The organism is Pantoea sp. sgz302252 (assembly GCF_042610525.1).
In the GTDB taxonomy this organism is placed as follows: Bacteria; Pseudomonadota; Gammaproteobacteria; order Enterobacterales; family Enterobacteriaceae; genus Erwinia.
The window spans coordinates 57414-113402 of the sequence record NZ_JBHDVM010000015.1 but is presented as its reverse complement, the minus strand read 5'-3'; the positions used below and the strand labels follow the sequence as shown (position 1 = coordinate 113402).

General features: G+C 55.5%; 55 protein-coding genes and 1 pseudogene (1 of these 56 cut by a window edge). 16 read left to right on the top strand and 40 right to left on the bottom strand.

Annotated features, from left to right (window positions below):
• Positions 1-10 precede the first annotated feature (10 nt).
• The gene (locus tag ACETPC_RS21215; protein WP_380184452.1) at positions 11-6811 is read left to right on the top strand and encodes an Ig-like domain-containing protein; all 6801 of its coding nucleotides are present in this window, start codon (positions 11-13) and stop codon (positions 6809-6811) included.
• A 57-nt stretch (positions 6812-6868) separates the two neighbouring features.
• On the opposite strand, the gene ACETPC_RS21210 is transcribed toward ACETPC_RS21215, so the two are convergent.
• The 14 genes from ACETPC_RS21210 to ACETPC_RS21145 all read right to left on the bottom strand — a co-directional run bounded on the left by ACETPC_RS21210 (position 6869) and on the right by ACETPC_RS21145 (position 16048).
• The gene (locus tag ACETPC_RS21210; RefSeq protein ID WP_380184451.1) at positions 6869-7303 is read right to left on the bottom strand and encodes a type II toxin-antitoxin system VapC family toxin; all 435 of its coding nucleotides are present in this window, start codon (positions 7301-7303) and stop codon (positions 6869-6871) included.
• A 2-nt stretch (positions 7304-7305) separates the two neighbouring features.
• Positions 7306-7545 (bottom strand): type II toxin-antitoxin system Phd/YefM family antitoxin, encoded by a 240-nt coding sequence (locus ACETPC_RS21205; protein WP_380184450.1) that lies wholly within the window; start codon positions 7543-7545, stop codon positions 7306-7308.
• Between the two features lie 135 nt (positions 7546-7680).
• The gene (locus tag ACETPC_RS21200; RefSeq protein ID WP_380184449.1) at positions 7681-7998 is read right to left on the bottom strand and encodes a hypothetical protein; all 318 of its coding nucleotides are present in this window, start codon (positions 7996-7998) and stop codon (positions 7681-7683) included.
• 34 nt (positions 7999-8032) lie between these two features.
• Positions 8033-9205 carry a pentapeptide repeat-containing protein gene (locus ACETPC_RS21195; protein ID WP_380184448.1) on the bottom strand — a complete coding sequence of 391 codons (1173 nt, stop codon included), beginning with the start codon at positions 9203-9205 and terminating at the stop codon, positions 8033-8035.
• A 177-nt stretch (positions 9206-9382) separates the two neighbouring features.
• Positions 9383-9568: an HrpT family type III secretion system protein gene (gene hrpT, locus ACETPC_RS21190; protein ID WP_380184447.1), complete on the bottom strand. Its 186-nt coding sequence runs from the start codon at positions 9566-9568 to the stop codon at positions 9383-9385.
• Positions 9569-9578: 10 nt separating this feature from the next.
• Positions 9579-11672, bottom strand: coding sequence for a type III secretion system outer membrane ring subunit SctC (sctC, locus tag ACETPC_RS21185; protein WP_380184446.1), 2094 nt, complete (start codon positions 11670-11672; stop codon positions 9579-9581).
• A gap of 13 nt (positions 11673-11685) precedes the next feature.
• A complete protein-coding gene (locus ACETPC_RS21180) occupies positions 11686-12069 on the bottom strand; it encodes a type III secretion system chaperone (protein WP_380184445.1) in 384 nt (127 codons plus the stop codon).
• Positions 12056-12283, bottom strand: a complete 228-nt coding sequence (locus ACETPC_RS21175) for an HrpF protein (RefSeq protein WP_380184444.1) — start codon at positions 12281-12283, stop codon at positions 12056-12058. Before ACETPC_RS21175 ends, ACETPC_RS21180 begins: the two co-directional genes overlap by 14 nt.
• Positions 12284-12367: 84 nt before the next feature.
• The gene (gene sctL / locus ACETPC_RS21170; RefSeq protein WP_380184443.1) at positions 12368-12958 is read right to left on the bottom strand and encodes a type III secretion system stator protein SctL; all 591 of its coding nucleotides are present in this window, start codon (positions 12956-12958) and stop codon (positions 12368-12370) included.
• Positions 12945-13529, bottom strand: coding sequence for a type III secretion protein HrpD (locus tag ACETPC_RS21165; protein ID WP_380184442.1), 585 nt, complete (start codon positions 13527-13529; stop codon positions 12945-12947). The genes sctL and ACETPC_RS21165 overlap by 14 nt, the downstream gene beginning before the upstream one ends.
• A gap of 3 nt (positions 13530-13532) precedes the next feature.
• A complete protein-coding gene (sctJ, locus tag ACETPC_RS21160) occupies positions 13533-14306 on the bottom strand; it encodes a type III secretion system inner membrane ring lipoprotein SctJ (RefSeq protein ID WP_380184441.1) in 774 nt (257 codons plus the stop codon).
• A gap of 6 nt (positions 14307-14312) precedes the next feature.
• Positions 14313-14675 (bottom strand): EscI/YscI/HrpB family type III secretion system inner rod protein, encoded by a 363-nt coding sequence (locus ACETPC_RS21155; protein WP_380184440.1) that lies wholly within the window; start codon positions 14673-14675, stop codon positions 14313-14315.
• A gap of 61 nt (positions 14676-14736) precedes the next feature.
• Entirely contained in the window at positions 14737-14967 is a 231-nt protein-coding gene (locus tag ACETPC_RS21150; protein WP_336143850.1) for a hypothetical protein, read from the bottom strand.
• 109 nt (positions 14968-15076) lie between these two features.
• Positions 15077-16048, bottom strand: coding sequence for a sigma 54-interacting transcriptional regulator (locus ACETPC_RS21145; RefSeq protein WP_380184439.1), 972 nt, complete (start codon positions 16046-16048; stop codon positions 15077-15079).
• A gap of 401 nt (positions 16049-16449) precedes the next feature.
• On the opposite strand from ACETPC_RS21145, the gene ACETPC_RS21140 reads away from it, so the two are divergent.
• A complete protein-coding gene (locus ACETPC_RS21140; protein ID WP_380184438.1) occupies positions 16450-17088 on the top strand; it encodes a hypothetical protein in 639 nt (212 codons plus the stop codon).
• A 35-nt stretch (positions 17089-17123) separates the two neighbouring features.
• Here ACETPC_RS21140 and ACETPC_RS21135 read toward each other — a convergent pair whose 3' ends face one another.
• Positions 17124-18059: a lytic transglycosylase domain-containing protein gene (locus ACETPC_RS21135; RefSeq protein ID WP_380184437.1), complete on the bottom strand. Its 936-nt coding sequence runs from the start codon at positions 18057-18059 to the stop codon at positions 17124-17126.
• A gap of 130 nt (positions 18060-18189) precedes the next feature.
• Between ACETPC_RS21135 and ACETPC_RS21130 the strand changes: the two genes are divergently transcribed.
• Both ACETPC_RS21130 and ACETPC_RS21125 read left to right on the top strand, forming a co-directional pair.
• Positions 18190-19101, top strand: coding sequence for a hypothetical protein (locus ACETPC_RS21130; protein ID WP_380184436.1), 912 nt, complete (start codon positions 18190-18192; stop codon positions 19099-19101).
• 21 nt (positions 19102-19122) lie between these two features.
• On the top strand, positions 19123-19539 hold the full coding sequence (locus ACETPC_RS21125; protein WP_380184435.1) for a CesT family type III secretion system chaperone: 417 nt from the start codon (positions 19123-19125) through the stop codon (positions 19537-19539).
• Positions 19540-19588: 49 nt separating this feature from the next.
• Here the strand turns inward: ACETPC_RS21125 and ACETPC_RS21120 are convergent, their stop codons facing one another.
• Positions 19589-19834 (bottom strand): hypothetical protein, encoded by a 246-nt coding sequence (locus ACETPC_RS21120; RefSeq protein ID WP_380184434.1) that lies wholly within the window; start codon positions 19832-19834, stop codon positions 19589-19591.
• A 573-nt stretch (positions 19835-20407) separates the two neighbouring features.
• Between ACETPC_RS21120 and ACETPC_RS21115 the strand changes: the two genes are divergently transcribed.
• The 4 genes from ACETPC_RS21115 (at position 20408) to ACETPC_RS21100 (ending at position 22810) form a co-directional block, all read left to right on the top strand.
• Positions 20408-20695: a hypothetical protein gene (locus tag ACETPC_RS21115; RefSeq protein ID WP_380184433.1), complete on the top strand. Its 288-nt coding sequence runs from the start codon at positions 20408-20410 to the stop codon at positions 20693-20695.
• Positions 20696-21112: 417 nt separating this feature from the next.
• Positions 21113-21688 (top strand): lipid IV(A) palmitoyltransferase PagP, encoded by a 576-nt coding sequence (gene pagP, locus ACETPC_RS21110; protein ID WP_380184432.1) that lies wholly within the window; start codon positions 21113-21115, stop codon positions 21686-21688.
• A gap of 150 nt (positions 21689-21838) precedes the next feature.
• Positions 21839-22048, top strand: coding sequence for a transcription antiterminator/RNA stability regulator CspE (gene cspE / locus ACETPC_RS21105; RefSeq protein ID WP_004156612.1), 210 nt, complete (start codon positions 21839-21841; stop codon positions 22046-22048).
• A 330-nt stretch (positions 22049-22378) separates the two neighbouring features.
• Positions 22379-22810: a GNAT family N-acetyltransferase gene (locus ACETPC_RS21100; protein ID WP_380184431.1), complete on the top strand. Its 432-nt coding sequence runs from the start codon at positions 22379-22381 to the stop codon at positions 22808-22810.
• Here ACETPC_RS21100 and ACETPC_RS21095 read toward each other — a convergent pair.
• Positions 22805-24127 carry a PLP-dependent aminotransferase family protein gene (locus ACETPC_RS21095; RefSeq protein ID WP_380184430.1) on the bottom strand — a complete coding sequence of 441 codons (1323 nt, stop codon included), beginning with the start codon at positions 24125-24127 and terminating at the stop codon, positions 22805-22807. The two genes, ACETPC_RS21100 and ACETPC_RS21095, sit on opposite strands and share 6 nt — an antisense overlap.
• A 124-nt stretch (positions 24128-24251) precedes the next feature.
• Between ACETPC_RS21095 and ACETPC_RS21090 the strand changes: the two genes are divergently transcribed.
• From ACETPC_RS21090 to tatE, 6 genes are all read left to right on the top strand, one after another.
• Positions 24252-25214: a nitrate ABC transporter substrate-binding protein gene (locus tag ACETPC_RS21090; protein WP_380184429.1), complete on the top strand. Its 963-nt coding sequence runs from the start codon at positions 24252-24254 to the stop codon at positions 25212-25214.
• Positions 25214-26002, top strand: coding sequence for a deaminated glutathione amidase (locus ACETPC_RS21085; protein WP_380184455.1), 789 nt, complete (start codon positions 25214-25216; stop codon positions 26000-26002). The genes ACETPC_RS21090 and ACETPC_RS21085 overlap by 1 nt, the downstream gene beginning before the upstream one ends.
• An 11-nt stretch (positions 26003-26013) precedes the next feature.
• The gene (locus ACETPC_RS21080; RefSeq protein WP_380184428.1) at positions 26014-26898 is read left to right on the top strand and encodes an ABC transporter substrate-binding protein; all 885 of its coding nucleotides are present in this window, start codon (positions 26014-26016) and stop codon (positions 26896-26898) included.
• Entirely contained in the window at positions 26895-27833 is a 939-nt protein-coding gene (locus ACETPC_RS21075) for an amino acid ABC transporter permease (protein WP_380184427.1), read from the top strand. Before ACETPC_RS21080 ends, ACETPC_RS21075 begins: the two co-directional genes overlap by 4 nt.
• On the top strand, positions 27830-28594 hold the full coding sequence (locus ACETPC_RS21070) for an amino acid ABC transporter ATP-binding protein (protein ID WP_380184426.1): 765 nt from the start codon (positions 27830-27832) through the stop codon (positions 28592-28594). Before ACETPC_RS21075 ends, ACETPC_RS21070 begins: the two co-directional genes overlap by 4 nt.
• Positions 28595-28724: 130 nt before the next feature.
• Positions 28725-28931 (top strand): twin-arginine translocase subunit TatE, encoded by a 207-nt coding sequence (gene tatE, locus ACETPC_RS21065; RefSeq protein WP_125288552.1) that lies wholly within the window; start codon positions 28725-28727, stop codon positions 28929-28931.
• A gap of 74 nt (positions 28932-29005) precedes the next feature.
• Here tatE and lipA read toward each other — a convergent pair whose 3' ends face one another.
• The 14 genes and pseudogenes from lipA to leuS all read right to left on the bottom strand — a co-directional run bounded on the left by lipA (position 29006) and on the right by leuS (position 44491).
• A complete protein-coding gene (lipA, locus tag ACETPC_RS21060) occupies positions 29006-29971 on the bottom strand; it encodes a lipoyl synthase (protein ID WP_380184425.1) in 966 nt (321 codons plus the stop codon).
• Between the two features lie 139 nt (positions 29972-30110).
• On the bottom strand, positions 30111-30764 hold the full coding sequence (lipB, locus tag ACETPC_RS21055; protein ID WP_380184424.1) for a lipoyl(octanoyl) transferase LipB: 654 nt from the start codon (positions 30762-30764) through the stop codon (positions 30111-30113).
• A gap of 75 nt (positions 30765-30839) precedes the next feature.
• On the bottom strand, positions 30840-31103 hold the full coding sequence (ybeD, locus tag ACETPC_RS21050) for a DUF493 family protein YbeD (protein WP_158783723.1): 264 nt from the start codon (positions 31101-31103) through the stop codon (positions 30840-30842).
• A 108-nt stretch (positions 31104-31211) separates the two neighbouring features.
• Complete coding sequence (gene dacA, locus ACETPC_RS21045; RefSeq protein WP_380184454.1) at positions 31212-32423, bottom strand: D-alanyl-D-alanine carboxypeptidase DacA; 1212 nt, start codon at positions 32421-32423, stop codon at positions 31212-31214.
• Between the two features lie 113 nt (positions 32424-32536).
• The gene (rlpA, locus tag ACETPC_RS21040; protein ID WP_380184423.1) at positions 32537-33658 is read right to left on the bottom strand and encodes an endolytic peptidoglycan transglycosylase RlpA; all 1122 of its coding nucleotides are present in this window, start codon (positions 33656-33658) and stop codon (positions 32537-32539) included.
• A gap of 9 nt (positions 33659-33667) precedes the next feature.
• Positions 33668-34780, bottom strand: coding sequence for a peptidoglycan glycosyltransferase MrdB (mrdB, locus tag ACETPC_RS21035; RefSeq protein ID WP_380184422.1), 1113 nt, complete (start codon positions 34778-34780; stop codon positions 33668-33670).
• A gap of 2 nt (positions 34781-34782) precedes the next feature.
• The gene (gene mrdA, locus ACETPC_RS21030; protein WP_380184421.1) at positions 34783-36687 is read right to left on the bottom strand and encodes a peptidoglycan DD-transpeptidase MrdA; all 1905 of its coding nucleotides are present in this window, start codon (positions 36685-36687) and stop codon (positions 34783-34785) included.
• Between the two features lie 23 nt (positions 36688-36710).
• Entirely contained in the window at positions 36711-37181 is a 471-nt protein-coding gene (rlmH, locus tag ACETPC_RS21025; RefSeq protein ID WP_380184420.1) for a 23S rRNA (pseudouridine(1915)-N(3))-methyltransferase RlmH, read from the bottom strand.
• A 3-nt stretch (positions 37182-37184) separates the two neighbouring features.
• A complete protein-coding gene (rsfS, locus tag ACETPC_RS21020) occupies positions 37185-37502 on the bottom strand; it encodes a ribosome silencing factor (protein ID WP_336143814.1) in 318 nt (105 codons plus the stop codon).
• A gap of 268 nt (positions 37503-37770) precedes the next feature.
• Positions 37771-38946: pseudogene (locus tag ACETPC_RS21015) on the bottom strand (chitinase); the annotation flags it as partial.
• A 668-nt stretch (positions 38947-39614) separates the two neighbouring features.
• Entirely contained in the window at positions 39615-40280 is a 666-nt protein-coding gene (gene nadD / locus ACETPC_RS21010; protein ID WP_380184419.1) for a nicotinate-nucleotide adenylyltransferase, read from the bottom strand.
• Positions 40273-41304 (bottom strand): DNA polymerase III subunit delta, encoded by a 1032-nt coding sequence (holA, locus tag ACETPC_RS21005; protein WP_380184418.1) that lies wholly within the window; start codon positions 41302-41304, stop codon positions 40273-40275. Before holA ends, nadD begins: the two co-directional genes overlap by 8 nt.
• Positions 41301-41894 (bottom strand): LPS assembly lipoprotein LptE, encoded by a 594-nt coding sequence (gene lptE, locus ACETPC_RS21000; protein ID WP_380184417.1) that lies wholly within the window; start codon positions 41892-41894, stop codon positions 41301-41303. Before lptE ends, holA begins: the two co-directional genes overlap by 4 nt.
• A 14-nt stretch (positions 41895-41908) precedes the next feature.
• On the bottom strand, positions 41909-44491 hold the full coding sequence (gene leuS / locus ACETPC_RS20995; RefSeq protein ID WP_380184416.1) for a leucine--tRNA ligase: 2583 nt from the start codon (positions 44489-44491) through the stop codon (positions 41909-41911).
• A 227-nt stretch (positions 44492-44718) separates the two neighbouring features.
• Here leuS and ACETPC_RS20990 point away from each other — a divergent pair, with 227 nt between their 5' ends.
• Positions 44719-45201 (top strand): zinc ribbon-containing protein, encoded by a 483-nt coding sequence (locus ACETPC_RS20990; protein ID WP_380184415.1) that lies wholly within the window; start codon positions 44719-44721, stop codon positions 45199-45201.
• 38 nt (positions 45202-45239) lie between these two features.
• Here ACETPC_RS20990 and ACETPC_RS20985 read toward each other — a convergent pair whose 3' ends face one another.
• The 9 genes from ACETPC_RS20985 to miaB all read right to left on the bottom strand — a co-directional run bounded on the left by ACETPC_RS20985 (position 45240) and on the right by miaB (position 54732).
• The gene (locus ACETPC_RS20985) at positions 45240-45965 is read right to left on the bottom strand and encodes an amino acid ABC transporter ATP-binding protein (RefSeq protein WP_380184414.1); all 726 of its coding nucleotides are present in this window, start codon (positions 45963-45965) and stop codon (positions 45240-45242) included.
• A complete protein-coding gene (gltK, locus tag ACETPC_RS20980; protein WP_380184413.1) occupies positions 45966-46643 on the bottom strand; it encodes a glutamate/aspartate ABC transporter permease GltK in 678 nt (225 codons plus the stop codon).
• Entirely contained in the window at positions 46643-47383 is a 741-nt protein-coding gene (locus tag ACETPC_RS20975; protein WP_380184412.1) for an amino acid ABC transporter permease, read from the bottom strand. Before ACETPC_RS20975 ends, gltK begins: the two co-directional genes overlap by 1 nt.
• Before the next feature lie 188 nt (positions 47384-47571).
• Complete coding sequence (locus ACETPC_RS20970; protein ID WP_380184411.1) at positions 47572-48474, bottom strand: glutamate/aspartate ABC transporter substrate-binding protein; 903 nt, start codon at positions 48472-48474, stop codon at positions 47572-47574.
• A gap of 607 nt (positions 48475-49081) precedes the next feature.
• Complete coding sequence (lnt, locus tag ACETPC_RS20965) at positions 49082-50614, bottom strand: apolipoprotein N-acyltransferase (RefSeq protein WP_380184410.1); 1533 nt, start codon at positions 50612-50614, stop codon at positions 49082-49084.
• 7 nt (positions 50615-50621) lie between these two features.
• Positions 50622-51500, bottom strand: coding sequence for a CNNM family magnesium/cobalt transport protein CorC (corC, locus tag ACETPC_RS20960; protein WP_380184409.1), 879 nt, complete (start codon positions 51498-51500; stop codon positions 50622-50624).
• A gap of 67 nt (positions 51501-51567) precedes the next feature.
• A complete protein-coding gene (gene ybeY, locus ACETPC_RS20955; protein WP_380184408.1) occupies positions 51568-52038 on the bottom strand; it encodes an rRNA maturation RNase YbeY in 471 nt (156 codons plus the stop codon).
• On the bottom strand, positions 52035-53096 hold the full coding sequence (locus ACETPC_RS20950) for a PhoH family protein (protein WP_380184407.1): 1062 nt from the start codon (positions 53094-53096) through the stop codon (positions 52035-52037). Before ACETPC_RS20950 ends, ybeY begins: the two co-directional genes overlap by 4 nt.
• A 211-nt stretch (positions 53097-53307) precedes the next feature.
• Positions 53308-54732 (bottom strand): tRNA (N6-isopentenyl adenosine(37)-C2)-methylthiotransferase MiaB, encoded by a 1425-nt coding sequence (gene miaB, locus ACETPC_RS20945; protein ID WP_380184406.1) that lies wholly within the window; start codon positions 54730-54732, stop codon positions 53308-53310.
• A gap of 176 nt (positions 54733-54908) precedes the next feature.
• Here miaB and ubiF point away from each other — a divergent pair, with 176 nt between their 5' ends.
• Positions 54909-55989, top strand: the 5' portion of a protein-coding gene (ubiF, locus tag ACETPC_RS20940) for a 3-demethoxyubiquinol 3-hydroxylase (protein WP_380184405.1). Its footprint extends 98 nt past the window's final position; only the first 1081 of its 1179 coding nucleotides appear in the window; its start codon is at positions 54909-54911; its stop codon lies beyond the right edge, outside the window.

The following is a 55989-nucleotide window of genomic DNA, read 5'->3' as shown; positions in this document are numbered from 1 at the left end:
GACGCGCTACGTGGCGGGCGACGACATCACGGTGAGCGTGGTGCTGAAGGACGCGGAAAACAACGCGGTGACGGGCAGGAGCCACACGCTGAACGGCAGCGCGGTGACGGTGCCGAACGCGGTGGTGAAAGCGGGCAGCGGCTGGGAGGAAAGCGCGCCGGGCACCTACGTGCGCGCCTGGACGGCGACAACGGTGGGCGAGGATCTCACGGCCACGCTGAATCTGAGCGGCTGGAATAAAGCGTCAGAGAACACCTACAGCATTAGCGCTAATCAGATCAACGCTGTGGTAACCAGTCTGGTTATCGTTAAAGACAACGCGACAGCCGATGGCATAGAAGAAAACAGCGTCAGGCTTGGAGTAAAAGATCTTTATGATAATCCGGTCAGCGGCGCCAGCGTCGCGCTGACGGCCAGTAACGGCGCCCGTATTGCGGATAGCGTGCTGACGCTTAGCGATGGTACGGCTGAGATCGCCCTGACCAGTATCAAAGCCGGTCTTTCCAAAATAACGGCTTCGCTTAACGACAGCAGCCAGTCGGTGGAGGTGACTTTCGTCTCAGGCAAACCGGCAAGTGGCACCTCTACTGTCAGTCTGGATAAAACCAACTACATCGCAGGCACCGAAATAGAGGTCACGGTGACGCTGAAGGACGCACAGGGCAATATGGCGGGCGGCCAGGCGGCAGCGCTGGCGAATGCGGTCACTGTGCCGAACGCGGAAGCGAAGGCGGGCAGCGGCTGGACGGAAACCGGCAGCACTGGCGTCTATGTGCGCACTTACGTGGCAAAAATCTCGGGCGAGAACCTGACGGCAACGCTGAACTTACCCGACGGAACTCAGCATTCCGGCGCTTACAGCATTACCGCAGGCGCGGCGATCCAGGCAAACTCCGGTATTACGCTGGATAAAACCAGCTACACGGCGGGCGCGGATATGCAGGTCACGGTGACGCTGAAGGATGCGCAGGGCAATATGGCAAACGGCCAGGCGGCGATCCTGGGGGATGCGGTCGCAGTACCGAATGCAGAAGCGAAAGCGGGTAGCAGCTGGACGGAAAGCAACACTGCTGGCATTTACACCCGCATTTACCTGGCAAAAACGGCAGGCGAAAACCTTAAGGCGATGCTGAGGCTGGCCGACGGCAGTCAGACTTCCGGCGCATACAGCATTGTCGCAGGCGCAGCAGCGCAGGCAAACTCCGCTATCGCCGTGGACAGGGCGAACTATACGGCTGGCATGGATATCCAGGTGACGGTTACGCTAAAAGACAGCAATAACAACGCAGCTTCGGGGCAGGCTGGCGCACTGGCGGCAAGGGTGACCGTAGCCAATGCGGAAGCGAAGCCAGGCAGTAACTGGACGGAAAGCGGCAATGCTGGCGTTTATACACGCACTTATCTGGCGAAAACCACAGGCGAGAAGCTGGCGGCAACGCTGAACCTGGTTGACGGACAGCAAACCTCCAACCTCTATAACATCACCGCAGGCGCGGCAACGGCAGTCAGCTCGGCGATCGCGGTGGATAAAGCAAGCTATACGGCTGATACGGATATCCTGGTCACGGTCATGCTGAAGGATGAGCAGGGTAATCAGGCAAATGGTCAGGCAGCGATACTAACGGACGCCGTCACTGTGCCAAATGCGGAAGCCAAAGCGGGCAGCAGCTGGGCAGAAACCAGTACCCCGGGCAGCTATACCCGCACTTATCTGGCGAAAACCGCAGGTGAAAACCTGAAGGCGACGCTGAAACTGGCGGATGGCAGCCAGACCTCCAGCCTTTATAGCATTACTGCGGGCGCGGCAGTGCAAACGAACTCGGGCATAGCCGTAGACAAAGACAGCTATACGGCGGGCACGGAGATACTGGTTACCGTAGTGCTGAAGGATAGCAACGGCAATGCGGCGCCAGGGCAAAGCAGCACGCTGGCGGCGAGGGTAACGGTAGCCAATGCGGAAGCGAAAGCAGGCAGTAGCTGGACGGAATCCAGCACGCCTGGCACCTATACCCGTGCTTATGTGGCGCAGCTTGCAGGCGAGAACCTGAAGGCGATGCTTAAATTCGCCGACGGTAATCAGCTTTCCGACGCCTATAGCATTACCGCAGGCGCGGCGGCGCAGGCCAGCTCGTCCATCGCCGTAAACAGGAATAGCTATACGGCGGGCGAAGAGATGCTGATCACCGTGGTGCTGAAAGACAGCAACGGCAACAGCGTGTCGGGGCAGGATAATACGCTGGCAGACAGGGTAGAGGTTGCCAATGCAGAAGCTAAAGCCGGTAGCGGCTGGGCAGAAACCAGCGTTAAAGGCACCTATATTCGCACCTATATGGCGAAGACCGCAGGCGAAAACCTTACGGCAATCCTGACGTTATCCGACGGGCAAAAGAAATCTAATTTTTACAGCATCACCGCAGGCGAACCGGCGAAAGCCACCTCTGCTATTACCGTGGATAAAGACAGCTATGTGGCAGACAGCGAGATGCAGGTGACGGTCACGCTGAAGGATAGCAACAACAATAGCGTGTCGGGATTAAGCAACCTGCTGGCGTCGTCGGTAACTGTGGCTAATGCAGAGGTGAAGCCAGGCAGCAACTGGACGGAAAAAGGTAATTCAGGCATCTATACTCGCGCTTACGTGGCGAAAACGGCGGGAACAGGGCTGAAAGCGACCCTGGAACTCTCCGGCTGGAACGGCGAGGTCGTTTCAGGGATCTATATCATTACCGCAGACAGTGATTCGGCGAAAGTTAGCTCGGTTACGCTTAACGGCAATATCGTCAGCAAGGTGGCGAACGGCAGCAGCAGCTTTAGCTATACGGTGACGGTAATTGACAGCAATGGCAATCCGGTTGCCGGAGCAGAGGTTATACCTTCCGCCGCAGATAACATGGGCGCTGGCATGCAAGTTGTTGCCGAAAGCAAAACCAACGCCAGCGGCCAGACGACGATTACGCTGACCAGCAGCACAAAAGCGGCCTATGACATTATGGTGAGGGCGAAAGCAGGCACTTCGGCAAGCGTAAACGCGGATAAAACGGTGAGTTTTATCGCTGACAACAGCACGGCGCAGGTCAGTACGGTTGCGCTTATCGACGATGTTGTAAGCAAGGTGGCAGACGGCAACAGCAGATTCAGCTACAGGGTGACGGTGGTTGACGGCAACGGCAACCCGGTTCCTGAAGTGGAAATAGCGCCGGCCGCATCGGACAGCGATAATGTACGCGTGGCCGCCGAGGGCAAAACTGACGCCAGCGGCCAGGCAATTATTACGCTGACCAGCAGCACTAAGGCCTCTTACGACGTTCTTGTGAGCGCGAAAGCAGGCACGACACCAGCCGTGGATGCGGATAAAAAAGTGAGTTTTACCGCTGACAGCAATACGGCCCAGGTAAGCAGGGTTGCGCTTATCGGCGATGTTGTAAGCAAGGTGGCGGATGGCAGCAACAGCTTCAGCTACACGGTGATAGTGGTTGACGGCAACGGCAACGCGGTTCCGGGCATGGAGGTAACGCCAACCGCTTCTGACAGCGAAAACGTGCGCGTGGCCGCCGAAGGCAAAACCGATGCCAGCGGCCAGACAACTATTACGCTGACCAGCAGTACTAAGGCGTCGTATGACATCCTTGTAAGCGCGAAAACGGGTACAGCGGCCAGCGCCAGCGCGGATAAAAAAGTGAGCTTTACCGCCGACAACGCAACGGCGCAGGTAAGTACGGTCACGCTTATCGGCGATATCCTGAGCAAAGTAGCTAACGGTAGCAACAGCTTCAGCTATAGGGTAACGGTGGTTGACGGCAACGGCAATCCGGTTCCCGGCGTGGAAGTAATACCAGCCGCATCGGACAGCGAAAACGTGCGCGTAGCCGCCGAGGGCGAAACCGACGCCAGCGGGCAGACCACGATTGTGTTGACCAGCGGCACTAAAACGTCCTCTGACATCCTTGTAAGTGCGAAAGCAGGCACGACATCAGCCGTAGATGCGGATAAAAAAGTGAGCTTTACCGCTGACAGCAATACGGCCCAGGTAGGCACTGTCGTCCTTAACGACGACGTGCAGGAAAAAATAGCGAACGGCAGCAACAGTTTCAGCTATACGGTGACGGTGGTTGACGGCAACGGTAATCCGCTGTCGGGGATGGAGGTAACACCAGCTGTAGCGGGATACGACAGCGAATATACGCGTATTGCCATAAACGGCAAAACCAACGCCAGCGGCCAGGCGACCATCACGCTGACCAGTACGACCAGGGCATCGTATGACATGATGGTCAGCGCAACAGCCGGATCGGCGGCGAGCGTAAACGCGGATAAGGAAGTCAGCTTTATCGCCGATATCAGCACGGCAAGAGTAGGTTGGGTAACGCTTAACGACAATACGCTGAGCAAAGTAGCGAACGGCACCGACAGCTTTAGCTTCACGGCCCAGCTGGTTGATGGCAATGGCAACTGGATCATGAAGCAGTCGGGTTATACCATCAAATGGATGCAGGATAAGGGCGCGCAGGTAAACTTACCGGAAAGCAGCCAAATCGATAAGAACGGTCAAGCCATCGTTGAGATGACCAGCACCCATCTGGTCAACGATATTCAGGTCAGTGCACAGTACCTGGCCACAGCAAGCATTAACGCCGATAAAAGAGTCAGTTTTATCCGCGGAGCAGTGGCTAAAGTCGCCATCGCTATGGCCGATGGCGGCAGCGAGGCGGTAGCCAGTAAAGAGACCAACTATCCGCTGGTAATTAGCGTTGAGGATGCGTACGGGCACAAAATACCCAACCAGCAGCTTAACCTGAGCGTATCGGGCAGCGCGGGTGGCAAGCCTGGCGTTTATCCTGCCAGCGTAAATTCTGACGCCAACGGCGCTATCGCCACCAGGCCGGAAGTTGGCGACACCACGGCTGAAACCGTCACCGTGACCGCTGTCGTGAAAGGCACTGATGTCAAAGGCGTACTGGATATCCTCTTTAAGGCCGGAGCGGTGTCCACCGACAGATCCACCATTAAAGCCAGTCCGGCCAGTATCAAGGCTGATAATCAGTCTACTTCAACCCTCATCTTTGTCCCACGGGATGAGTTCGGTAACATCATCACCGATCTCAATACCTCAGCTATCGCTTCGGCGATAACGGGAATGAGCGCTACGGCGATAAAACTCAGCGGCTGGTCATATAGTAATAATCAGTACACAGCTATGGCTACGGCGGGAACATCAACAGGCAGCCTGCTGGTTATTCCGGTGGTGAACGGTGTGGATGCTATTTCGCGGAAAGCCGAAAATATACTGGCCTTAACCGCGGGCGATATAGATATTTCGCAGTCGTCTATAAAAGCTTTTCCGGCCAGTATCGCCGCTAATGGCAAGCAAACAAGCCTGCTACAATTTACACCTAAGGATAAGTACGGCAACCTTATCGATTATCTGACTGTTGACTCGCTTTCCCAGGTTATTACCGGAACCGCCACGGATCTAACAGTCGGCGTCTGGAGCTATAACAAAGTGAGCGGCTACTACCAGGCAATTTTAACGGCAGGTACGACGGCGGGCACCGCCAATATTATGCCAACGATTAACGGTGCCGATGCGGCAGCTATAGGAGTAACCGACACGTTATCGCTGGTAAATAACTCAAGCGTGAGCCGTATAGAAATTGACTCTGCCACTACAGATTTGGCGGTGGCAGACGGCAAGCAGGTAAACTATGTTCGCTTCAATTTTTACGGCAAGGATGGAAACAGGTTGACGGGCGTCAGGTTTACCATCACGCCAGGCAATGCGGAAATGGCGATTAATAACAATTTCGCGCCAATTAGCGGCACCACTAATCAGGATGGCCAGGGCGCTGTTAATATTGCTTCCACATTAAGCGGGAACAATGATTTTATTATCGAAGCCGATGGTTTTGGTGAGCGCTTCAATACTACCTTTAGCACCTACGTCTCGCCAGGCTTGTCAGGCATCACTTTCGATAAAAGGAATCTGTTAAATAACGGCACGGATAAGATGACGGTCACTTTCCGGCCGGTGGATGCGCTGGGCCGCCTGGTTGAAGGGTTAAAGATCGGTTTTTCTTCCACCGATACGGCGGCGACATTAACCACCTCCGGCTATAAAACCGTGGTCAGTTCAAAAAGCACCACCTCGACCTACTTTTTAACAGTCAAAATGGAGAATTACAGCCTGTGGCAACCGGATATGGAAGAATACTATTTAATACCGCCAAATGGCATCCGGCTGGGCGTATTATCGATAGCGCCCATCCTTTGCGGCGGTCTGACCTATCACTCGGGCTATGTCTGTACGCCTACCGCCGCTAATAACGAGAAGTATATCGCTTCCGGGCTCGGTTTTTATATTAAGCTGAAGGAGAAAAGCGAGAACTGGGACGGAAAAATCAGGCTCACTTCCGATACGGTAAATGGCGCAGTTTACTTATATAGCCTTGATGGTAAAAGTAAACAGAACTGCTCTGTGCCCATTAGTGAAAGTCAGTCATGGATGAACGACTATGGTAAAACTATTGGCGGCGTGGCCAATACGCTTGAGTTTGACTTTGCCGCTAAAGGTATAGCGAATACCGTTGGCGATATCGGCTTTATTGAGCCGCCGGGCAGCGGCGGCGGCATCGGCCACTGTTCAATAGACGATGCGATGAAGGTTAACGTTACCCTACAAGGTTCGGGTAATGTCGAGTTTACAGCTACGACAACCTCGCCAGCTTCTACAAATTATTTTAATGTACCTGTTGGCAATAAGCGTATCGACTCGGGCATCCTGCAATCTCATGATGTAAATATCTACAGCAACTGATCTCCGCTATATCGGGCCTGACTCTTTTACAGAGTCAGGCCTGTTTTACCACCAAATTCAGCAGCTCACTATCTCCACGTAGCCGGCGCAGCCATTGATAATTTTCTCATCATTGGTGATAAAACTTATCGCCTCTGCTTTTGCCTGCGCCACCAGTAGCCGATCGAAAGGATCTTTATGCATGGCGGGTAGATTCGCAAGGTCACAGGCATGCCTGGCGTAAAGGGGGAGTTCAAGATAGCCCGCCTCCTGTAGCCCTTTCGCCAGCGCCCGCGCATCAATATTAAAATCTGGCTTGTTGAGCGCCGTTTTGATGCTTATTTCTTGCAGGCTGGCGGGAGAGAAAAAGAAGCGATTATTGTCGTTGATCAGTATATCGATAACCCGCTTGCTGAGTTTCTCCGGCTGGCCCGCTGCCCAGATCAGGATATGCGTATCCAGCAGGTACGAAGCCGAAGGGATAGCGGAAAGAGCTTCCTTGCGTACCGGCATAATTATTCTCCATAAAAAAGATCGGCGATCTCATCGCTGCTCAGCTGGTTAAAATTATCTGGCGCAGTGATTTTCCCCTGCATAAAGCCAATGCGGGGCGTTTTTTCCTGGGCGGTTAGCGGCACTATTTTCGCCATCGGTTTACTGTTACGGGTAATCAGATAAGCCTCGCCCGTTTCCGCCACCTGGGTAATAACTTTGGAAAAGTGAGTTTTCGCTTCGTACAGATTCATTTTCTGCATGACTCCTCCGGAAAGTTGGTCAGGATGCAAACATGATGTTGAAAAAATAATCTACGCCTGTGCCTGGCATTGGTCAAAATAAAAGCAGCAGCAAACGAGATCCTGTCCAGCTTTCCTTGTGTTGAGTCACTATGATTACGCTGCATCCGCCAGCGCGTAAAGCGCGGCGATCGAATCCTGCGGCACGTCTCCAGAATTTAACGTTTTGATTAGCATTGGCGCGCCATCGCTCGTCATAGTCAGAAAGCAGCCATCGTAGCGATCGGGGGTAAGAAAGCGGCGGCTCAGTGCCTCACGCAGTCGGAACCGGGAAAATCTGCCGGGAAGCAGCTGTAATACCGGCGAAGGGTAGGGTAGAAACCGAAGCTCGTAATCAGCAGCATCCTGCCAGCGGCACGCCTCGTTACGCTGCCAGGCAGCCAAAAAGGCCGCTATAGTATCAACATGTCTCACTGGCTGGATGCGATATTAGCGAAATTTGTTCGGATCATATCGGTTTCATCGATTCCGGGCTTTTATCAGACAGTTTGGCATTGTTGACGTTTGCATAGAGCAGGTTTACCTCTTTCAGGTTTGCATTTATAAGAATGGCATCGGTTAAATTAGCACCAGTTAAATTTGCGCCGAGGAGATTTGCGTTGGTGAGGTTTGCATCAGTCAGATTTACGCCGTTCATTTCCACGTCTGTCAGATCGGCCTTGATTAAATTTGTCTGGTTCAGATTTGCCCCACACAGGGTTGACCTGGCCAGGTCAGCCTTCTCCAGGTTTGCCTCCGCCAGATTTGCCTTGTTCAGATTTGCGTCCTGAAGTTGTGCGCTGAGCAGCTTTGTATTCGTCAATATTGTTTTAACCAGAACCGACCTGTTAAGCGTTACTCTGGACAGATCTGCATGATTAAAATTAGCGTTTATCAGGCTTGAGCCACTCAGGTTGGCACTGGGCAAATACGCATTAGAAAAATTTGCGTTAAACATATTAACGCAGCTCAGGTCGGCACCGGAGAGATTAGCAGAAGAAAGACTGGCATTGAGCAGCGTCGCCCCTTTTAGATCGGCATTAGTCAAATTAGCGCCGGAAAGATCGGCATTGAGCAAATTTGCGCCCTGCAGGTTGGCATTACTGAGGTTAGCGTTGGCGAGAATGGCAGTAGAAAAATCTATATCTGACAGATTTGCGTCCGCCAGATCAGCATTGGTCAGATTAGCGTTGGCCAGACAGATTTTTCCGGTGTCGGTAAAGCTCAAAGAGTGACAGGAGAGTTTAAGATATCTTTCCAGGGTGACCAGACGGCATAAATTAATAAAAAAATTCGCATCAATATTACGCTGTTCCGTTATACCGTCTTTGGTCATAGTGACAGTAAATGCATTCGCCTCTTCACCGGCATACTGAAACGACAGGTTATAGCCATAAATATCATCTAAAAATAATCTTATACCCATCATTACTGCTTCTTTATCAGTGTTTTCAAGGGCGGCAGTGAGTTTCTCAGCTATCAGAAAACGTTTCTCATCATCTACTTCTTTATGTTTATCAATCGAGAAAAAATTAATTATTTTTTTTGGTGTTGTGCTTTCTGTAGGGTTTTTTATATTTTCTCTTATCCCATTTGCGAACGGTAGTGGCGGTTTTCTTTCTGGTGTGTAATTGGCTTTCATTTTGATATCCCTGTATTAATTATAATTGGTCAGGCATGGATGTTGCTGTGGTTAATTTGGTTTTTTGCTTCCGTTAATGGTCATTCACTGACAGGGACTATAGCAAAAAATTTTCAGTGAACGACCGTAATTCATATTAATTAAGCTTGCGCTTTGTTATTAACAGCATGACAGAGCTCACTGGTTGACCGACGCCTGTGAATAATCAAACGGGCCGTTGCGCATATCCGGCTGCCACCAGATTGTTATTGCCCGTTCGTCCGAAATCGGGCGGCATGAGATATCATTGCAGCCCGCGAATTTTGGCTTTGCGCAGGCGGTCAGCAGCATCGCCAGCAGCAGAATAAATAGCGGCTTTTTCATTATTACTCCTTTAGCGAGACAGCAGGCGAGAAGAGGATGCGCCGCTGCTGGTTAGCGGCACCGGTGCCGACTGCAACAGCGAGATGCGGCCCGGTCTGGCTGGCGCTTTAGTATCATAAGCGACGTATACCTCAGTCGATTCGCCCGGCTGTAGTCGGGTATGCGGCCAGGCGGCTACGGCCAGCGTGCGATCGCCACGACAGAAAGATTCATCAAAGCGAGCCTCTTTACCGCTGGTGTTGGTGATCACGCCGACCGAAATTTGCATATCACCATTGCCGTACCACTGCTGGCGAGCACTGGCGCGGAAGGTCAGCGGCACCGAACAGAGCGAGCCAAGCGGCAGGCCCGACTGGCTTGTCTGCAACCCGCCTGGCTGGCGGCTTTCGGCCAAATCCTGCATCGCATTCTCGATCGTGCGTTTCATATCGCCAAACTGGTGGCGGCGGTTAATATCCCGCAACGTATCGTTGACCTGCGCACTATTTTGCGCGTCAACGTAGCGGGAAGGATCGACCTGGTCGCCAATCAGATGCGGCGTGATGATAAATAGCCGCTCGCGCTGTGAAGTAGTGTGGTTGTTAGAGGTAAAGAGCTTACCCAGCAGCGGGATTTTGCCCAGGATTGGTACGCGCTCCTCATCGTCACCGCTCTGCTTGGTGTGAAAACCGCCCATCACCAGCGAGCGTTTTTCCTGCACCAGCGCCTGGGTGCTGATAACGCCATTTTCCGTGCCCTGCGCGCTGCCGTCCTCGTTTTTATCCAGCTTGCCGTCTTCTACGTCCACCACCAGCTGCACGGCGGCCTTGTCCGGGTTATCGCCAATAGAGCGCGGCGTTACGCGCAGGCTGGTGCCCGCCGTGACTTCCCTGATATCCGCTACTCGTTCGCCGATAGCGGTGATAAAGGCGGTATTGCTGAAGTCGATTACCGCAGGCTGGTTTTCCAGCGTCAGCACCGAAGGATTGGCAATAATGGAAGCGGTGCCTTCGCCTTCCAGCGCCTGGATATCGGCAAAAAAGCGGTTGAAATCGGTAACGAAAAGCGTGCTGGCGCCGTTCAGCATTGAAGCGCCAGCAGTGACGTTGCCAAACTGACCTGACCAGTTAGTGGAAAGCCGCGCCAGCTCGTTACGATCGATATCGACGATAACCGCGTCGATTTCAATCAGCTTCTGCGGCACGTCGATCATCCTGACCAGCTCCTGATACTCCGCGCGCAGCTTTTTATTGTCGCGTACCAGCAGCGTGTTATTGCGTACGTCGGCAGAGACTTTGCCCTGTAGCGTTTTGCCGGATGGCTGCTCGTTGCTGCGTCCCAGCCGGGTATTGCGGCCAATCATCTGCTCCATAATACTGCGGCTTTCGCTCTGCATTGCCTGATAAGGGCTGTCGCTGCCGCCGCGCCCGTTTTGCGTGGTAGTAGTGCCGTTCGCGGAACCATTGCTGTTTTGCCCCAGCAGTTCGTTAAGCATGGTAGCCACGCCGGGTACTACCAGCGTCTGGTTGCGATATTTGATAGTACGATCCGCAACGTCGGCATATTTCAGCGGAAATGCCATCATCTGTTTGTCTTCGCTGGTTTCCGGCTCCGACTTTTTGCTGAACTCCGCAATCAGCTCGACATACTTCGGTGGCCCGGTAACCAGCACCACGCCGTCATCCGGTAACTCGCCCCAGCCGAAACGCGATTCCAGCAGGCCAACGCCCTGTAACGCCTGTTTAAGGTCGGGCGCGGCGTCCGGGCTGATCTTCAGGCGGCGAGAAGTCTGCTGCGACTGCGGACTGACGTAGAGCGTGTTGTTATAGACGAACCACTGGAAGCGATACTCCAGCGCCAGCCGGTTCAAAAAAGCTTCCGCATTGTCGGAACGCAGCCGGGCAGTGACAAAAGTATCGGGCAGGCCAGCGACATTGACATCCACACCGTGACTCCCGGCGAAATCCTGCAGGATTACGCTGAGCGGCGTATTGTCGGCAGAATAGGCGTAGGCGCCATCGCGCCACTCTTCCGGCGTGCTGGCATAACTGTGTGAGATGGAAAGCCCAATCGCCAGCGCGAGTAGCAGGGGGCGAAAGGGTAAAAAAGCAGACGGCGTAGGCACGCTTCTCTCCTTGTTACAGGCTCGTTGGCCGCATTAACGAAAGCAGGGTCTCCTGCCAGATTTCGCACTGGTTGCAGAGACTTTCCAGCAGGGCGACGGCTTCATCGAGCCGGTCGCTGGTCAGCCGCAGCAGCAGACAAAGCGTCTCACGCTGCGGATTAAGGCAAAGGGCGGCGGTTTGCTCGCCATAGTGCAGCAGCGCCGGGCCGGTCAGCTTCAGCGCCTGGCGCATCAGCCGCTCGTCCGCTACTGCGGGCAGCTGTAGCTCAGCGAAAAAAAACCAGCCGCCGGGCAGCCGCTGTAGCCGGATGGGCATCTCATCGATCCACAGCGCCAGCTCGCCGCTGGCGCTATTCAGACAGGTTTCGATTAGATCGGCGACGTCAGTTGATGGCATCTATTATCGCCTTGCGAATGCCGTGTTTGTACTGGGTATATTGCGAGCTGGCCCAGTTGGCATTGGAAAGGTCGAGCATTTCATTTTGAAAGGCGTACATATCACTAACGTTAAACGGCTGGTCCTGACTGTTCTGCGCGAACTGATACATATCTTTCTGGGCGTGCACTACCTGACTGGTCAGGCGGCGCTGGATCGCATCGTCATTGCTCATGGTTGCACTCTCCGGTATAGGGTTACCGTTAAGTGGCTGAGAAGACGGGCAGGTTCCGGGGCAACAAAAAAATAGTTGGCCGGGCTAGGAGGGGATTAGCGCCGCCTCAACCTGAACCCAGCTCAGGCTCAGCTCGCCGTTGTCGGTAGCAAGCCGCAGCGTATCGCTCGGCAGCGAGCTGTCGGCGACAAGCTGCCACTCCAGCGGCCGCTGCTCCAGCCAGCTTTCGGCTTGCGCCAGCCTGGCGGGCGCGCAGCTTAGCGTGGCGTTGGTCTGGCGGCCCTGCGCCTGCTGTAGCTGCCGCAGCATCGCCTCCAGCCGCGCCTCTTCGGGCAACTCTGCCAGCAGCTGGCCCATAGCCTGTTGCAGCAGCGCCTCGGCGCGCGGGATTAGCGCTTCCTGCCACTTTTGCTGCTGTTCCTGCCAGTCGGCGAACAACTCTTCTGCCCGAGCGACGAAAGCCTGTTGCTGTGCGGCTACGGCTTCATCCGCACGCGCCTGAGCGGCGGCCAGCAGCGCTTCGGCCTCTTCTTCTGCCTGCGCCAGCCGCGCCTGAGCCTGCTGTTCCGCCATTTGCAGCAAACTCAGCGCCTGCTGGTGGGCTACAAGCTGGTCGCTGGTCAGCAGCGGCCCGACGGGCGGAGTCAGTACCGCCAGTTTTTTAACTGTCAACATGGGGTTCGGCTCCTGATTGGCGACACTGCCAGAGGGCCGCATCGTAAAGCGCGGCCAGTCGGGAGACGGGCAGTACCAGCGCGGGATACTCTTCCAGCTGTTTCACCCATTCATACGGGAAGCGCAGGCGCAGGCGCGGCCAGCTTTCCGGATGCAGGGTACGCAGCAGCAGCAGGCCGCCGACGGGCCAGGGCTGAAAACAGGCGGCGTCAAGCCAGGCGCCGCAGCGCAGCGCTTTGTTCAGGCGTCGGCACCAGACTAAATCGCCGCCGTTCAGCTCTGGCGGCGCCATTTGCGGGGCGCAGATGGCGGCAAGTAAAGCCAGCAGACGGTGCCAGCGATCCTCGTCCAGCTCGATCAGCTGCAGCAGACGCTCGTGCGGCTCCGGTGGCAGAGCAGGGGCGATGCCGAAGCTGGCGGCGATAGCCTGCGGCTGCTGCCAGGCCAGACTTTGCCGCTGCGGCAAAGGCAGGGCGAAAAAGCCGGACGGCCAGCTTGCATCCGCCTGTTGCCACCAGCCCTGCTGCCACCAGTGCAGCCAGGCGGCGACAGACTCCTGCTGTGCGTTCATCGCTTATTTTCCCGTTGCCGCCGCGACGTTAGCCGCTTTTTCTTTTTTCCTGCCGGGCTTAAACAGCAGCAGGGCGAAAGCGATCAGCAAGACGATAGCAAACAGCGCGAAGACCCATTTCACCGTGGAATAGCCATCCGGCGAAAGCTGGAACGGCCCCATTTGCACGACTTCAACCTTGTCTTCATAGGTTTGCGCAGGCACAAAAACGATCGCCAAATCTTTATCGCTCTTGCCAGCCAGGCCCGGAATGCTGGTGGAAACCATCTGGCGGATGCGCGGCTCAATGCTGTCCGGGTCGAGGCTGTTATGATATTTAATAAACACCGAGGCGGAGGCGGGCTGCACCGGCTCGCCGGGCGCCAGTCTTTCCGGCAGCACGACATGCACGCGCGCGACCACCACGCCGTCGATTTGCGCCAGCGTTGATTCCACTTCCTGAGAAAGCGCATAGATATAGCGGGCGCGCTCCTCCATTGGGCTGGAGATCACGCCGCTTTTCTGGAAGACTTCGCCAAGGTTGGTGCGCGCTTTGCGCGGCAGTCCGGCAGAATCAAGGATTTTCACGCTGCGTTCGATATTTTCCGCATCGACCGAAACTGAGATCCCGGCTTTTTCAATCAGCTTCTGCGCGGCGATCTGATGCTGATTCAGTTCGGCGATGATATCGTTGGCGTCGTTCTCCGCCAGCCCGCTATAAAGCACGGTTTTATCGCCGCAGCCGACGAGAAAAAGCGCCAGCGCGCTTATCATTAGCCATCTCAGCATAGGTTTCATAGGCGCTTACTGTAGGTTGGTCAGTTTATCAATGCTCTGGACGCCTTTGGCGACTATTTTCGCATTCATTAAATTTTCAATATAATAATTAGATAAAGCGGCATTGGCCTGGCTAAATTCTAATAAATTAGAAGAGCGTGAAGCTTTCTGTAAATCCTGATAGGCTTCTTTTCGCTGATGTTCATTATTTTGCAATGAACTGGCAATGCCGGAAAGAAAATGGGTCACTTCGGCGGGCGCGGAAACTTTTTCAACCTGAGGTTCTTTTAGCTGGGCGGAAAAAAAATCGACGTCGCTTTGCTGCGGCTCTGCCGTGCTTTTTATTTGCGGAAGCTGGGTTAAATCTGCCGGGGAAGAATTTATTTTCATAGGGATCTCGCGCGCAAGAGCAAAAAAACGGCGCGGGTAGCTGTAGCCCGCGCCAGCAGTACTAGTACTGGATTTTTACCTGAGCGGCGGCGGAACCGGCCTTACTGGCGCTGTCTGCGATGCCGTTCATTTTGTTGTTCTGCGCGTCAAGCTTGGCTTTATCCACCATATCCTGCTGCATCTGGCCCTGGACTTCCTGCATCTGCGACATAAAGCTGGCGCCGTCAGTTGCGCTTTCTACTTTTGTTGCCGCTGCAGCTGTGTTCGCAATACCGCTGGATACTGTAGACATAATGTGACTCCCGATTAAATTAAAGTTTGATGGTCAGCATAATCGTTTATTAAGTGGGTGCGGCGCAAAAAGAGTTCCAAAGAAATTTATTTTATTTTTATAACAAAAATCAGGCGACAATGTTCAGTAATTTAATTCGGTGATAAAGCGTGCGGCGCGGAATGCCCAACTCATGAACTACATCGTCAATTTTATGGCCGTGGCGATGCAGACACTCTTTGATCAGGCTGCGCTCAATACGCCGCAGACGATCTTTTAATAATGTGGCTTCGCCTTCGCCCGGCGTAATATTGCACAGCGGCGGCAAACGCAGCACGTGACGTTCCGCCGCGGCTTTCAATTCACGAATATTGCCGGGCCAGCTGTGCAGCAGCAGGGCTTCATCCAGCGCCAGCGAACGCGGTGGGATCGGCTGCTGCAGGCGCATAGCCGCCTCCTGGGTAAAGCGGCGAAACAGCGGAATAATCAGCTCGGCGTGCGACCTTACCGTTGGGGTTTCCAGCTTAATGGTCGACAGACGAAAATAAAGATCGCGACGGAAACGGCCCGCTTCTACCAGCTCGAGCAGTGGCGTTTGCGAAGCGGCTATAACTCGCAGATCCAGCGGCACCGGCTGCGTAGATCCGAGCCGATGTATAGCGCGGGTTTCCAGCACGCGCAGCAGCTTCGCCTGGAGGATAAGCGGCATGCTGTCGATTTCGTCCAGAAAAAGAATGCCTTTGTCGGACGCTTCTATATAGCCTGCCCGCGAATGGCTGGCGCCGGTGTAGGCACCAGCCATCACCCCGAAGAGCTCGCTCTCTGCCAGATTTTCCGGAATGGCCGCGCAGTTGACCGGGATGAGCGGCCCTTTAGCGCCGGAAAGCTGGTAGATGCGGCGAGTCAGGGTATCCTTGCCCGTCCCGGTTTCGCCTTCCAGCAGCAGATCGATTTTCAGCGGTGCAAGACTGTCGACCATGGGATGAAGGCTGGCGTGAATATCCGTTGCGATGCGTTCTGCGAGCACGCCCGGCTCGGTAAGCAATGCCGTGACCTTATCGTGACGGATATTGCCTGTCTCTTTCTCACTACCCGTTACCATATTTTCTCCTGTCTTCTTCTGGAGGATGCAGCTGCTGAGCATTAAGCAGAAATAATGCGCAACCAGAAGCGGACTGCTAAAGGGATGAGGCTTAACTTTCGTTTACTATTTACTAGCGCGACCTTGAGAGGCTATCAGTTTCCTCTGAAGTTGTTGTGGGGATCTCCGTGCGGCAAAGTAGGGAAATCCCTACAAAAAAAACGTGCGGCAGCGATAAGCCGATGTAAATAAGCGCATTATTTAGATTACAAAACGTTAAGGATGTGTAATTTAATTTACGTTAATTAAGACTTTGTCAGGGCCACAGGGAACAGATTCAGCCCGGCCGCCACCCAAAACCGAGACCAAGCCCTGGCGACAGGCATATTTCTAAAGCTCATTTACTCAACAGAGGAAGCGACATGAAAATAGGCGGCGGTTTAGGCGGTGCGTTGGGCAGTGGAAAAACGGGCAGCGCGGATAATCTGATTACGGATCTGGCTGGAAAGGGTAAGCAGAATGTTGGTCAAAATGGCTCAGGAGCCGGCAACCTGGGCAATGTGCTGAGTTTTGGCACTTCAGCGTTAAACGGTAGCGGTGGCCAGGGCGTACAGTTCGGCAACAGCGAAGCGCTTGCTCAAACCGGCGAAAACGGCAAAAGCCAGTCGGGCAGTAGCGAAAGCACTATTACCCAACTGCTGAATGCCATTCTGGAACTGCTGAAAGGCAGTGAAGCGAACAATGAGAAAAACGGCTCGGGTTCCGCTACGGGCAACGGCTCTTCCGGCACTCAGGAGGCCTCCGGCAGCGGCGATATCATGACCCAATTGATGGAAATGATTAAAAAGATGCTGGGTCAGTCTTCTGAAGGCGCGAACTCAACCGGGCAAAACGGGTCCTCGTCTTCGGGCGGCAATGAGTCAAAAGATCAAACCCAGGACAGTAGCGGGCTGGCCGCTAAGCTGGGCGGCGCGTTGCAGATGCTGGGCCTGGGCGCGATCCTTTCTGCTCTTTCCGGCGGAGCGGGCGCGCAGGGCGGTGGCGAAAGCAAACAGGAATAATTTCCGATGGGCGATCCTCGATCGCCCTTTTTCGATCAGGCGGGCAGAGTGCCTTTGCCGGTAGCGATGGTATTGGCGAAATCCATCACTTTATCAACGTAGGTCGCATCGCCCGTTCCCGTCTTAGAGATATCGCTTAAATCATTGGTGTTAACATTATTTGGCCCCGAGTTGTAGGCGCGTAGCGCTGCGCCCATGCTGCCGTCAAAAGCGCCAAGCTGCTCTTTCATATAGAGCGCGCCCGCCATAATGTTGTCGTGAGCGTTGTTCGGACTGGCGTTGACCCCCAGCAAATCCGGATTTTTACTCTGCAAGTCAGCAAAAGTGTTGCTGTTGACCTGCATCAGGCCCGCATCCTGTAACCCGTTGCCGCCGTTGACCGTCGCCGCGCCCAGATTACCGCGTGACTCCTGCCAAATCTGTGCTGCCAGCACGTTGGCCGGGACGCCGGTCGCCTGTGCCGCATCCTGAATATCGGCTTCGTAAGGCTTAAGTGAATCGGGAAGATGAAGGTCGCTGCTGCCGACAGAGAGCGCTGTAGAGCTACCTGAAGTCGCGCCTGCATTCTGCGTCTGCGCAGCGGAGAGCACAGGAATTTCAGGCGTTTGCGCCGCGCCGTTTTCCGCTGATGCCTGGCCAAAATTAACCGGCGTATTGCCGCCGCCTGTACCGCTGGCGTTGTTCTCGCCGCCGCTGGCCTGCTGGCCCTGAAGCAGCTGCTGAATCAGCGGCAGCACCGCCTTCAGAATTTCCGAGACCAGCTGCGACAGATCGCTGTTTTGCTGCTGCTGGCTGTCGTTGCCCAACAGACTTTCCAGCGAAGTGCCCTGACTGCCGGACTGCGCGAAGCTAATTGCCGAACCCGTTTTCTCATTAAGGGAGCCAGCGGTGTTTTGCTGCTGCCGTAGTTGCTCGCTGCCCGGGTCAGCAAGAAGCGGGGAAAAAGGATGACCAGATGAAACGGAGAGCATATCGGATTTCCTTATAACACAGAGGTAAATGGTAAAAGTGAGTGGCCTGCTTCGCGGGCAGGTTCCGCTTTAATGGAACTTCCGCTTTGGCCGCGCCACTTATTGCCACCAGTTCTCATACGGAAAAATTATGCCTTTTAATCTTTTTGGCACCTCCACCAGCGCCAGCCGCCACTCGCGCCAGCCAGATACGAAAGTGATGCTACCGGGCAAGCCTGGCCTGGAAGGCACGCATCATGGGCGCGTAATCACCGTTAGCGAAAGCCAGCAGCAGATCCTGAAAAAAGCCAACCGCTCAATTGAGGATACCTGGAAAGCGCTGGATAAAGGTTCTGCTAACCAAATTCACGATGTAATCCATACCCATGGCGGAGCGGTAAAGAGGACTGTTGCCTGCCGGGCAGAAGATACCTCTGCGGAAAGCCGTCCCTGGCGCGCCGCTCGTTTTCGTGCAGGAAACTGCGGTGAGATGGCGGCAGTAAACGGCCTGCTGCTGGCTTCTTCCGGCATCAGCGAGCCGGTAGCCGTTTGTAGCGCACTGGATGGCGATCACGCTTTTGTCATGGTGGGTGACAGGCGTATCAACGGCGAGCGCATCTATTCCGACGCCTGGCCGCTTTATGGCCGCGCCGATAAAGAACAGAATTACGACCTTTCCAAACGTTACCGTATCGTAAAAGAGTATGCGCCACAGGCTGCCAATCCCGAGGTCAGGGAACAGCTGCTGCATGGTGATAAGGCCAGCCGTGAAGAAGTTAACAGGATCTATCAGCGTGAAATGCGGCGGCAGGGCGAACCCATCGATAGCAGGGATCTTGGATCGCTGAAGCATATTGCCCGTCGGCACGGCGGCGGACTCTACCAGCAGTATCAGGCATCAAAAAATATCAACGTCTATTACCAGACCGAAAGTGGCGGTAACGACACGGAACTGAAGCCGGAAATGAAACGTTCCGTTTATGAGTCTCGCCGGCGGCGTCAGGATGATGCGACCCGCGAAGCGGTGGCGGAGCTGATGCGCAACGTCAATCGCGGCGTGTAAGTGATTCAGAAAGGAGGAAACATGGCCAGTGAAAACCGTCTTAAAACAGTGCTTGGGCCACTGCTGCGGCAGCTGCGCATTGATGAGTCGCAGCTGCCGCAGAGCGAAAGCTACGTGATGGAAACGCAGGAGATGACCCTGCAATGGGAAGAGAGCCCGCGTGATTACCTGACGGTAAGCTGTTTGCTGCCGATGCGTGAAAGCGACTTTAACGACGCCGCAACGCTGAATGTTTTGCTGCAATGCAATTTGCTGGGGCTGGCGCATCCGCCGGTGCTGACCGCGACGCTTCCAGAGCAGCAGAGCGTGCTGCTCTGGAGCCGGGCGCCTTTGATGCAGCTGGAGGCGCACCAGCTGCTGGCGCTGTTTGAGCGTTTTCTCGCCCAGGCGGAAAAAACAAAGCGCTTTTTACAACTCCCCGCGACAGAAAACGCGTGAAGTCAGGGCGCTGAAAAGAAAGGGCCGGCAGCGTCGGCCCCGGGGCGAATCAGTGCGGCTGTTCGAAACCTGCTTTCACCAGCTCTTCTCTGAAGGCATTGGTGATAGCGCGGTTGCCGCCGGTGACAGGATAGATAACGTTATTAACCACATCGTCCAGATAATGTTCGTTAAATTCCTGTAGCGTAAGCGGCGAGCCGCCTTCGTCATTGATAGCGATTGAACCCTGGATATGATCGCCGGCGTTTTGCGCCTTAAGGCTGTAGCGGCCCATACTGCTGTTGAGCGTACTCATAAGATCTCCTTGGTAACCGTGAGGGGAAGTCAAAGCCGGTGTAACCCTGATAAGTCTAGCCAGCAGCGCGCTGCCCATCTAAGAATCCTCTGTAAAGAAAGCGCAGAGTGCGATCGCCGTCGCGAAAAATTTTTAGCGGTGAAATTTTTGCTAATTCATTGATTGATATTATATTTTTGAGTTTCAGCCTCGTCGGCCAATTTTTACCGCGAATGGCGGCAACTTTATGCCTGTTCACGGCGAAACGGCGCTTTTACGCGGGGTGTCGGCGAAATGGCCGCGGGCTTGCGTAAGAAGCGGCTGACAGGAAAAAGCGTGCGAAAACAAGCGGGCCGGGAATCTTCATCTATACTCAAGGGGCTACAGAGTAGCGCTTTTTTTATCTGGCTGAGGAAAATGGAATGAAGATTATTCTCTGGATTATTGCGATTATTTTTATTGTCGGCCTGCTGACGCTCACTGGCGTATTCAAAGTCCTGTTTTGATAAGCCGTGGGGTGACAATACGCAGGTATTGTCACCTTTTGCCGGAAGACTTTGCTATGCCTGAAAGCGGCTTCAGGCTTTCTGGCGGGTGGCGGAAAAAATCCGCCTCTTCCGCCTGAGTAGAGGCTACGACCATCCGGAACAAACAATCTTTCAGCGTGATTGGCTTTCGGCAATGAGCGCATATTGCGCCGTGATGGTCGCCATAACGGTCGCCACGAACGGTGAAGATGATGCCCACGTGCCCGCATTTCCAGCATTTTATTCTCATGCCGGCTCCTTAAAAATTCTGTTAACCTGGAATAATCTTACCAAAAACAGTGGAATGATCGATAAATTATCTTTATCAGTTTCGCTCAATGATATTAACCCATAACAACATGATTAAAAAGGTATAACCTGACAGATTACCGTTGTTTACAATAAACAGACGATTAAAGTTATTTCATTTGACGCTTTTATTTGACTTTTTGGTTAATTATTCATTAAAAGCGCTAAATTAATGATCGAGATCAAATCATGTTGGTGAAAAAAGTGTTTATAAGCCAGAAGCAAAATAGGCTTTACCGCCGCTGCTTTTCTCTGCGGTAAAAAAACAGCGCCAGGCCGGGTAAAAAAGCGGGTCTATACATTAAAAAAGCCGGGATTAAAATTTGTTCACTGAGCATTCAGGAAACGTTTAAGTAAAGTAATTACAATAATGACCATTTTACAATATGCCTACGCCAGCCGCTTTTCGTCAGCAACGGCGTGCATTTTTTAACAACACTTTTTATGACCGGGTGAATCGAACATGAAACTTTCCCGCCTCTCTCTTGTGCTCCTGAGCCTTATCGGCGCCGGAAGCCTGGCCGCGCCGGTTCAGGCGCAGACGCTGGGAGCCGCCATTTCCGGCGGCTGGCAAACTTTCAGCGATAAAGTAAGTACAACCTGGAACGAGCCGCAGCAGTACGATCTCTACGTACCGGCCATTACCTGGCACAACCGGGCGACCTATGACCGGGCACATATCAATAAATACAATGAGCGGCCCTGGGGCGCAGGCGGCGGTATCTCCCGCTACGATGAAAAGGGCAACTGGAACGGTCTCTATCTGATGGCCTTTAAGGACTCCTTTAACAAATGGGAACCCTTTGGCGGCTACGGCTGGGAAAAAATCTGGCGTCCGCTCAATGACCAGGATTTTCGGCTGGGGCTGGGCTATACCGCAGGCGTGACGGCCAGAGACAACTGGAAATATATCCCGGTTCCGGCGGTGCTGCCTCTGGCATCAATAGGTTACAGCAAAGCGACCTTTCAGATGACTTATATTCCCGGCACGCACAACAACGGCAACGTCTATTTTGCCTGGTTCCGCTGGCAGTTTTAACCACTAAATTTATCTGAAAATATAATTAGTCTGCAAAAAAGGCGATATTTATCACTTTTTCGTGAATGGCTACTGGACAAAAGGCTCAGCAATTGCTGTACTAACTACCGACACAGTTTAGTGTCCATTTTTCATGTAAAGGTAATATAGATGTCTAAGATCAAAGGTAGCGTTAAGTGGTTTAATGAGTCCAAAGGATTCGGTTTCATTACTCCTGAAGATGGTAGCAAAGACGTGTTCGTACACTTCTCTGCCATCCAGAGCAACGGTTTCAAAACTCTGGCTGAAGGTCAGCGCGTAGAGTTCGAAATCACCAACGGTGCCAAAGGCCCATCTGCTGCTAACGTTGCCGCTATTTAAGTTATCAGACAGAATTCTAAAAACCCGCCGGATGGCGGGTTTTTTTTTGCCCTCAGGATGGCCAAAAAAGCGGGTAGTGCCGTCTGCCGCCAGCCCGCATGCGCCAAAACATTAACGCAGTTGATGACAAAGCCCCGGCTGGCGTAGCTCCACGTTTAGCCTTTGCTATGCACTTTTGCAGGAGCGGCCCCGGCTGGCTCTGCCATCTTCGCCTTATTCTGTAACAAAAGCGGAACCGGGCCGGCTTGCTTATCGCTTCAGGCAAGCTATATATCCTCTACACCGATCGAAGCTGAAGCCCTGAGCGGGCTGCGATGCACAGGAGAAACCATGATAATCAGACTGGCAAATACCCAGGACAGCTTTGCCCTGAGCGCCTTGCTCACCGAGCTGGGCTACGGCAATACCGAATCCTTTATCGCACGCCGCCTGGCCCAGCTGATGGACGATCGCGCAGAGCAGCTGCTGATTGCCGAGCAGGGCAGCACCGTGCTGGGCTTTCTTTCTCTGCATTTTATTCCTCAACTGGCGCTGGCCGGCGATTTCGCACGCGTCAGCTATTTCTGCATCGCCGAAGGCAAACGTAGCGAGGGCGCAGGACAGCAACTGTTAGCCCATGCCGAAAAGCTGGCGAAAGCGCACGGTTGCGATCGCATGGAAGTGCACTGTCATGAGCACCGCGTTAAAGCTAACGCCTTCTATGCGCGCGAAGGCTATCAGGAATCGCCACGCTATTTGATCAAAACACTTGCTGACCTATAGCGGGCCGGTTGCCAGCGCAAGGGCTTCCGCAATGCTGCCCACATCCTCTTCCATTAACATTGCGGTACTGACCCGAATAAACTGCCCGTTGCCGCTGCGGCAGCGCTCGCCTGGTAATACTGCGATCCCTCTTGCCGCCAATGTTATCATCGCGAACTGTTCGGACTGCACGGGTATGCAAATGCTTAGCCCGTCACGATCCGGCAGGTAAATTCCTTTTTTTTCCAGCTCGCCCAGCAAAAGGCGCCGCCGCTGCCGGTAGACGGCACGGGCATGCGCTATCTGTCGCTGCGTGCTTTCGTTCTGCAGCAGCCAGGCGACCGCTTGCTGAAGGATACGGCTGGTCCAGCTGGCACCAAAATTGCGCCATGACTGGATGCGCTCCACCAGCTGCTGCGGCCCGGACAGCACCGCCAGACGTAAATCCGGCCCGTAGGCTTTGGAAAAAGAGCGAACGTGCAGCGTCCGCTCGGGAAACCAGCGTCCAAGACTGTACAGCGGCTGGGCAGAAAGCTCGCCGATGCCGTCATCTTCAATAATCAACGTCGTGCTATTCGCCAGCGCTGCCGCCAGCGCTTCGCTGCGCGCCTGGCTGAGGGTATGGCCCGTGGCGGAATGGGTGCGCGGCTGATAGATCAGCGCCGCCGGATGTTTGTCCAGCAGCAGCGCCAGTGCGCCAGGCAGCGGGCCTTCTTCATCGCAGGCCAGCGGCAGGATCTCTGCACCAAGGTTATCCAGCATATCCAGCAGGCGGGTTGCGGTGGGATCTTCGATAACGATTTTGTCGCCCGGCCGGAACAGCGTCTGAATAATGCCGTTCATCGCATCAAAGCCGCCGTCCGTTGCCAGCCATGCTTCTGCCGGGCAGGGCCACTGCGGCTTTATCGCCGCCAGCAGCGCGGGCACGATAGCTTCGCGCTGATAGCTATTCAGCGTTGGACAGCTAATTCCTTGCAGCATGGCTGTTTTCAGATCGGGCAGCAGCGCAGGATCGGGCGAGGCCATTGCCAGATCGGCGCGGATCGCGCTGCCGTAGTTACCGATCTGTTCAAAGCGCAGCGGGCGCGGCGTCAGGCTGCCGCCGCAAACCCAGACGCCGCCGCGGCCTTTTCCGGCCACCATTTTTTGCCGCCGGAGCTGGCTCCAGGCGGCGGAAACGGTAGCCGGACTCACACCCAGCGCCTGCGCCAGTTCTCTGACCGGCGGTAGATGCGTGCCTGAAGGGATTTCTCCCTTTTCAATCAGCGCTGCTGTTTTGGTAGCAATGCCTTTAACTGAAACTTCAGTAAGGCGAGCCGCGAGCCAGGTCACATCCATAAGAAATCCCTTTGTTCAGTAACAAAGTAATTATTGTACAGATAATATTATCAACTTAGTATCAAAAACAGACAGAAATTCCCGCGCGCCGTTCTGGCCGCTTCCCGATAACAAGAGAGAAAGCATGGTAACGATCAGACTGGCGGTACGTGACTGGGACTATTTTACGCCGCTGGCGCTTGGCGATATTCGGCCTGAGGGCTTCGCGTTGGAGGTACATCGCGTGGGAACCCTGGTCAATGAGCTGGCCAGCAGCGAACTCTATGACGCGGCGGAAATCTCTTTTAGCCGTTATGCTCAGCTCAGGGCGAAAGGCGACAGCTCGCTGCTGGCGCTGCCGCATTTTCTGATGCGCGGCTTTCGGCAGCGCTGCATTATCACCACGGAAAACAGCCCGCTGGTTTCGCTGGCTCAGCTGAAAGGGAAAAGAATTGGCGTGACCGGCTGGCAGGATTCCGGTAATAGCTGGACAAGGGCGCTACTGCGGGAGGCTGGTGTGGAAATCAGCGACGCTTACTGGTTCGCTGGCAGGCTCACTGCGGAACATCCTGTAGTAGATCGGCTGGGCGGTTTTGGCGAGCCAGGCCGTATCGAAGCCGCGCCGGGCGAGCGTCCGCTGATCGAACTGCTACAAGCGGGCGAGCTGGATGCGGTCTTTACGCCTTTTATGCCGCAGGGTTTTTTCCTGCCAGGCTCGGGATTGCGCCAGCTACAGCGCGATTTTCGCGAGGCGGAGCTGGCTTACTTTAACCGCGTCGGCTATATCCCCGGCCATCATCTGCTGGCATTTAAGCCAGAGATAGCACAGCAGTATCCAACAATTCCCGCAGAATTAAGCCGGCTTATCGATCAGTCTGCACGTCTGTGGCATGAGAAGCGGGAAAAATATGCCGACACTACGCCGTGGTTGCTCGACGATCTACGTCGTACCGCGCAGGATTTGCCTGCCAGCTGGAACAGCAACGGGCTGGAGGCGAATCGCAAAATGATCGGGGATTTCGCCAGCGAGCTTTTCGCTCAGGGGATTATCGCCGAACGCCTGACGCCGGAAGCGCTGTTTCCGGCCTTTATTGAAGGGGATGCATGATGAAAGTTGCTTCAGGACAGTTTGCGGTTAGCCGCGAATGGCAGGAAAACGCCGCTACCTGCATCGATTTGATGGCGCGGGCGCTGGCAGGCGGCGCAGATCTGCTGGTGCTGCCGGAAGGCGTGCTGGCACGTGATATCGCCGACCCGGATCTGGTGTTAAAAGCCGCCCAGCCGCTGGATGGGCCGTTTCTTACGGAAATCTATGCAGCCAGCCGTGGCAACGATCTGACCACCATGATGACCGTGCATGTGCCTACCGACGATGGCAAAGCGCTGAACGTGCTGATCGCTATCCGCAACGGCGAAATTATCGCCCGTTACGACAAATTGCACCTTTATGATGCCTTCGCTATGCAGGAATCCCGCAACGTTAATGCCGGTAGCCAGGTGCCGCCGCTGGTGGAGGTTGCCGGCATGAAAGTAGGGCTGATGACCTGTTATGACGTGCGCTTTCCTGAGCAGGCGCGTCGGCTGGTGCTGGACGGCGCTGATGTCCTGGTGCTGCCCGCCGCCTGGGTGAAAGGGCCGCTAAAAGAGATGCACTGGGAGGTGCTGGTCACGGCGCGCGCGCTGGAAAATACCTGCTACGTGGTCGCCGTTGGCGAATGCGGCCCGCGCAACATCGGCTGTAGCCTGACGGTCGATCCGCTGGGCGTGGCGATAGCCAAAGCTGCCGAAGCGCCGATGCTGCTTTTTGCTGATTTAGATCCGGCCCGTATCGCGCATGCGCGCAGCGTCCTGCCGGTGCTGGAAAATCGCCGATTCGCTCGTCCGGAACTCAATTAGCGGAGAAAAAAATGAAAACAGTTACCGCTCTCGCCCTGGCCGCAGCTTTAAGTGCCGGGCTGGCTCAGGCCGCCGATGCTATTCCCGCGGTTAAGATGGATCAGGCGCTGCATGACCGTTTGCCCGCGGATATCAAACAGGCCGGCAAAATGATTTCGGTTAACAACGGCTCTTTTCCTCCTTATGAAATCGTCGAAGGGCCAACTTCCATGAGCGGCGCTTCCGCCGATCTGACCGAGGCGCTGGCGCAGCTGTTAGGAATTAAAATCGAACATGCCACCGTCAGCGGGCTGTCGGGCGTGCTGGCCGGGATTAAATCGGGCCGCTATCAGCTGGCGATCGGGCCGGTAGGCGACTATCCCGATCGCCAGCAGAAAAACGACTTTATCGATTACGTGCAGGAGTTTGTGGTTTTCGCCGTACAGAAAGGTAATCCGGCCAACATTAACGGGCTGGCGGATACCTGCGGCAAACGCATCGCGGTAATGGCGGCTGGCTCGGCAGAACAGGTGATTCGCAAGCAGTCGCAGGCCTGTACGGCGGCGGGCAAACCCGCGGTAACGGTGCAATCTTTTACCGATCAGCCTTCCTCAATCCTGGCCGTGCGCTCAAAACGTTCCGACGCCTTTTTCTCTTCTCAGGCGCCGCTGGTTTACTTCGTCGACCAGGCTCATGGCCAACTGGAGCTGACCGGGCAGGGCAATAAAAACGGCTTCGGCGATATTTTCCAGGGCACGGTAGTGCCGAAAAACTCTGAACTGGGCAAAGTGGTGCTTGATGGCTACAAAGCGCTGTTCGCCAACGGCACCTATGCGGCGATCATGAAAAAATGGCGGCTTGACGGCAATATGCTTGAGGCGCCGGGTGTCAATCTGGCCAAAGGAGCGACGCCATGAAAATTGCCGATACGCCTTCGCAAATCAGGGAAAATGAACAGCGCAATGTGGCTTTTGCCCGTGCGAGGCCAAATTATGGCAGGCTGATTTCCTGGATTGTCGTGCTGTGCGTAGCGGCAAACGTCGGCTGGCTGGTGGCGACTAACCCAAATTTTGAATGGAGCGTGGTAGGGCAGTGGTTTAGCGAAGCCTCGGTGCTGAAAGGGCTCCAGGTTACTTTGGGCTTAACCCTGGTGTCGATGATCGCCGGAACGCTGCTGGGTTTGCTGCTGGCGGTGGCGCGCCTTGCCAATAACCGATTGCTCAGCGGCCTGGCGGGCCTTTACATCTGGTTTTTCCGCGGCACGCCGCTGCTGGTGCAGCTGATTTTCTGGTACAACATGTCCACGTTGTTTCCCGTGGTGACGCTGGGCTTGCCTTTCGGCGGGCCAGTACTCGCCAGCTGGAATACTAACGATTTAATTACGCCGCTAACCGCCGCGATTGCCGGACTGGCGCTGAATGAGGCCGCCTATATGGCCGAAATTATTCGTGCCGGGCTACAGTCGGTTGAAAACGGCCAGGTAGAGACTACCCAGGCTTTCGGTATGAGCCGCGCCCGCGCGCTGCGTCGTATTATTATTCCGCAGGCGATGCGTTCAATTATTCCTCCCACTGGAAACCAGCTGATCAGTATGATTAAAGCGACCTCGCTGGTGAGCGTGATCGCCATGGGCGATCTGCTTTATTCAGTACAGTCGATCTATAACCGCACTTTTGAAGTAATCCCAATGCTGATGGTGGCGGTGATTTGGTATCTGTTGGTGACTTCCGTGCTTAACGTCGGCCAGTCGGCAATTGAGCGCTATTATTCACGCGGCGTACGTCGCGCCGTAGCGAAGCGGCCCGCAGCGGCTATCGCGCCTCGACCTTTACTGCATAAGGAGGATCTATGAATCAGCCGCTGGTGCGAGCACGCAACGTACAAAAAAGCTACGGTGACAACCAGGTACTGAAAGGCATAGATCTGGATGTGATGCCGGGCGAAGTGGTAGTGATCCTGGGGCCGTCCGGCTCAGGGAAGTCCACTTTCCTGCGCTGTATTAACCACCTTGAAGTAATGGACGCCGGTTCGATTATGCTGGGCGACGAGCAGATAGGCTATGAGCTGAAAAAAGGGCGCCTCCAGCCGCTTTCCGCGCGACAGGTCGCTCGCCAGCGGCAGCGTATCGGCATGGTTTTCCAGCAGTTCAATCTCTATCCGCATATGACCGTGCTGCAAAATATTATCGAAGCACCTGTAGGCGTGCACGGGCAGTCACGGCAGCAGGCGACCGCCTGTGCAAGCGAGCTGCTGGCAACAGTGGGATTAAGCGATAAGGCAGACGCCTGGCCCAGGCATCTTTCCGGCGGTCAGCAGCAGCGTGTTGCTATCGCCAGGGCGCTTGCTATCCAACCGGCGCTGATGCTATTTGACGAGCCGACCTCTGCGCTCGATCCCGAACTGGTTGGCGAGGTATTAGCCACTATGCGTAAGCTGGCGGATCGGGGATTGACCATGATAGTGGTTACGCATGAAATTGGCTTTGCCCGCGAGGCGGCGGATCGTGTGGTTTTTATGGATGGCGGCGTAGTAGTGGAGCAAGGCCCGCCGGAAGAGGTGCTGGTAAATCCACGCCATCCGAGATTTCAGGCTTTCCTGAGCCGTTTTATCTGATATCATTCTCAGGGCCTTTGTGCAGATATTACTCTGTTACAGCTGGCGGTTGTATTGACCGACGATCTGCGCGTTAATACACTTCAATGGTTATTGACCCTTACCGGTCCGGTTAAAAAAGAAGGTGTGTATGGAAGGTATCAGTATTGCCAAACTGCTCATTATTGGCGCTCTGATTGTTTTACTTTTCGGAACCAACAAGTTACGTTCGCTTGGCGGCGATCTGGGCTCGGCGATCAAAGGCTTTAAAAAGGCGATGAGCGACGACGACACCTCCGCGAAGAAAGCGCCTGTCGCTGAAGAGAAAGCGGCTGAGCAGGTTGCTCATAAAGAGTAACGCCCCGCCAGCAGCGATAAAAAAACGGATGACGAGGTCATCCGTTTTTGTTTGTGTTGCAAATATGTAAAGAGTTATTTCACTTCCAGGCCTTTCGCCTGCATATCCGCATGGTAGGAAGAGCGGACGAACGGGCCGCAGGCCGCATGGGTAAAGCCCATTTCCAGCGCCGCCTCTTTCATTTCGTCAAACTCCGCCGGGCTGACGTAGCGCTGTACCGGCAGGTGATGGCGGCTTGGCTGGAGGTACTGGCCCAGCGTCAGCATGGTCACGCCGTGACGGCGCAGATCGCGCATCACTTCTACTATTTCTGCGTTGGTTTCGCCCAGCCCGACCATTAAACCGGATTTGGTTGGGATTTCAGGATGCGCCTCTTTAAAGCGCTCCAGCAGCTTCAGCGACCACTCATAGTTGGCGCCTGGACGCACCTGACGATAGACGCGCGGCACGTTCTCCAGATTATGATTGAAAACATCCGGCGGCGTGGCGTTAAGGATATCCAGCGCGCGATCCATACGGCCACGGAAATCCGGCACTAAAGTTTCAATCTTGATGGTTGGGCTTTTAGCGCGGATAGCGCTGATGCAGTCGGCAAAGTGCTGAGCGCCGCCGTCGCGCAGATCGTCGCGGTCAACCGAGGTAATGACCACATAACGCAGGCCCATATCGGCGATGGTTTGCGCCAGCTTTTCCGGCTCGTTGGCATCCGGCTGAACCGGACGGCCGTGCGCCACGTCGCAGAAAGGGCAGCGACGGGTACAGATAGCGCCCAGGATCATAAAGGTGGCGGTGCCGTGGTTGAAACATTCGGCAAGGTTAGGGCAGGAAGCCTCTTCACAAACGGAGTGCAGACCGTTTTTACGCATGGCGGCCTTGATGCCCTGAATGCGGCTGGAGTCGGCAGGGAGCTTGATCTTCATCCACTCCGGCTTACGTAAAATCTCTGTGCGCTCGGTGACCACGGTTTTAACCGGGATCAGCGCCATCTTATCTGCATCGCGGTATTTGACGCCGCGTTCCATTTGAATTGGTTTACTCATAATCTTGCTGTTTCCAGGTTGGCATGCGCTAGTCAGCCGCGTGACGTTCAAATTTTTTTGAGAAAAGCGCAAAAATTATATCATCTCGCCGCGCGGGTTACAGCCGGGTGGGGCGAGAAAATGTGACGAAATTGTAAAGTTATGGTCGCCACGGCCGATCCAGCCACTGCACTTCCGTTATCGCCAGCAGCCGGGCAAAGTGCTTAACCAACAGCGGCTGCACATCCGCCAGCGTCACGCCTGGCCTGAAGGCGGAAATCTGCGTCATCTCCAGACCGGCGTAGCCGCAGGGGTTGATGCGCCTGAACGGCGACAGATCCATATTTACATTTAAAGCCAGACCGTGGAAAGAGCTGCCGTTACGGATGCGCAGGCCCAGCGAACAGATTTTTTGGCCCTCGACATAAACGCCCGGCGCGTCCGCTCTGGCGGCGGCCTCAATATCATAATGCGCCAGCGTAGCGATAACCGTTTGTTCAATAGCTGTGACCAGCTCGCGAACGCCGGTTTTGCGACGTTTGAGGTTAACCAGCACGTACATAACCTGCTGGCCCGGCCCGTGATAGGTCACCTGGCCGCCACGATCGCTCTGCATTACCGGAATATCGCCCGGCATCAGCAGATGCTCGGCTTTGCCTGCCTGTCCCTGGGTGAAAACCGGCGGATGCTCCACCAGCCAGATTTCGTCGGGCGTAGTGCTATCGCGCTGGTTGGTGAAATCGTGCATCGCCTGAGAAACGGGCGCCCAGGGCTGCTGGCCGAGCTGACGAACAAGTAGGGTATCCTGATGCATGGAGAGTCCGGTCAGGGAATAAAGAGGGGAGTATAACGCCGAACGAGGGCTGCGGTCAGCCCCCGTTGGTTATTACTACAGCACCATGCGCACGATTTCTATCTTGCCCAGCTCTTCATACAGCGTCTCTACCTGTTCGATATGGGTCGCGGTGATGGTAATGGAAACAGAGTGATAGTTGCCTTTGCTGCTAGGTTTTACATCCGGAGAGTAATCGCCCGGCGCATGGCGCTGAACGACTTCAACTACTTGATCAACCAGCTCCGGCTGCGCCAGACCCATCACTTTATAGGTGAAAGGGGTAGGAAACTCGAGCAGTTCTTTAAGATTGGTTTTCATAGGGGCTCCGGTAACGCCAAAACAAAGACTCCCGCAACAGCGGGAGCCTACAGATAATATCAATATGGGGGGCATTCAGGCTGAAATCAAGCGCTGAACGCGGCTGAATTAGCCGAACCAGTGATGGAACATCAGCTTGATGTAATCCACGATGCGGCCGAAGAAACCGCCTTCCGGCATTTCGCTCAGCACCACCAGCGGATGCTGCTCAATGGTTTTGCCGTCCAGCTGGAAGTTAATGGTGCCGACCACCTGGTTTTTCGCCAGCGGCGCGTGCAGTTCGGTGTTGCTCAGCGTGTAGCTGGCTTTCAGATCTTTCATGCGGCCGCGAGGGATAGTCAGATAAACATCTTTCTGCACGCCCAGCTGCACACGGTCGCTGTTGCCGAACCAAACCGGCTCGGAAGCGAACTCTTTGCCCGCCTTCAGCGGCGCGACGGTTTCAAAGAAGCGGAAGCCCCAGGTCAGCAGCTTTTTGCTCTCTACTTCGCGGCCCTTAAAGGTGCGTCCGCCCAGCACTGCCGAAATCAGGCGCATCTGGCCTTCCGTCGCGGAGGCGACGATATTGTAGCCTGCCTGGCTGGTGTGGCCGGTTTTAATACCGTCAACGTTCAGGCTGGTATCCCACAGCAGGCCATTGCGGTTGGTCTGGCGAATATTGTTGAAGGTGAAATCTTTCTCTTTATAGACCGAGTATTCATCCGGCACGTCGCGGATTAGCGCCTGGCCGATCAGCGCCATATCGCGAGCCGAGCTATACTGGCCGTCCGCATCCAGGCCGTGTACGGTCTGGAAATGGGTATTTTGCAGGCCCAACGCCTTCACGTAGTTGTTCATCAGGCCGACAAAAGCATCCTGGCTGCCTGCGACGTAATCCGCCATCGCTACGCAGGCGTCGTTGCCGGACTGCAGCACGATACCGCGGGTCAGCTGGGAAACCGGCACGCGATCGCCAGGTTTCAGGAACATCAGCGAAGAGCCTTTAAACACCGGATTGCCGGTAGCCCAGGCATCTTTGCCAACGGTAACGACATCATCCTGATGGATTTTGCCCGCTTTCACCGCCTGGCCGATGACATAGCTGGTCATCATTTTGGTCAGGCTGGCCGGATCGCGGCGCGCGTCGGCGTTTTTCTCTGCCAGGACTTTGCCGGAGTTATAGTCGATCAGCACGTAGGCTTCGGCATCAATATCCGGCACGCCAGGGATCATGGTTTTGATGTTCACGTCTTCGGCGTGGGCGAAAGCGGTCAGGCTGAGGGCGATCAGCGAACCTGCCGTCAGGCGTTTAAACAGTTGGGAAGAGGTCAGAGTATTCATGTCGGGGACAACAACATCCATGGCTAAGTTAAAAAAAAGTGACCCACTATAGCAAATGCGTTTCAGGGCGGCATCCGTCTTTACCTGCGCCAGCAGGCGCAGCGCGGCGCGCATCACATTTTACCGGGCGCGGTGGTCACGAAAGACGTCAGGCTGGCTTCGCTGGCGAGCCGCTGCTGCAGCGCAACAGCCTGCTGGCGCGAAGTAAAACGGCCCAGCTGCACGCGATAGACGTTACCGCGCGCATCAACGCTGCCCGGCACGCCGAACTTTTTACCCAGCGAAGAAGCCAGCTGTTGGGCACGAGCGGCATCGCTTAGCGCGCCAGCCTGTACAACAAAGAATGTTCCTGCGGCGGCTGGCGCGGCAGCGGGCGACGAGACCGGCGCGGGCTGCGTTGGAACGGGCTGTGCCGCGACCGGCACTGGCTGAGGTTCGCTACCTTCCAGCACGCCATTAGCCAGCGGTTGTGGCGCGCCTAAAAATCCGCTACTGCGTACCGGCGCGCCCAGGTTGTCGTCGCTACTGAGCGTGCTGTTATCTACAGCGCGGACATCGGACTGATTTGCAGCGGCAGGCTGCGCTTCTTCACTCATATCCTGAGAAGCCGCCGCGCCGCCCATCACGACCATACCGCCGCCGATATCGGGACGAGGCGGCAGCGCGTAGCTCTGTTTGGCTACCGTAGTGCCGATGGTGCCAGGGCCGGAAAGCGAGCCGTCCGGCGCGACCTGGATATAATCCACCTTCACGCGGGTATTATTGGAGATATTCAGGCGATCGCCCGCCGCTTTCGACAGGTCGATAATGCGGCCCGGCTTATAAGGCCCGCGATCGTTAACGCGCACCACGATTTGCCGACCGTTCGCCAGGTTAGTCACGCGTACATAGGCGGGCAGCGGCAGAGTAGGGTGAGCTGCCGTCAATGCCTGCGGATCGTATTGTTCGCCGGTGGCCGTGCGGCTACCGTCAGCCGTTTCGCTGTACCAGCTTGCCAGCCCGGTTTCGCTAAAGTTCGCCGGATCTTTGACGATGCGGTAGCTTTGGCCATTGACGCGGTAATCCTGATTAGTATTGGGATTCAGCGGCTCATAGCGCGGCTCCACGCCGCCAATTTCAACCACAGGGCCATTATAGGTTTGCTGCTGCTGGGTAACGGGGGCCTGCTGTTGTTCGCTAACACAACCCGCCAGTAGCGTTGCCGCCAGGCCAATCCCGAGCCAATCCTTACGCATATAAGCCTCTTAAACGCTTTTTGACAACAGTTTACGGTGAGTATGAATCGACATAATAATGCCGAATCCGGCCATCAGAACAATCAGCGCGGAGCCGCCGTAGCTCACCAGAGGCAGCGGTACGCCGACCACGGGTAATATACCGCTGACCATGCCAATATTCACAAAAACATAGACAAAGAAAATCAGCATCAGGCCGCCAGCCATCACGCGGCCAAAAGTAGTCTGCGCCCTGGCCGCCATCAGCAGGCCGCGCATAATTACCAGAACATAGAGCACCAGCAGCACCAGTACGCCCACCAGCCCCAGTTCTTCGGCCAGCACGGCGAAGATAAAGTCGGTATGGCGTTCAGGTAAAAACTCCAGCTGCGACTGGGTGCCGTGCAGCCAGCCTTTGCCGCGCAGGCCGCCGGAGCCGATAGCGATTTTCGACTGAATAATATGGTAGCCCGCGCCCAGCGGATCGCTTTCCGGATCCAGCAGCATCATTACCCGGTCGCGCTGGTAATCGTGCATCAGGAAGAACCAGAGTACCGGAATAAAAGCGGCGACCAGCAGCACGGCGACCAGGATTAGCTTCCAGCTCATGCCCGACAGAAACAGCACGAACAAACCGGAAGCCGCAATCAGAATGGCGGTGCCCAGATCGGGCTGCGCCGCTACCAGCAGCGTTGGCATAAAGATTAATACCAGCGCGATGGCGGTGTTTTTCAGCGTTGGCGGACAGACATCGCGGTTAATAAAGCGTGCCACCATCAGCGGCACGGCTATTTTGGCGATTTCCGAAGGCTGAAAACGCACCACGCCCAGATCAAGCCAGCGCTGCGCGCCCTTACTGATATGGCCGAAGGCGTCTACGGCCACCAGCAGTATGACGCAAAGAATATAAAGGTAGGGCGCCCAGCCTTCATAAACGCGCGGCGGGATCTGCGCCATTACCAGCATAATGACGATACCCATCGCAATCTGGCCCAGCTTGCGCTCCATCATGCCCGGGTCCTGGCCGCTGGCGCTCCAGATCACCAGCGCGCTGTAAACCAGCAGCGCAGCAATCAGAATGAAAAAGGTCGGATCGACATGGATTCTTGTCCAGATCGTACTTTTCTGATGACGATCGTTCATGGTTATTCGCCTTCGTAGCCAGACGGCACCGGAGCGGCGTCTGGCAGATTGGTATTGTTATCCCCGAGCATAATATGGTCGAGGATTTGCCGCATAATGGTGCCAACCGCTGGCCCGGCGCCGCCGTTTTCCAGAATCATCGCCACCGCCACACGGGGATGATCGTAAGGAGCAAAAGCGGTCATCAGCTTGTGGTCGCGTAGCAGTTCGGAAATTTTATGGGCGTTGTAGGTTTCGTTTTCTTTCAGGCCGAATACCTGCGCCGTCCCTGATTTGGCAGCGATTTTATAAGGCGCGTCGGAGAAGCTCTTGCGCGCCGTGCCGTTGGGCCGGTTGGCGACGCCGTACATACCGTCTTTGGCTATCTCCCAGTTACCGGAGTGAATATCGGCTACCGGCGGGATCTCCGGTTGTTTCCACGGCACGGTAACGTTATCCACCTTATTGGCCATCATTAAATGCGGCGTGCGCACTATGCCGTCGTTGATCAGGATCATCATCGCTTTGTTCATCTGCACCGGCGTGGCCGTCCAGTAACCCTGGCCGATGCCCACCGGAATGGTATCGCCCTGATACCAGGGTTTTTTAAAGCGCTTCATTTTCCATTCGCGGGTCGGCATATTGCCTGCCGTCTCTTCGACCAGATCGATGCCGGAAAGGCGGCCGTAGCCGAATTTCCCCATCCATTCAGAAAGGCGGTCGATGCCCATATCAAAGGCGACCTGATAGAAAAAGGTATCCGCCGACTCTTCCAGCGATTTGGTGACGTTAAGATGGCCGTGGCCCCAGTGCTTCCAGTCGCGGAAGCGCTTCTCCGAGCCGGGTAGCTGCCACCAGCCGGGATCGAACAGGCTGGTGTTTTTATTAATCACGCCCGCAGAAAGCGCCGACACGGCGATATAAGGTTTTACCGTAGAAGCGGGCGGGTAGGCCCCCTGAGTGGCACGGTTAATCAGCGGCCGGTTCGGATCCTTGAGCAGCTTGTTGTAATCCTTGCTGCTGATGCCGTCCACAAAAAGGTTTGGGTCGTAGCTGGGCATGGAGACCATCGCCAGGATTTCGCCGTTGCGCGGATCGGTCACCACTACGGCGGCGCGGCTGCCCGCCAGCAGCGTTTCAATATACTGCTGCAGTTTAAGATCTATGGTCAGCCAGATATCCTGGCCAGCCTGCGGCGGCTGCTCGTGGAGCTGGCGGATAACGCGGCCGCGGTTGTTGACTTCAACCTCTTCATAGCCGGTTTTGCCGTGCAGAATATCTTCGTAATAGCGTTCAATACCGAGCTTGCCGATATCGTGCGTGGCGGCGTAGTTCGGCCATTTTCCCTCTTTATCCAGCCGGTCGACGTCGCGATCGTTGATTTTGGAGACGTAGCCCAGTACGTGGGTCAGGGCGGAGCTGTAGGGATAATAGCGACGCTGGTAGCCTTTTACCTCGACGCCGGGAAAAGCGTACTGGTTAACGGCGAAGCGCGCGACCTGTACCTCGTTCAGCCCGGTTTTTACCGGAATCGAGGTAAAGCGGCGCGAGCGCTTACGCTCTTTCTGGAAGGCAACGATATCTTCATCCGTAAGATCTACTACCGGGCGCAGCGCCAGCAGCGTTTTTTCCAGATCGTCAACCTTTTCAGGCACCAGCTCAATTTGATAGATGGTGCGGTTCAGCGCCAGCGGCGTGCCGTTGCGATCGTAAATAATGCCGCGGCTTGGCGCGACGGGTACCAGCTTGATGCGGTTTTCATTGGAGCGGGTGCTGTAATCGGTATAGCGAATAATTTGCAGATGATAGAGGTTAGCTATCAGGATGCCGGAAAGCAGTAAAATGCCGAAAAAAGCGATCATCGCCCGCCGAACAAACAGCGTCTGTTCGGCGGTATAGTCACGAAAGGCGTTACGTTGTAATTTCATCCGCTGCGTTAATCTGTCCTGGGCTATTCGCGATGATAAGGGTGATTCGTGGTAATGCTCCACGCCCGATAAAGGCTTTCTGCTACCAGCACCCGTACCAGAGGATGGGGCAGCGTCAGCGCAGAGAGCGACCAGCTCTGCTCCGCGGCGGCTTTACAGGCGGGCGCCAGGCCCTCCGGGCCGCCGATTAGCAGGCTGACGTCGCGGCCGTCCTGTTTCCAGCGCTCAAGCTGTACGGCCAGCTGCGGCGTTTCCCACGGCTGCCCTGGAATATCCAACGTCACGATGCGGTTACCTTTGCCTACGGCAGCCAGCATAGCTTCGCCTTCTTTTTCCAGAATCCGCTTGATATCGGCATTTTTACCGCGCTTGCCGGCCGGCACTTCGGTCAGCTCAAACGGCATATCCTTGGGAAAGCGGCGCAGATATTCCAGAAACCCGGTTTGCACCCAGTCGGGCATTTTGGTGCCGACGGCGACCAGCTGCAGCTTCACCCGTTAGCTCCAGAGCTTTTCGAGTTCGTAGAGGCGGCGGCTCTCTTCCTGCATAACGTGCACGATTACATCGCCCAGATCCACTACCACCCACTCGGCGGAGGCTTTGCCATCAACGCCCAGTGGTTTCAGTCCCGCCGCACGTGACTCTTGTACCACATGGTCAGCGATAGAGGCGACATGGCGCGTTGAGGTGCCGGTACAGATAATCATGCAGTCGGTAATACTGGATTTGCCCTGTACGTTGACAGAAACAATATCCTGGCCTTTTAAATCGTCGATTTTATCGATGACGAATTCCTGGAGTGCTTGACCTTGCAAAAGGTTCCCCTCTGAATACGGTTGAATAAGAGATAAATCCGCCGGGCGGAAGCGCTATTATCCCACGTCGGCGCGGAAGATCCACGATCCTTAGCTGAATAATTGTGAGCTTGTGTAGCCGTACGGTAAAAATCATGGCAGCGGAGGATAACAGTCCGGGGCTAAGAGTCAATGGCGGCTGGCCGATAGTTGCGCCGGAGCGGGCCAAAGCGAGAAGGGGAAAAGCGGAAGAGCGCGATGGCCCTTCCGCCTGCGTTAGCGGTTACTTATCAGTAATGACCAGATCGGGGAAGTGAGATTTTACGCACTCTGCATAGTCGCCTTTCTTGAAGGCGCTGTAAGGCGTTTGATAGCCAACCAATTTACAGGCGTAGCTTTTACCGCCAGGATTTTTGTCGTTGTAATCCCAGCTCTGCTCCCAATAAATAGGCAGGGCGCCAGCGCCACCCTCTGAGAACTGCTTCATATTCTTACAACCCAGCACCTCGTTAGCAGCGATCGGTACGTCCAGTTCTTTAGCAAAAGCCTCGTAGTATTTGATGCGGTTGAGCGACTGGGCAACTTCCACGCTGCCGCCGCACTCTACGCCGCCGTTAATGATTTGTGTAGTGACGCCGAAGCCGGGCACCAGTCCATCCGCTTTATCCTGCGCGTTAGGCTGCCAGGTGCCGTCAATAACAAACTGCATGCTGGGCTTAGGCGGCTGCGGATAGATGTAGAAGAAGATGGCGCTGGCAAGGTTCAGCCAGGTATCCGCGACCAGTTCAGGTTTGTCGAGCAGCACGCGGACATCACCGTACATGGCTTCGGAGAAAGGACCGTAGTTGTAGTTGTAGCTCAGCTGCTTGGCACCGCGGCCAAAGTAGCTCAGGTAACGACCTTCTTTATCTTTGCCGCAAGGCCAGGTTTTGCCCTGCCAGGTGTCGGGATTACATTCGCCGTTGTAGCCGTTAGGCTGGCCTTCAGCCCAGCCCATTTCACGTACCCAGTGCAGGCCCTGGCGCCATTCCGGCACATCGCCGTGAACGTTGTGTTCGCCAGTTTCCTGCGCAAAGTGCGCAAACATGGTCGCCAGGGTTTTGCGACAAATTGCATCGGCATCGCGGCCGTCTTTGAAATCTCCGCAGAGGCGCGGGAATTTGCCTACGGCTTTCAGGAAGTTATCATAGGTATAGGCAGTGTCGCGGCGTGGGAAAAGGTGATCCCAGCGCGTGGCATCGATGATTTTCTCCACACGCTTCACGTTGGCAGGGTTGGAAGCTGCGCCAGCGGTGATTTTTTCTACCTGCGCATTATCCAGCGTGGCGATAGAGGCCATCACATCGCTCATCAGGCCGCCGCTGGTCAGTTCCGCTTCAGCTTTATCCAGCTCGGTGCGGGAAATCACCATTCCGGCCTCCGGCTGCGTATCGCTGGCGTCATCGCCGCTGGCGCCGGTATGCACCGCCCATGCGGATTCCCAGCCATGGCCCACGCCCGGCTCGTATGCCAGCGCACTACCGCTGCACCAGGCCGCTACGCCTTCACGGCAGATATAATTTTTGCCGCCGTTGCTGACGATATCGCCTGATTTATAAGCCGTACCTGCTACGTAAGGCGGATAGTCTGAAGGCGTGACTTCCGGTACCGGCGCTGGTTCAGGCTTGACTTCAGGATCGGGTTGTGGCGCTGGAGCAGGGTTTTCGCCAGCATCTTTTACCCATTCCCACGGCGTATCCCACGGATTTTCTACGACGGCATCCGGGCGCTGACCTGCGCCAGCCCACCATTTGGCATGATAAGTTTTACCGTCCAAAGTGACATAAGAACCGGCAGGGTAAGTTTGTTGCGGATTATATAATTCGTAGGCGAAGGCATTGCAGGAAAACGCAATGCAGCTTGCCAGCAGCAGCCTTTTGAGTATTTTCGTTTCTTTTTTCATTTTATTGTTCCCGGTAGAGAGGTTTTATTCTCCACGGCAGGAAGCATAAAAAAGGGCCGCCAACCGTGGATTCCCGGGCGGATTTTTAAGCTGTGGCAGGTAAAGCGCAAATCAATAATAATGAATTAAGCTAATAATTAACTTAAGCATTGCTGCGTGGAATTATAAATAAAAAATCATGCCAGATATTATTAATGACTATTTTTGGCGGGATAAAGCTGTTGCTTATCCATCCACTTAATAACTTCATCCGGCAGCATTCCTTCACAGGAAAGCCCGGCGTGGCGGCGTTCACGAATAGCTGTAGCGGAGACAGGCAGCAGTAGGGTATCGGCAAGATAAACCAGTCCGGCAGGCTGCTGATGCAGATGAGAAATCACTTTTGTTTGATGTCTATCCAGCCAGCTTTGCTGTTCCGGCGTTTCCATCTGTTCAGCGTAGCCGGGGCGTTTACAAACCAGCAGATGGCAATAATCCAGCAGCTCCTGCCAGCGATGCCATTTGTGCAGCGTCAGCAGTGAGTCCTGGCCAATAATAAAACCCAGCGGCTGCTTTGCGCCGCGCTCTTTGCGGAGTTCAATCAGGGTGTCAATTGTCCATGAAGGGGTCTGACGCCTTAATTCCCGCTGGTCGATATCAAAAAGCGGATTACCGGCTATTGCCAGCGCAAGCATTTTTACGCGCTCGGCAGGCGAGGCTTCCGGCTGGGGACGATGCGGCGGCACGTTATTAGGCAGCAGCGTGATTTTTTGCAGGCCAAGATGGGCGGCCAGCGCCTCTGCCGGACGAAGATGGCCGTAATGCACAGGATCGAAGGTGCCGCCGAACAGTGCCTGAAGCTTTACTTGTTCAGACATCGCAAAAGGCCTCAGGAAAAGAGCCGGAGCAGACCAGCAGCGACAGCGTTTCCAGCTCGCTCCACACTGCCTGGCCGTAATCCTGCTTAAGCGTCAGCTCAATACGGGTCAGCAGGCTCACCGCCTGCGCCAGCTGTTTCGCTCCCAGCCTTTGCAGCGCTTCTGTATAGAGCGGGCGACGGTTTTGCCAGATACGCTGCTGATCGAACAGCGTGCGCAGCGGCGTCTGCTGCATCTGGCGCTGCAGTTTAAGCAGTGTCAGCAGCTCTCTTTGCACAGTTCGCAGCAGGATAACCGGCTCGCTCTCCTCCGCTTTTAGCTGGCGCAGAATATGCTGTGCCCGCTTGCTTTTGCCAGCCAGCAGCGCATCTACCCAGTGAAAAGGCGTAAAGTGGGCGGCATCGTTGACTGCCTGTTCAACCCTCGGCAGCGTTAGCTTGCCATCTGGCCAGATCAGCGACAAACGAGCCAGCGCCTGCGACAGCGCCAGCAGGTTACCCTCGTAGCAGTAGCAAAGCAGCTGTACCGCCGCTTCATCCGGCTTCAGCCCCATGCTTTTGGCGCGGGCATTGACCCAGCGGGGCAGCTGAGCCTGTTCCGGCGCCTGGCAGGGTACGATAACCGCGTTAGCGCTGAACGCCTTAAACCAGGCGCTGTTTTCCTGCGCTTTGGTTAATTTCGGCGCGCGCAGTAGCAGCAGAATATCCTCGTGCAGCAGCGTGGAGAGCGTCAGCAGCTTTTCCGCTATGGCGGCGTTCGGGCCGTTTTCCGGCAGTGACAGCAGCAGCGTCTGGCGGCTGGCGAACAGGCTGAGCGCCTGACAGGCGGAATAGATGGCATCCCAGTCTGTTTGCTGATCGACCACGACGCTGATATGTTCGGTAAAGCCTTGCTGCTGCGCGCTGGCGCGCACGGTATCCTGCGACTCCTGCAGCAGCAGCGGCTCATTACCGCTCAGAATGTAGCAGGCGCGCAGCCCCTCGCGGAGCTGCGCGCCAAGCTGTTCAGGATAGATCCTGATCATCTGGCGTAAGAGGTCTCAGGCAAAGCGGTACGCGGCGACGTCTGATCGATAGCCGGAGGCGTATCCCCCAGCGTATTCACCGAACTGTCGTTTTCCGCCGCATGCACTGTCAGCAGCTTACGCACCAGCTGCTGGGCAGCCTGCACGCGCATTTCACTGTAGATGATGTCCTGCTCCGAATCCTTCGCCAGCGCCGCCAGCGGGTTATCGAAGAAGGAGCGATAAACCGTGGCGCTGATCGGATAGATGCCCTTGTTAGGGATCAATACCTGCGCGTTTACGGTCATCACCAGCGAGTACTCTGCGGTTTTACCGTCCTGGAAAATCGATGCGGTATCGCGACCCTGGCTTTCCGTACCTATACGCAGCGACGGCACGTCTTTGCGCAGGCCCGGTTTTTCCAGAATAGTGACGTTATTCAGGCGTAGCTGCTCGCGCACGGCGCGCGCCAGCGGCCCGTAAGGGTCGCCCGAATCCACAATCATGGTTTTCAGCTCGGGCGGAACCGAAGTGGTTCCGCGCAGGTGATAGCCGCAGCCGGCGGTAAGCAGTACCAGCCCGGCGATAAACAAAGAGATAATCTGTCGCACTCTTCCTCCTGACCTTAACCCACGACCAGGTTAAGCAGCTTGCCCTGAATGTAGATCTCTTTACGGATGGTTACGCCATCAAGGTACTTCGCCACAAGGTGTTCCTGCGCGGCGCGCGCCTTGACCTGCTCCTGGGTTGCATCCGCTGGTACGGTGATTTTACCGCGAACCTTGCCATTGATCTGCACCACAACCAGCGCCGACTCTTCGACCATTGCCGCTTCTTCAGCCTGCGGCCACGGCGCGTTGTCTACCTCGCCTTCGCCGCCCAGCGCTTCCCAGAGCGTGAAGCAGGCGTGTGGCGTAAATGGATAGAGCATGCGCACTACAGCCATCAGCGCTTCGTTCATCAGCGCGCGATCCTGTTCGCTTTCCTGCGGCGCGCGCGCCAGCTTGTTCATCAGCTCCATAATTGCCGCGATAGCGGTGTTGAAGGTTTGGCGACGGCCGATATCGTCCGATACTTTGGAGATGGTTTTATGCAGATCGCGACGCAGCGCTTTCTGATCTTCGTTAAGGCTGTCCAGATCGAGCGCGCCCGCCGGGCCTTTTGCCGTATGCTCATAAACCAGCTTCCAGACGCGCTTCAGGAAGCGGTTAGCGCCTTCCACACCCGACTCCTGCCACTCCAGCGTCATTTCTGCCGGGGAAGCGAACATCATAAACAGGCGCACGGTATCCGCGCCGTAACGTTCTACCATCACCTGCGGATCGATGCCGTTGTTTTTCGACTTGGACATTTTGCTCATGCCCGCGTAAACCAGCTCGTGGCCGAGTGCGTCGGTAGCCTTAGTGATGCGGCCTTTTTCGTCGCGCTCTACGGTGACGTCAACCGGCGATACCCAGTTACGCTCGCCGTTGGCGCCCAGCCAGTAGAAGGCATCCGCCAGCACCATGCCCTGGCACAGCAGGCGTTTGGCCGGCTCGTTTGAGGTTACCAGACCCGCGTCGCGCAGCAGCTTGTGGAAGAAGCGGAAGTAGAGCAGGTGCATAATTGCGTGCTCGATGCCGCCAACATATTGATCGACCGGCAGCCAGTAGTTGGCCGCAGCCGGATCCAGCATGCCTTTATCGAAATCCGGGCAGGTATAGCGCGCGTAATACCAGGAGGATTCCATAAAGGTATCGAAGGTGTCGGTTTCGCGCAGCGCTGGCTGACCGTTAACGGTGGTTTTCGCCCATTCCGGGTCGGCTTTAATCGGGCTGGTGATGCCGTCCATGGTGACATCTTCCGGCAGGATCACCGGCAGCTGATCTTCCGGCGTTGGCATGACCGTGCCGTCTTCCAGCGTTACCATCGGGATAGGCGCGCCCCAGTAGCGCTGGCGCGAAACGCCCCAGTCGCGCAGGCGATAGTTGACCTTGCGCTCGCCAACGCCTTTTTCCGCCAGCTTGTTGGCGATAGCGTTAAAGCCTTCTTCGTGCGAAAGCCCATCGAACTCGCCGGAGTTAAACAGCGTGCCTTTCTCGGTCATTGCCGCTGCGCTCAGGTCTGGTTCGCTGCCGTCAGCGTTCAGGATCACTGGCTTGATCGGCAGATCGTATTTGGTGGCGAACTCCCAGTCGCGCTGGTCGTGGCCCGGAACAGCCATTACCGCGCCGGTGCCGTATTCCATCAGCACGAAGTTAGCGACCCATACCGGTATTTTTTCGCCGGTCAGTGGGTGGATGGCGAACAGGCCAGTGGCCATGCCTTTTTTCTCCATTGTCGCCATGTCTGCTTCGGCGACTTTGGTGTTGCGGCATTCGGCAAGAAAATCTGCCAGCACAGGATTGTTCATGGCGGCCTGGATAGCCAGCGGATGGCCAGCAGCAACCGCAGCATAGGTCGCGCCCATAAAGGTATCCGGGCGGGTGGTATAAACGGTCAGCTTCTCTTCGCTTTCCGCTACGTCGAAGGTGATTTCCACGCCTTCGGAGCGGCCGATCCAGTTGCGCTGCATGGTTTTGACCTGCTCAGGCCAGCTCTCCAGCGTATCCAGGTCGTTCAGCAGTTCATCGGCATAGGCGGTGATTTTAATAAACCACTGCGGGATCTCTTTACGCTCGACCTTGCTGTCGCAGCGCCAGCAGCAGCCGTCGATAACCTGCTCGTTAGCCAGCACCGTCTGATCGTTCGGGCACCAGTTAACGGCGGAGGTCTTCTTATAGACCAGGCCTTTTTCGTAGAGTTTGGTAAAGAACCACTGCTCCCAGCGATAGTATTCCGGCTGGCAGGTCGCCAGTTCGCGGCTCCAGTCGTAGCCAAAGCCCAGCAGTTTCAGCTGGTTCTTCATGTAGTCGATATTGTCGTAGGTCCAGGGCGCGGGCGCAGTGTTGTTTTTTACCGCGGCGCCTTCTGCCGGCAGACCAAACGCATCCCAGCCGATAGGCTGCAGCACGTTTTTGCCCAGCATGCGCTGATAGCGGGAGATAACGTCGCCGATTGTGTAGTTACGCACGTGGCCCATATGAAGACGGCCGGAAGGATAGGGCAGCATAGAGAGGCAGTAATATTTCTCTTTGCCTTCGTCTTCAGTGACTTTAAAGGTTTGCTTGTCGTCCCAGTGCTGCTGAACACGGGATTCTATCTCTTCCGGGCGATATTGCTCTTGCATGGCGGCCAGTGGTCCTTTTTCAATGCGCCGGGCGGTCCGGCTTTTTGTACGTTCAGATCCGCATAGCATAGCCGATTCGCCCCCGGCGCAACAACAGTAACCGCCCTGACAGCGGGCATTTCTCTGCAAGCTGGAAGACGACAGGCAAATTTTATCCCTGTCCCGCTGCAATAATGCGATTAGCGCTAAACTGAATAAAGCATATGTCGGCACGCTCAGGAGATAAAATGAACAAGGTTGCTCAGTACTACCGTGAACTGGTTTCCTCTCTGACCGAGAGAATTAATAGGGGCGAGCATGATATTGATGCTTTGGTGGAAAGCGCCCGGCAGCGGATGAATAACCGCGGCGAGCTGACCCGCAGCCAGATAGATGACGTCACCCGCGCCGTGCGCCGTGATTTAGAGGAGTTCGCCCGCAGCTATACGGAGAATCAGGCGGATTCCGGCGACAGCGTGTTTATGCGGGTAATCCGCGAAAGCGTCTGGAAGGAGCTGGCGGATATCACCGATAAAAGCCAGCTGGAGTGGCGCGAGGTTTTTCAGGATCTAAACCATCATGGCGTTTATCAAAGCGGCGAGGTGGTCGGGTTGGGCAATCTGGTTTGTGAAAAATGCCAGTTTACGCGGGCTATCTATACGCCGGAAACGCTGACTCGCTGCCCGGAATGCGGCAACGATCAGTTTCAGCGCCAGGCTTTCGAACCTTAAGAAGCACGGGCGGCATCGCTGCCGCCCGTAAAAATTGCCTAGTGCAGGATTTTCGCCAGGAAGTCTTTCGCGCGGTCGGACTGCGGATTATTAAAGAAATCGTCTTTCTGCGAGTCCTCAATGATTTTGCCTTCATTCATAAAGATTACGCGGTTAGCCACCTTACGGGCGAAGCCCATCTCGTGCGTAACCACCATCATGGTCATGCCTTCGTTCGCCAGTTCCACCATAACGTCCAGCACCTCGTTAATCATCTCTGGATCGAGTGCGGAAGTCGGTTCGTCAAACAGCATAGCGATAGGATCCATGCAGAGCGCGCGCGCGATAGCCACACGCTGCTGCTGGCCGCCGGAAAGCTGACCGGGATGTTTGTTGGCGTGCGCGCCAAGCCCTACACGCTCCAGCAGCTTCAACCCCTTCTGGCGCGCTTCCTCTTTATTACGCTTCAGCACTTTTACCTGCGCCAGCGTCAGGTTCTCCACAATAGTCAGATGCGGGAAGAGTTCGAAATGCTGGAAAACCATGCCGACCTTCGAGCGCAGCTGCGCCAGGTTGGTTTTCTTCTCGTTAACCGCCGTGCCGTTGACCAGAATGGCGCCTTGCTGAATCGGCTCCAGACCGTTGACGGTTTTGATCAGCGTTGACTTGCCGGAACCGGAAGGGCCGCAAACCACCACGACTTCACCTTTTTTGACCTCGGTAGAGCAGTCGGTCAGCACCTGAAAGTGACCATACCACTTAGAAACGTTTTTCAGGGTAATCATTTAAACTGTCCTTTTTTTCTTCAGATAGCTGACCAGAAGCGAAGCGCTAAGGCTGATAACAAAGTAAACCGCGCCAGCGAACAGTACCATTTCGATCTCGGTACCGTTGTTGATGCCGATGGTATCGGCGGTGCGGAAGAAGTCGGCAAGGCTGAGCACGTAAACCAGCGAGGTGTCCTGAAACAGCACTATGCCCTGGGTAAGCAGCAGCGGCACCATGGCACGAAACGCCTGCGGCAGGATAACCAGCTGCATCGCCTGCCATTGCGTCATGCCCAGCGCCAGTGCGGCACTGCCCTGGCCGCGGGCGATGCTGATAATGCCCGCGCGAATGATTTCCGAGTAGTAGGCGGCCTCGAACAGCGCAAAAGCCACCATCGCAGAGATCAGGCGAATATCGGTTTTAGGCGAAATGCCCAGCACCTGCTGCAAAAAGCTGGGCACCACCAGATAGAACCAGAGCAGCACCATAACCAGCGGCACGGAGCGAAACAGGTTAACGTAAAGTTTGGCGAACCAGCTAACGGGCTTAAAGCTCGATAGCCGCATTACGGCCAGCAGCGTGCCCCAGAGAATGCCGAACACTACGGCGACGGCGGTGATCTTCAGCGTGATGATCATGCCGCTGATCAAATAGGGCAGGTTGGGAACAATAGTGCTCCAGTCAAATTCGTACATTATTTGCCTCCCATGCCGCCAGGCAGGCGCACTTTGCGTTCGACCAGGCTCATCAGCAGCATGACCACGACGTTAATGGCGATATAGGCCAGGGTGATAGCGGTAAAAGATTCATAGGCGTGGGCCGAATAGTCGAGCAGTTTGCCTGCCTGCGCCGCCATATCGACCAGCCCGATGGTGGAAGCGATGGCGGAGTTTTTCACCAGGTTCAGCATTTCCGAGGTCATCGGCGGCACTATTACCCGATAAGCGTTAGGCAACAGCACGTAGCGATAGGTTTGCGGCAGCGTCAGACCCATGGCCAGACCAGCGTTTTTCTGCCCGCGCGGCAGCGACTGAATGGCGGCGCGTACCTGTTCACAGACGCGTGCGGCGGTAAACAGACCAAGGCAGAGCACCGAGCAGGTAAAGAACTGAATATTGGGATCCAGCTCTGATTTGAACCACATGCCGATGCTTTCCGGCAGTAGCTCCGGCACCACCAGATACCAGATAAAAAACTGCACGATTAGCGGCACGTTGCGGAACAGCTCAACGTAGCAGGTGCCGATAGCGGAAAGCCCGCGATTGGGCACGGTGCGCAGAATGCCGAACAGCGATCCCACAAGGAAAGCGATAATCCAGGCGCAGACGGAAACGGCGATAGTGACCTGAAAGCCTGACCACAGCCATCCCAGATAGGTGGTGTTGCCGAACGGAGCCTGCTGTAGAAAGATGCCCCAGTTCCAATCAATTGACATAAGTTACTCCGGGAGAAAAAAGGGTAGCGGGGCTACCCTGAAGATTGGTGAAAGGCGTGTTTACCGCGGGGAACGACCGCCGCAAACGTCAGCCTGGGCGCCACGTCGTCGCATGGCGCTTTCAGGCCGCTGTCTGTCCTTGCCCATGTTCAACAATCAAAGGCGGCAGGCCGCCCTTATTCTTGTTATTAGTTCAGCGCTTTATCATTTGGCGTTTTAAAGGTGGCTTTCATATCGTCAGAGAGCGCAAAGTTCATATTCAGGTTTTTAGGCGGAATCGGCTGGGTAAACCATTTATCAAACCATTTGGTCGCTTCGCCCGAGGTTTGCGCTTTGGCGATAGTTTCATCCATCAGTTGCTTAAAGCTGGTATCGCCTTTACGCAGCATGCAGCCGTAGGCTTCTTTCGACTGCGGCGTGCCTACAATTTCCCAGTTATCCGGTTTTTTCGCCTTGGCGCGTTCGCCCGCCAGCAGCGCATCGTCCATCATAAAGGCCACGGCGCGGCCGCTTTCCAGCGTACGGAAGGAGTCGCCATGATCTTTGGCGCTGATGATCCGCATCTCCATTTTTTTCTCGTCGTTAAGCTTGTGCAGCAGAATTTCCGAGGTTGTGCCGGAGGTCACCACAACGGTTTTGCCTTTTAAATCCGGGAAGTCTTTAATCGGGCTGCCTTTCTTCACCAGCAGGCGTGTGCCGATGACGAAGACGGTATTGGAGAAAGCAGCCTGCTGCTGGCGCTCGGCGTTATTGGTCGTCGAGCCGCACTCAAAATCATAAGTGCCGTTCTGCAACAGCGGGATACGGTTTTGCGAGGTGATCGGCAGCATTTTTACCTGCAAATCGGGCTTGTTGAGTTTGGCTTTAATCGCCGCCACTATGGCATTGGAATAGTCCTGCGAATAGCCGACCACTTTCTGCTGATTGTCGTAATAAGAGAAAGGAACGGAGGATTCGCGGTGCCCGACGACGATTACGCCGTTTTTGGCAATTTTATCCAGGGTATTTTGCGGTGCGTCATCTGCGTAAACCATAGCGGAGGACAGGCCAGCCAGCGCCAGCAGGCACAGCCCAGATTTCCGAAATTTCATCTCCAACTCCTTCGTGGTAAAGCGCCATAATAGTGCGCCGTTTATGATGGTGTGTTCGTAGCCGCTTTTATTGTGTTTTCAGCGCCGGACAGCCTTAACATAGCCGAATGTTAACGGTGTGAAACAATAAAGTTTCTATTTTGCGAAGCGTGCCGCACCAAAATAATGCATTGCCAGCGGCGTTGTCTGTTAACGGTGCAGAAGGCGATCTTTTATAGTGCGCATTTGTTCAGGCGGACTCTTCGCGCTGGCGGTTCAGCGTAGTCAGAAAGATATTTTGCAAGCGCCATGCCAGGATTGTGCGCTGGCTGAAAGGTGAGTGGATTTACGGCAGGAAAAGTTCAGTAAAAAGAAAGCGCCGATAACGGCGCCTGAGGTTGATGACAAACCCCAGGTCGCGTTTAAACCAGGGGCCGAGCAGCAGAGGCAGATCGGAACACGGACACGCCGTAAATACTTCCATGTAGGCTCGGTTGGCGCGTCCATGCGCCCACCTGGCCGCTCAGCCTCTGCCGCTATCAAGCTGCTGTGTTGCGGTAAAAAAGCCAAAGCCCAGAAACGTTTTAGGTTTGTCAGCAGTCAGAAGCGCCGATAACGGCGCTTCTGCTTAGCGCCGCTTGCGCCAGTTAAGGGCCAGCGCGGCGGCGGCAAACAGCGCCGTGACCAGCCAGACTGTCCAGTTGCCGAAACGCGCGTAAGGCGTCAGGCCTCGCGTTGGCGTAACGTCCGCCGCCAGCACGCTCGGAATAAACTGCGGGATCATCTCTTCTGCATTGCCATCTGCATCTATCACTGCGGTAACGCCGTTGTTGGTGTCGCGCAGCAGCGGGCGTCCCAGCTCCAGCGCGCGCATACGGGCCATCTGGAAGTGCTGCCACGGGCCGATAGAGTGACCGAACCAGGCATCGTTAGAAATGGTCAGCAGAAAATCGGTATCTGGCCGGAAATTGTCCCGCAGCTGCTGGCCCAGCACGATTTCATAGCAGATCGCCGCCGTTAGCTTGTAGCCGCCAGCCTGCAATTGCGGCTGCACATAATCGCCACGGCTGAAAGAGGACATTGGCAGATCGAAGAAGGGCGCCAGCGGGCGCAGCAGCGCTTCCAGCGGCACAAACTCGCCGAAAGGTACCAGATGGTTTTTCTGGTAACGGCTGCCGTTTTCGTAGCTGTAAGGCTCTTTATTGCCGAGCACGATAATTGAGTTGTAATCGTGATAACGATTATTCTCCAGCCGTGAATCAACAATGCCGGTAATCAGGCTGCTGCCCTGCGAACGCAGCTCGCTGTCTACGCTCTGCAGGAAAGGCTGCTGGTTGGTTTCCAGATCGGGAATAGCCGACTCCGGCCAGATAATCAGCGGCGTGTTGTTGACGTAAGGCCTTGTCAGCGAAGTATAGGTTCTCAGCGTATTGATCAGCTGATTGGGATCCCATTTCAGCGACTGCGGAATATCGCCCTGCACCAGCGCCACTTTTACCGTACGGCCAGGCTGCGGCTGATACCAGCCGAGCATGCGCAGCGGCCATGGCAGCAGCAGCAGCGCCAGCGCGACAACGCCAGCCAGCCAGCGGCGTTTCGCTACGGCATAAACCGCCAGTCCGGCGACGATGCTCAGAACGAAAGTAATGCCTTCGACACCGGTCAATGGCCCCAAACCTTTCAGCGGCCCGTCGATCTGGCTGTAGCCAAACTGTAGCCACGGGAAGCCGGTGAGGATCCAGCCGCGCAGAAACTCGGTGATCTGCCACAGCGCGGGCGCGGCCAGCGCCAGCCTGACCAGCGTGGTTTTGGGAAATAGCCGGTTCAGCAGCGCGGCGAACAGCATGGGGTAGAGCGCAAGATAAGCCGCCAGCAACACCACCAAAAACACATTAACCGGACCAGGCATACCGCCAAAAGTGGCGATGCTGACATAGACCCAATTTACGCCGCTGCCAAACAGGCCAAAGCCCCAGGCGAAACCAATGGCGGTCGCCTGGCGGGTCGAGCGGTTCAGCGCCAGCGCCAGCAGGCCGCTTAGGGAAACCAGCGCGGCAGGCCAGAAATCGTAAGGTGAAAAAGCCAGGGTGCCGGCGGCACCCGTCAGCAGCGCCAACAGCAGGCGAACCCGCTGGCGCTGGTATAAAGAGGCAATAGCCATAGGGGAATTATTCTTCCAGTATCGGTTGCGTCGCGTTTTCCGGGATTCTGACGTGAACCTGAATAATACGGCGGCTGTCGGCCATCGCGACCTTGAACTGATAGCCCTCGATCTCGATGCTTTCGCCGCGCGCCGGCAGGTGACCAAACGCCTGCATCACCAGACCGCCAATAGTATCCACCTCTTCGTCGCTGAAGTGCGTTTCAAAGACCTCGTTGAAGTCTTCAATCGGCGTCAGGGCGCGGATAGTATAGGTGTGGCGGCTTAGCTGGCGGATATCGCGATCTTCCTCGTCGTCGTACTCGTCTTCGATTTCGCCGACGATCAGCTCCAGAATATCTTCAATGGTGACCAGGCCAGAGACGCCGCCAAACTCATCAATGACGATCGCCATATGGTAGCGCTGGGAGCGAAACTCTTTCAGCATGCGGTCGACGCGCTTGCTTTCCGGCACCACTACCGCCGGACGCAGCACTTTTTCAATGCTAAAGGGTTCGGATTCACTGCTCATAAAGGGCAGCAGATCTTTCGCCATCAGAATGCCTTCGACATGATCCTTATCTTCGCTAATTACCGGGAAGCGGGAGTGAGCGGATTCGATAATCGTATCCAGACACTCATCGAGCGACTGGTTACGTTTTAGCGTCACCATCTGCGAGCGCGGGATCATAATATCGCGCACGCGCTGCTCGGCGATATCCATGACCCCTTCGAGCATATCGCGGGTATCCTGGTCTATCAGCTCGTTCTGCTCGGAATCGCGGATTAGCTCCAGCAGATCGTCGCGGTTTTTAGGCTCACCGTGAAACAGCTGGTTGAGGATAAGGGTGAAAAATCCCTTTTTGCTACTGGGACTGTCGTTGTTCTGTGAATGGTCATCGCTCATGGCGTTTTTGTTTCTGTCACTCTTATTGAGATTAGGGATGTCCCTTCCCGCAAGGAAGGGACGCGGTTTAAAAATCTTTCTCCGAAATGTACGGGTCGGCATAGCCAAGAGCAAGCATTATCTCGGTCTCGATCCCTTCCATCTCTTCGGCTTCGTCATCTTCTATATGATCGTAGCCCAGCAGATGCAGGCTGCCGTGCACCACCATATGCGCCCAGTGCGCCAGCAGCGGTTTCTCCTGCTCGGCGGCTTCCTGCTCCACGACCTGGCGGCAGATAATCAGGTCGCCCAGCAGCGGCAGCTCAATGCCCGGCGGCGCTTCGAAAGGAAACGACAGCACGTTGGTGGGCTTGTCCTTGCTGCGATAGGTATGATTCAGTTCGCGGCTTTCCGCTTCGTCCACCAGGCGGATAGTGACTTCGCTCTCCGCCTGAAACTGCGGCAGTACCGCCTCCAGCCAGTGCTGAAAATCTTCTTCGGCCGGTAAGCCTTCCGGCCGTTCGCACGCCAGCTGTAAATCCAGTATTACGGTACTCATTTCTGCTCCTGCGCGGCCTGCTGCAGTGCCAGCGCCTCGCGTTTACGTTCTTCTGCCAGCGCATCGCGGCGCTTCTGGTCGGCGGCTTCCCAGGCTTCATAGGCGATCACCACGCGGGCTACCACCGGATGGCGCACCACATCTTCGCTGTGGAAGAAGTTAAAGCTGATCTCTTCTACCTCGGCAAGGACTTCAATCGCATGGCGCAGACCTGATTTCAGGTTGCGCGGCAGGTCAATCTGGGTAACGTCGCCGGTGATCACCGCTTTGGAGTTAAAGCCGATGCGGGTCAGAAACATCTTCATCTGCTCGATGGTGGTGTTCTGGCTCTCATCCAGAATGATAAAGGCGTCGTTCAGCGTGCGGCCGCGCATATAGGCCAGCGGCGCGACTTCTATCACGTTGCGCTCGATCAATTTTTCAACGCGCTCGAAGCCCAGCATTTCAAACAGGGCGTCGTAGAGCGGACGCAGATAAGGGTCGACCTTCTGGCTTAAATCGCCGGGCAGAAACCCCAGCTTTTCGCCAGCTTCTACCGCCGGGCGCGTCAGCAGGATGCGGCGCACTTCCTGACGCTCCAGCGCATCTACCGCCGCCGCGACCGCCAGATAGGTTTTCCCCGTACCGGCAGGCCCGATACCAAAGGTGATATCGTGATCCAGCATGTTGGCAACGTACTGCGCCTGATTCGGCGTACGCGGTTTGATCACGCCGCGTTTGGTCTTGATGGTGACCGCTTTGCCATATTCCGGCACGCTTTCTGCCGATTGCTCCAGCACCCGGCTCTCTTTGATCGCCAGATGAATCTGCTCGGGATCGATATCCGGGATATGGCCGCGTACCGGTGCCGTATCCACATAGAGATCGCGCAGGATATTAATAGCCGCATCTACGATTAGCGATTTGCCCGTTAGCTTAAAGGCATTGTCGCGTCGATTGATCTCAATGCCCAACCGGCGCTCCAGCTGCTTGATATTGTCATCGAACGGGCCGCACAGGCTCAGCAAACGATGGTTATCAGCAGGGTCTAAAGTGATTTCGCGTGTTTCAATATTCAAACTAATCCTTTGGGTCGCTCAGGGCCAGTTGAGGATGGCTTTGCACAGGCTGGTCACGCCGCTAACAGCGTGACCATCAGGGAATTATTTATTGCTGCGCCTTAATGCGCAAGCGCAGCTAATGATATTTGGGCGGAGTGCGCAGAAAGCAAGCCGGGTACGCGTTTTCAGGCGGCGAAGATGTGAATTTCGCCGCAAAAATTCGGCGGGATCAGGGCTGGAAGAGACCGACGCCCAGCTCGTTTTCTTTACGCGTGCGCGCAATAACGGAGGCTGGAGATTCAATAACGCGCAGGCCCATCTCATCTTCGGTGCGGACTACTTTGCCGCGCAGAGAGTTGGTATAGACATCGACGATTTCTACATCTACAAACTTGCCGATCATCTCTGGCGTGCCCTCAAAGTTGACCACGCGGTTGTTTTCCGTACGGCCTGAAAGCTCCATCACGTTCTTGCGTGAGGTGCCTTCTACCAAAATACGCTGCACGGTGCCCAGCATACGGCGGCTCCATGCCATCGCCTGCTGGTTGATGCGATCCTGCAGGATCCACAGGCGCTGCTTTTTCTCTTCTTCCGACACGTCATCCGGCAGATCGGCAGCTGGCGTACCCGGACGGGCAGAGTAGATAAAGCTGTAGCTGGTATCGAAATTAACATCGCCGATCAGCTTCATGGTTTGCTCGAAATCCTGCTGGGTTTCGCCAGGGAAACCGATGATAAAGTCCGAGCTGATTTGAATATCCGGACGCGCCGCGCGCAGCTTGCGGATAATTGCTTTATATTCCAGCGCGGTATGGGCGCGCTTCATCAGCGTCAGGATACGGTCGGCGCCGCTCTGCACGGGAAGATGCAGGAAGCTCACCAGTTCCGGTGTATCACGGTAGACTTCAATGATGTCGTCCGTGAACTCGATCGGATGGCTGGTGGTAAAGCGGATACGGTCAATGCCGTCAATCGCCGCGACCAGGCGCAGCAGATCGGCAAAGGTGCAGATTTCGCCATCGAAGGTTTCGCCGCGATAGGCGTTAACGTTCTGGCCAAGCAGGTTGACCTCGCGCACGCCCTGTGCCGCCAGCTGGGCGATTTCAAACAGGATATCGTCGCAAGGACGGCTTACTTCTTCGCCGCGGGTGTAGGGCACCACGCAGAAAGTACAATATTTGTTGCAGCCTTCCATAATGGAAACAAAGGCCGTCGGGCCGTCCGCTTTCGGCTCCGGCAGGCGGTCGAATTTTTCAATCTCCGGGAAGCTGATATCGACAATCGGGCTTTTCGAGCCGCGTACGGTATTGATCATCTCCGGCAGGCGGTGCAGCGTTTGCGGGCCGAAAACGATATCGACGAAATGCGCGCGCTGGCGAATATGATCGCCTTCCTGAGAGGCTACGCAGCCGCCAACGCCGATGACCACATCGGGATTGCGATCTTTCAGCGTTTTCCAACGTCCAAGCTGATGGAAAACTTTTTCCTGGGCCTTTTCACGAATGGAACAGGTGTTGAGCAGCAGAACGTCGGCTTCTTCCGCCACTTCCGTCAGGGAATAGCCGTGGGTGCTGTTTAACAGGTCAGCCATTTTGGATGAGTCATACTCATTCATCTGACAGCCCCAGGTTTTGATATAAAGTTTTTTCGTCATCTGGTTGCCATTTATCATGCAGGAGAGAATGCAGGGCGCGTATTGTAAAGCTTTGCCGCTGTTGTGACCAGCACCCGAACTCTCAACCCAGGCTAAAAATCCGGTACACTTAACCTAATTGAATTGAATCAGGTACGGATATAGCGCGCTCTTCATCCGTCGGACAGGAAAACATCATGACAGAAAAAATGCAAAAATGGGATGTCGCTATCGTTGGCGGCGGAATGGTCGGCGGCGCGCTGGCCAGCGGGCTAGCGGCGCAGGGGTTTAAGGTCGCGGTACTGGATCGCCAGCAGCCTGAGGAATTTAATGCGGCAAGCGATCCCGATATTCGCATCTCCGCGCTGGGCGCCGCTTCGGTGGATTTGCTGAAACAGCTGGGTATCTGGCCGCACGTGCAGGCGATGCGCTGCGCACCGTACCGCAAGCTGGAAACCTGGGAGTGGCAAACGGCGCAGGTAGGCTTTGATGCCGACTCGCTGGGGTTGCCCGAGCTGGGCTATATGGTGGAAAACAGCGTGCTGCAAAGAGCGATCTGGCAGCAGCTTGAGCAGCAGGAGGTCGCGCTGAAGGCGCCAGCGCAGCTGCAAACGCTTAACGCCTGCAACGGTGGCTGGGCGCTGACGCTGGCGGATGGAGAACAGCTGCACGCCAGGCTGGTGGTGGGCGCGGACGGCGCTAATTCTCAGGTACGCCAGCTGGCGGGCATAGGTATTCGCGGCTGGAACTATGCGCAATCCTGCATGCTAATCAGCGCGCGCTGTGAGCATGACGCGGGCGACTGTACCTGGCAGCATTTTACGCCAGCGGGGCCCAGAGCCTTTCTGCCGCTGTTTGACGGCTGGGCATCGCTGGTGTGGTATGACAGCCCGGCGCGCATTCGCCAGCTGCAATCCATGAGCATGGCGCAGCTTTCCGAAGAGATAAAAGCTCATTTCCCGGCGCGTCTGGGGAAAGTGACGCCGGTAGCAGCAGGCTCTTTTCCGCTAACGCGCCGTCATGCAACTAATTATGTATTGCCGGGACTGGCGCTGGTTGGCGATGCGGCGCACACCATTAACCCGCTGGCGGGGCAGGGTGTCAATCTGGGCTACCGCGATGTGGACGCGTTAATAGATACGCTGGCCGCCGCGCGCGATCGGGCAGAAGACTGGGCATCGGAAAGGGTGCTGCTGCGCTATCAGCGCTCGCGACAGAAAGACAACCTGCTGATGCAGAGCGGCATGGATCTTTTTTATTTTGCTTTCAGCACTCAGG

What these genes read in the sequence shown, in the direction of transcription:
- corC (WP_380184409.1), bottom strand. Translation starts at nt 51,500, where the DNA reads ATGAGCGATGACCATTCACAGAACAACGACAGTCCCAGTAGCAAAAAG.
- ACETPC_RS21100 (WP_380184431.1), top strand. Translation starts at nt 22,379, where the DNA reads ATGATAATCAGACTGGCAAATACCCAGGACAGCTTTGCCCTGAGCGCC.
- lipA (WP_380184425.1), bottom strand. Translation starts at nt 29,971, where the DNA reads ATGAGTAAACCAATTCAAATGGAACGCGGCGTCAAATACCGCGATGCA.
- ACETPC_RS21140 (WP_380184438.1), top strand. Translation starts at nt 16,450, where the DNA reads ATGAAAATAGGCGGCGGTTTAGGCGGTGCGTTGGGCAGTGGAAAAACG.
- ACETPC_RS21165 (WP_380184442.1), bottom strand. Translation starts at nt 13,529, where the DNA reads ATGAACGCACAGCAGGAGTCTGTCGCCGCCTGGCTGCACTGGTGGCAG.
- dacA (WP_380184454.1), bottom strand. Translation starts at nt 32,423, where the DNA reads ATGAATACTCTGACCTCTTCCCAACTGTTTAAACGCCTGACGGCAGGT.
- ACETPC_RS21125 (WP_380184435.1), top strand. Translation starts at nt 19,123, where the DNA reads ATGGCCAGTGAAAACCGTCTTAAAACAGTGCTTGGGCCACTGCTGCGG.
- holA (WP_380184418.1), bottom strand. Translation starts at nt 41,304, where the DNA reads ATGATCAGGATCTATCCTGAACAGCTTGGCGCGCAGCTCCGCGAGGGG.
- ACETPC_RS21145 (WP_380184439.1), bottom strand. Translation starts at nt 16,048, where the DNA reads ATGGTAACGGGTAGTGAGAAAGAGACAGGCAATATCCGTCACGATAAG.
- gltK (WP_380184413.1), bottom strand. Translation starts at nt 46,643, where the DNA reads ATGTACGAATTTGACTGGAGCACTATTGTTCCCAACCTGCCCTATTTG.
- ACETPC_RS20970 (WP_380184411.1), bottom strand. Translation starts at nt 48,474, where the DNA reads ATGAAATTTCGGAAATCTGGGCTGTGCCTGCTGGCGCTGGCTGGCCTG.
- ACETPC_RS21075 (WP_380184427.1), top strand. Translation starts at nt 26,895, where the DNA reads ATGAAAATTGCCGATACGCCTTCGCAAATCAGGGAAAATGAACAGCGC.
- ACETPC_RS21180 (WP_380184445.1), bottom strand. Translation starts at nt 12,069, where the DNA reads ATGCCATCAACTGACGTCGCCGATCTAATCGAAACCTGTCTGAATAGC.
- cspE (WP_004156612.1), top strand. Translation starts at nt 21,839, where the DNA reads ATGTCTAAGATCAAAGGTAGCGTTAAGTGGTTTAATGAGTCCAAAGGA.
- ACETPC_RS21210 (WP_380184451.1), bottom strand. Translation starts at nt 7,303, where the DNA reads ATGCCGGTACGCAAGGAAGCTCTTTCCGCTATCCCTTCGGCTTCGTAC.
- ACETPC_RS21150 (WP_336143850.1), bottom strand. Translation starts at nt 14,967, where the DNA reads ATGTCTACAGTATCCAGCGGTATTGCGAACACAGCTGCAGCGGCAACA.
- ACETPC_RS21195 (WP_380184448.1), bottom strand. Translation starts at nt 9,205, where the DNA reads ATGAAAGCCAATTACACACCAGAAAGAAAACCGCCACTACCGTTCGCA.
- nadD (WP_380184419.1), bottom strand. Translation starts at nt 40,280, where the DNA reads ATGTCTGAACAAGTAAAGCTTCAGGCACTGTTCGGCGGCACCTTCGAT.
- mrdB (WP_380184422.1), bottom strand. Translation starts at nt 34,780, where the DNA reads ATGAACGATCGTCATCAGAAAAGTACGATCTGGACAAGAATCCATGTC.
- ACETPC_RS21090 (WP_380184429.1), top strand. Translation starts at nt 24,252, where the DNA reads ATGGTAACGATCAGACTGGCGGTACGTGACTGGGACTATTTTACGCCG.
- ACETPC_RS21135 (WP_380184437.1), bottom strand. Translation starts at nt 18,059, where the DNA reads ATGCTCTCCGTTTCATCTGGTCATCCTTTTTCCCCGCTTCTTGCTGAC.
- ACETPC_RS21085 (WP_380184455.1), top strand. Translation starts at nt 25,214, where the DNA reads ATGAAAGTTGCTTCAGGACAGTTTGCGGTTAGCCGCGAATGGCAGGAA.
- sctJ (WP_380184441.1), bottom strand. Translation starts at nt 14,306, where the DNA reads ATGAAACCTATGCTGAGATGGCTAATGATAAGCGCGCTGGCGCTTTTT.
- ACETPC_RS21175 (WP_380184444.1), bottom strand. Translation starts at nt 12,283, where the DNA reads ATGAGCAATGACGATGCGATCCAGCGCCGCCTGACCAGTCAGGTAGTG.
- ybeD (WP_158783723.1), bottom strand. Translation starts at nt 31,103, where the DNA reads ATGAAAACCAATCTTAAAGAACTGCTCGAGTTTCCTACCCCTTTCACC.
- miaB (WP_380184406.1), bottom strand. Translation starts at nt 54,732, where the DNA reads ATGACGAAAAAACTTTATATCAAAACCTGGGGCTGTCAGATGAATGAG.
- lnt (WP_380184410.1), bottom strand. Translation starts at nt 50,614, where the DNA reads ATGGCTATTGCCTCTTTATACCAGCGCCAGCGGGTTCGCCTGCTGTTG.
- ACETPC_RS21120 (WP_380184434.1), bottom strand. Translation starts at nt 19,834, where the DNA reads ATGAGTACGCTCAACAGCAGTATGGGCCGCTACAGCCTTAAGGCGCAA.
- ACETPC_RS20975 (WP_380184412.1), bottom strand. Translation starts at nt 47,383, where the DNA reads ATGTCAATTGATTGGAACTGGGGCATCTTTCTACAGCAGGCTCCGTTC.
- mrdA (WP_380184421.1), bottom strand. Translation starts at nt 36,687, where the DNA reads ATGAAATTACAACGTAACGCCTTTCGTGACTATACCGCCGAACAGACG.
- ACETPC_RS21080 (WP_380184428.1), top strand. Translation starts at nt 26,014, where the DNA reads ATGAAAACAGTTACCGCTCTCGCCCTGGCCGCAGCTTTAAGTGCCGGG.
- tatE (WP_125288552.1), top strand. Translation starts at nt 28,725, where the DNA reads ATGGAAGGTATCAGTATTGCCAAACTGCTCATTATTGGCGCTCTGATT.
- rlpA (WP_380184423.1), bottom strand. Translation starts at nt 33,658, where the DNA reads ATGCGTAAGGATTGGCTCGGGATTGGCCTGGCGGCAACGCTACTGGCG.
- ACETPC_RS21095 (WP_380184430.1), bottom strand. Translation starts at nt 24,127, where the DNA reads ATGGATGTGACCTGGCTCGCGGCTCGCCTTACTGAAGTTTCAGTTAAA.
- leuS (WP_380184416.1), bottom strand. Translation starts at nt 44,491, where the DNA reads ATGCAAGAGCAATATCGCCCGGAAGAGATAGAATCCCGTGTTCAGCAG.
- ACETPC_RS21130 (WP_380184436.1), top strand. Translation starts at nt 18,190, where the DNA reads ATGCCTTTTAATCTTTTTGGCACCTCCACCAGCGCCAGCCGCCACTCG.
- pagP (WP_380184432.1), top strand. Translation starts at nt 21,113, where the DNA reads ATGAAACTTTCCCGCCTCTCTCTTGTGCTCCTGAGCCTTATCGGCGCC.
- ACETPC_RS20985 (WP_380184414.1), bottom strand. Translation starts at nt 45,965, where the DNA reads ATGATTACCCTGAAAAACGTTTCTAAGTGGTATGGTCACTTTCAGGTG.
- ybeY (WP_380184408.1), bottom strand. Translation starts at nt 52,038, where the DNA reads ATGAGTACCGTAATACTGGATTTACAGCTGGCGTGCGAACGGCCGGAA.
- ACETPC_RS21205 (WP_380184450.1), bottom strand. Translation starts at nt 7,545, where the DNA reads ATGCAGAAAATGAATCTGTACGAAGCGAAAACTCACTTTTCCAAAGTT.
- sctL (WP_380184443.1), bottom strand. Translation starts at nt 12,958, where the DNA reads ATGTTGACAGTTAAAAAACTGGCGGTACTGACTCCGCCCGTCGGGCCG.
- lipB (WP_380184424.1), bottom strand. Translation starts at nt 30,764, where the DNA reads ATGCATCAGGATACCCTACTTGTTCGTCAGCTCGGCCAGCAGCCCTGG.
- ACETPC_RS21070 (WP_380184426.1), top strand. Translation starts at nt 27,830, where the DNA reads ATGAATCAGCCGCTGGTGCGAGCACGCAACGTACAAAAAAGCTACGGT.
- ACETPC_RS20990 (WP_380184415.1), top strand. Translation starts at nt 44,719, where the DNA reads ATGAACAAGGTTGCTCAGTACTACCGTGAACTGGTTTCCTCTCTGACC.
- ACETPC_RS21155 (WP_380184440.1), bottom strand. Translation starts at nt 14,675, where the DNA reads ATGAAAATAAATTCTTCCCCGGCAGATTTAACCCAGCTTCCGCAAATA.
- hrpT (WP_380184447.1), bottom strand. Translation starts at nt 9,568, where the DNA reads ATGAAAAAGCCGCTATTTATTCTGCTGCTGGCGATGCTGCTGACCGCC.